This window comes from Shewanella sp. SM74, assembly GCF_025653725.1.
GTDB lineage: Bacteria > Pseudomonadota > Gammaproteobacteria > Enterobacterales > Shewanellaceae > Shewanella > Shewanella oncorhynchi.
Genome location: NZ_JAKKRZ010000018.1, coordinates 1 through 57,671 on the forward strand (window position 1 = coordinate 1; position 57,671 = coordinate 57,671).

General features: G+C 41.9%; 49 protein-coding genes and 1 pseudogene (1 of these 50 running past the window's edge). 24 read left to right on the forward strand and 26 right to left on the reverse strand.

The window, feature by feature from the left end; genetic code table 11:
* The 7 genes from L5M49_RS17105 to L5M49_RS17135 all read right to left on the reverse strand — a co-directional run.
* Positions 1-186: transposase family protein (locus L5M49_RS17105; RefSeq protein WP_411569112.1), on the reverse strand; the 186-nt coding region annotated here is incomplete at its 3' end.
* Positions 187-201: 15 nt separating this feature from the next.
* Entirely contained in the window at positions 202-1,722 is a 1,521-nt protein-coding gene (locus tag L5M49_RS17110) for a hypothetical protein (RefSeq protein ID WP_263266516.1), read from the reverse strand.
* Between the two features lie 6 nt (positions 1,723-1,728).
* The gene (locus L5M49_RS17115) at positions 1,729-2,760 is read right to left on the reverse strand and encodes a TraU family protein (RefSeq protein ID WP_263266517.1); all 1,032 of its coding nucleotides are present in this window, start codon (positions 2,758-2,760) and stop codon (positions 1,729-1,731) included.
* Entirely contained in the window at positions 2,757-2,909 is a 153-nt protein-coding gene (locus L5M49_RS17120) for a hypothetical protein (protein WP_263202727.1), read from the reverse strand. Before L5M49_RS17120 ends, L5M49_RS17115 begins: the two co-directional genes overlap by 4 nt.
* Positions 2,906-4,072 (reverse strand): TrbC family F-type conjugative pilus assembly protein, encoded by a 1,167-nt coding sequence (locus L5M49_RS17125; RefSeq protein ID WP_263266518.1) that lies wholly within the window; start codon positions 4,070-4,072, stop codon positions 2,906-2,908. Before L5M49_RS17125 ends, L5M49_RS17120 begins: the two co-directional genes overlap by 4 nt.
* On the reverse strand, positions 4,059-4,532 hold the full coding sequence (lepB, locus tag L5M49_RS17130) for a signal peptidase I (RefSeq protein WP_263266519.1): 474 nt from the start codon (positions 4,530-4,532) through the stop codon (positions 4,059-4,061). The genes L5M49_RS17125 and lepB overlap by 14 nt, the downstream gene beginning before the upstream one ends.
* A 147-nt stretch (positions 4,533-4,679) precedes the next feature.
* Positions 4,680-12,302: an Ig-like domain-containing protein gene (locus L5M49_RS17135; RefSeq protein ID WP_263266520.1), complete on the reverse strand. Its 7,623-nt coding sequence runs from the start codon at positions 12,300-12,302 to the stop codon at positions 4,680-4,682.
* A gap of 192 nt (positions 12,303-12,494) precedes the next feature.
* Between L5M49_RS17135 and L5M49_RS17140 the strand changes: the two genes are divergently transcribed.
* Positions 12,495-13,064 (forward strand): hypothetical protein, encoded by a 570-nt coding sequence (locus L5M49_RS17140; protein WP_263185279.1) that lies wholly within the window; start codon positions 12,495-12,497, stop codon positions 13,062-13,064.
* A gap of 429 nt (positions 13,065-13,493) precedes the next feature.
* Here the strand turns inward: L5M49_RS17140 and L5M49_RS17145 are convergent, their stop codons facing one another.
* From L5M49_RS17145 to L5M49_RS17170, 6 genes are all read right to left on the reverse strand, one after another.
* A complete protein-coding gene (locus L5M49_RS17145; protein ID WP_263185280.1) occupies positions 13,494-13,961 on the reverse strand; it encodes a hypothetical protein in 468 nt (155 codons plus the stop codon).
* 72 nt (positions 13,962-14,033) lie between these two features.
* Positions 14,034-14,486, reverse strand: coding sequence for a hypothetical protein (locus tag L5M49_RS17150; RefSeq protein WP_263185281.1), 453 nt, complete (start codon positions 14,484-14,486; stop codon positions 14,034-14,036).
* A complete protein-coding gene (locus tag L5M49_RS17155) occupies positions 14,476-14,997 on the reverse strand; it encodes a hypothetical protein (protein WP_263185282.1) in 522 nt (173 codons plus the stop codon). The genes L5M49_RS17150 and L5M49_RS17155 overlap by 11 nt, the downstream gene beginning before the upstream one ends.
* An 11-nt stretch (positions 14,998-15,008) precedes the next feature.
* On the reverse strand, positions 15,009-15,461 hold the full coding sequence (locus tag L5M49_RS17160) for a metal-dependent hydrolase (RefSeq protein WP_263185283.1): 453 nt from the start codon (positions 15,459-15,461) through the stop codon (positions 15,009-15,011).
* 4 nt (positions 15,462-15,465) lie between these two features.
* Complete coding sequence (locus tag L5M49_RS17165; RefSeq protein ID WP_263185284.1) at positions 15,466-16,221, reverse strand: hypothetical protein; 756 nt, start codon at positions 16,219-16,221, stop codon at positions 15,466-15,468.
* An 11-nt stretch (positions 16,222-16,232) separates the two neighbouring features.
* Positions 16,233-17,579 carry a hypothetical protein gene (locus L5M49_RS17170; RefSeq protein WP_263185285.1) on the reverse strand — a complete coding sequence of 449 codons (1,347 nt, stop codon included), beginning with the start codon at positions 17,577-17,579 and terminating at the stop codon, positions 16,233-16,235.
* A gap of 224 nt (positions 17,580-17,803) precedes the next feature.
* On the opposite strand from L5M49_RS17170, the gene L5M49_RS17175 reads away from it, so the two are divergent.
* From L5M49_RS17175 to L5M49_RS17200, 6 genes are all read left to right on the forward strand, one after another.
* Complete coding sequence (locus L5M49_RS17175) at positions 17,804-18,982, forward strand: PD-(D/E)XK nuclease-like domain-containing protein (RefSeq protein ID WP_263185286.1); 1,179 nt, start codon at positions 17,804-17,806, stop codon at positions 18,980-18,982.
* Positions 18,983-19,042: 60 nt separating this feature from the next.
* Positions 19,043-19,759 (forward strand): recombinase RecT, encoded by a 717-nt coding sequence (locus L5M49_RS17180; RefSeq protein WP_263185287.1) that lies wholly within the window; start codon positions 19,043-19,045, stop codon positions 19,757-19,759.
* Positions 19,760-19,768: 9 nt separating this feature from the next.
* Entirely contained in the window at positions 19,769-20,683 is a 915-nt protein-coding gene (locus L5M49_RS17185) for a recombinase RecT (protein ID WP_263185288.1), read from the forward strand.
* A 2-nt stretch (positions 20,684-20,685) separates the two neighbouring features.
* Positions 20,686-21,615: a hypothetical protein gene (locus L5M49_RS17190; RefSeq protein WP_263266521.1), complete on the forward strand. Its 930-nt coding sequence runs from the start codon at positions 20,686-20,688 to the stop codon at positions 21,613-21,615.
* 71 nt (positions 21,616-21,686) lie between these two features.
* On the forward strand, positions 21,687-22,781 hold the full coding sequence (gene dnaN, locus L5M49_RS17195; protein WP_263185290.1) for a DNA polymerase III subunit beta: 1,095 nt from the start codon (positions 21,687-21,689) through the stop codon (positions 22,779-22,781).
* Positions 22,782-22,955: 174 nt separating this feature from the next.
* Positions 22,956-23,486: a hypothetical protein gene (locus L5M49_RS17200; RefSeq protein ID WP_263185291.1), complete on the forward strand. Its 531-nt coding sequence runs from the start codon at positions 22,956-22,958 to the stop codon at positions 23,484-23,486.
* A gap of 300 nt (positions 23,487-23,786) precedes the next feature.
* Here L5M49_RS17200 and L5M49_RS17205 read toward each other — a convergent pair whose 3' ends face one another.
* Both L5M49_RS17205 and L5M49_RS17210 read right to left on the reverse strand, forming a co-directional pair.
* A complete protein-coding gene (locus L5M49_RS17205) occupies positions 23,787-24,719 on the reverse strand; it encodes a ParB N-terminal domain-containing protein (protein ID WP_263202720.1) in 933 nt (310 codons plus the stop codon).
* Positions 24,716-25,915, reverse strand: coding sequence for a ParA family protein (locus L5M49_RS17210; RefSeq protein ID WP_263185293.1), 1,200 nt, complete (start codon positions 25,913-25,915; stop codon positions 24,716-24,718). Before L5M49_RS17210 ends, L5M49_RS17205 begins: the two co-directional genes overlap by 4 nt.
* Before the next feature lie 652 nt (positions 25,916-26,567).
* On the opposite strand from L5M49_RS17210, the gene L5M49_RS17215 reads away from it, so the two are divergent.
* The 8 genes from L5M49_RS17215 (at position 26,568) to L5M49_RS17250 (ending at position 32,389) form a co-directional block, all read left to right on the forward strand.
* Entirely contained in the window at positions 26,568-26,975 is a 408-nt protein-coding gene (locus L5M49_RS17215; protein ID WP_263202718.1) for a hypothetical protein, read from the forward strand.
* Positions 26,976-27,056: 81 nt separating this feature from the next.
* Positions 27,057-28,769, forward strand: coding sequence for a PRTRC system ParB family protein (locus L5M49_RS17220; RefSeq protein ID WP_263202716.1), 1,713 nt, complete (start codon positions 27,057-27,059; stop codon positions 28,767-28,769).
* A gap of 93 nt (positions 28,770-28,862) precedes the next feature.
* On the forward strand, positions 28,863-29,213 hold the full coding sequence (locus L5M49_RS17225; RefSeq protein WP_263266522.1) for a hypothetical protein: 351 nt from the start codon (positions 28,863-28,865) through the stop codon (positions 29,211-29,213).
* 11 nt (positions 29,214-29,224) lie between these two features.
* Positions 29,225-29,446, forward strand: a complete 222-nt coding sequence (locus L5M49_RS17230) for a hypothetical protein (RefSeq protein ID WP_263266523.1) — start codon at positions 29,225-29,227, stop codon at positions 29,444-29,446.
* 254 nt (positions 29,447-29,700) lie between these two features.
* Positions 29,701-30,927 carry a hypothetical protein gene (locus L5M49_RS17235; RefSeq protein WP_263202713.1) on the forward strand — a complete coding sequence of 409 codons (1,227 nt, stop codon included), beginning with the start codon at positions 29,701-29,703 and terminating at the stop codon, positions 30,925-30,927.
* Positions 30,928-30,978: 51 nt separating this feature from the next.
* Positions 30,979-31,725, forward strand: a complete 747-nt coding sequence (locus L5M49_RS17240) for a PRTRC system protein B (RefSeq protein ID WP_263185299.1) — start codon at positions 30,979-30,981, stop codon at positions 31,723-31,725.
* A 2-nt stretch (positions 31,726-31,727) separates the two neighbouring features.
* Entirely contained in the window at positions 31,728-32,036 is a 309-nt protein-coding gene (locus L5M49_RS17245; protein ID WP_263185300.1) for a hypothetical protein, read from the forward strand.
* Entirely contained in the window at positions 32,033-32,389 is a 357-nt protein-coding gene (locus L5M49_RS17250; protein WP_263185301.1) for a hypothetical protein, read from the forward strand. The genes L5M49_RS17245 and L5M49_RS17250 overlap by 4 nt, the downstream gene beginning before the upstream one ends.
* Before the next feature lie 16 nt (positions 32,390-32,405).
* Here the strand turns inward: L5M49_RS17250 and L5M49_RS17255 are convergent, their stop codons facing one another.
* On the reverse strand, positions 32,406-32,729 hold the full coding sequence (locus L5M49_RS17255; RefSeq protein WP_263202711.1) for a hypothetical protein: 324 nt from the start codon (positions 32,727-32,729) through the stop codon (positions 32,406-32,408).
* Between the two features lie 147 nt (positions 32,730-32,876).
* On the opposite strand from L5M49_RS17255, the gene L5M49_RS17260 reads away from it, so the two are divergent.
* From L5M49_RS17260 to L5M49_RS17280, 5 genes are all read left to right on the forward strand, one after another.
* Positions 32,877-33,317 (forward strand): hypothetical protein, encoded by a 441-nt coding sequence (locus tag L5M49_RS17260; protein ID WP_263266524.1) that lies wholly within the window; start codon positions 32,877-32,879, stop codon positions 33,315-33,317.
* 20 nt (positions 33,318-33,337) lie between these two features.
* Positions 33,338-34,756, forward strand: a complete 1,419-nt coding sequence (locus L5M49_RS17265; protein WP_263266525.1) for a BRCT domain-containing protein — start codon at positions 33,338-33,340, stop codon at positions 34,754-34,756.
* A gap of 393 nt (positions 34,757-35,149) precedes the next feature.
* Positions 35,150-35,590 carry a hypothetical protein gene (locus L5M49_RS17270; protein WP_263185304.1) on the forward strand — a complete coding sequence of 147 codons (441 nt, stop codon included), beginning with the start codon at positions 35,150-35,152 and terminating at the stop codon, positions 35,588-35,590.
* Between the two features lie 47 nt (positions 35,591-35,637).
* The gene (locus L5M49_RS17275) at positions 35,638-36,423 is read left to right on the forward strand and encodes a PRTRC system ThiF family protein (protein ID WP_263185305.1); all 786 of its coding nucleotides are present in this window, start codon (positions 35,638-35,640) and stop codon (positions 36,421-36,423) included.
* A gap of 427 nt (positions 36,424-36,850) precedes the next feature.
* Positions 36,851-38,584, forward strand: coding sequence for a phosphoadenosine phosphosulfate reductase family protein (locus L5M49_RS17280; RefSeq protein ID WP_263185306.1), 1,734 nt, complete (start codon positions 36,851-36,853; stop codon positions 38,582-38,584).
* A 30-nt stretch (positions 38,585-38,614) separates the two neighbouring features.
* Here L5M49_RS17280 and L5M49_RS17285 read toward each other — a convergent pair.
* A pseudogene (locus L5M49_RS17285) lies at positions 38,615-38,883 on the reverse strand (transposase); the annotation flags it as partial.
* 208 nt (positions 38,884-39,091) lie between these two features.
* Positions 39,092-40,186 carry a DNA-binding protein gene (locus L5M49_RS17290; protein WP_263266526.1) on the reverse strand — a complete coding sequence of 365 codons (1,095 nt, stop codon included), beginning with the start codon at positions 40,184-40,186 and terminating at the stop codon, positions 39,092-39,094.
* A gap of 262 nt (positions 40,187-40,448) precedes the next feature.
* On the opposite strand from L5M49_RS17290, the gene L5M49_RS17295 reads away from it, so the two are divergent.
* Positions 40,449-45,452, forward strand: coding sequence for a DEAD/DEAH box helicase family protein (locus tag L5M49_RS17295; RefSeq protein WP_263266527.1), 5,004 nt, complete (start codon positions 40,449-40,451; stop codon positions 45,450-45,452).
* A gap of 11 nt (positions 45,453-45,463) precedes the next feature.
* Positions 45,464-45,919 (forward strand): hypothetical protein, encoded by a 456-nt coding sequence (locus tag L5M49_RS17300; RefSeq protein ID WP_263185309.1) that lies wholly within the window; start codon positions 45,464-45,466, stop codon positions 45,917-45,919.
* 672 nt (positions 45,920-46,591) lie between these two features.
* Here L5M49_RS17300 and L5M49_RS17305 read toward each other — a convergent pair.
* The 8 genes from L5M49_RS17305 to L5M49_RS17340 all read right to left on the reverse strand — a co-directional run bounded on the left by L5M49_RS17305 (position 46,592) and on the right by L5M49_RS17340 (position 56,145).
* Positions 46,592-49,705 (reverse strand): HsdR family type I site-specific deoxyribonuclease, encoded by a 3,114-nt coding sequence (locus L5M49_RS17305; RefSeq protein WP_263266528.1) that lies wholly within the window; start codon positions 49,703-49,705, stop codon positions 46,592-46,594.
* A 63-nt stretch (positions 49,706-49,768) separates the two neighbouring features.
* Entirely contained in the window at positions 49,769-50,770 is a 1,002-nt protein-coding gene (locus L5M49_RS17310; RefSeq protein WP_263266529.1) for a Fic family protein, read from the reverse strand.
* Positions 50,771-50,858: 88 nt separating this feature from the next.
* Positions 50,859-52,151, reverse strand: a complete 1,293-nt coding sequence (locus L5M49_RS17315) for a restriction endonuclease subunit S (protein ID WP_263266530.1) — start codon at positions 52,149-52,151, stop codon at positions 50,859-50,861.
* Positions 52,148-53,731, reverse strand: coding sequence for a type I restriction-modification system subunit M (locus tag L5M49_RS17320; RefSeq protein ID WP_263266531.1), 1,584 nt, complete (start codon positions 53,729-53,731; stop codon positions 52,148-52,150). The genes L5M49_RS17315 and L5M49_RS17320 overlap by 4 nt, the downstream gene beginning before the upstream one ends.
* A gap of 55 nt (positions 53,732-53,786) precedes the next feature.
* Positions 53,787-53,984 carry a hypothetical protein gene (locus L5M49_RS17325; protein WP_227257087.1) on the reverse strand — a complete coding sequence of 66 codons (198 nt, stop codon included), beginning with the start codon at positions 53,982-53,984 and terminating at the stop codon, positions 53,787-53,789.
* Between the two features lies 1 nt (position 53,985).
* Positions 53,986-54,303, reverse strand: coding sequence for a PIN domain-containing protein (locus tag L5M49_RS17330; RefSeq protein ID WP_263266532.1), 318 nt, complete (start codon positions 54,301-54,303; stop codon positions 53,986-53,988).
* Positions 54,284-55,387, reverse strand: a complete 1,104-nt coding sequence (locus tag L5M49_RS17335) for a helix-turn-helix domain-containing protein (protein ID WP_263266533.1) — start codon at positions 55,385-55,387, stop codon at positions 54,284-54,286. The genes L5M49_RS17330 and L5M49_RS17335 overlap by 20 nt, the downstream gene beginning before the upstream one ends.
* A 164-nt stretch (positions 55,388-55,551) precedes the next feature.
* Positions 55,552-56,145 (reverse strand): tyrosine-type recombinase/integrase, encoded by a 594-nt coding sequence (locus L5M49_RS17340; protein WP_012588474.1) that lies wholly within the window; start codon positions 56,143-56,145, stop codon positions 55,552-55,554.
* 354 nt (positions 56,146-56,499) lie between these two features.
* On the opposite strand from L5M49_RS17340, the gene L5M49_RS17345 reads away from it, so the two are divergent.
* Both L5M49_RS17345 and L5M49_RS17350 read left to right on the forward strand, forming a co-directional pair.
* Positions 56,500-57,471, forward strand: coding sequence for a hypothetical protein (locus L5M49_RS17345; RefSeq protein ID WP_263266534.1), 972 nt, complete (start codon positions 56,500-56,502; stop codon positions 57,469-57,471).
* 71 nt (positions 57,472-57,542) lie between these two features.
* Positions 57,543-57,671, forward strand: partial view of a hypothetical protein gene (locus L5M49_RS17350; RefSeq protein WP_263185311.1) — the 5' portion only. The gene runs 117 nt beyond the window's last position; the window shows 129 of its 246 coding nt (coding positions 1-129); its start codon is at positions 57,543-57,545; its stop codon lies beyond the right edge, outside the window.

Consider the following 57,671-nt stretch of genomic DNA (forward strand, 5'->3'; position numbering starts at 1 on the left):
GAAATCTTCAATATCTTCCCAGCCCTGACAGCCAGCAATCACAGCGCATAGCGTGAGAAACAGCACATCAAACAGTGGGTAAGTGACTTTGGCGGACTGGCGAGTGTCTTCGATGCTGGAAAAGTGTTCAGAAAATACGTTCAGGTTCACGGAATTGCCCTTTTGCAAAAGGCAGTATCTGATCATAAGCTGGCGATTGGGTCAACTACTAGCTTGGTTTGGTTGAAAAATGTTCGTGATCTTGCCCTGATCCTTTATCACCACATAAGTTATTCCATACTGCCCAGCATAACGAATTGAATCAATGTTATCCTTAGGTGTAATGAAACCCGTATTATAAGTAAACTCAACTGCTTCTGAATCACACGGATTCGGTTCTAAGAGTTCGACTAGACACGTAGAATATTCATAGTGAGTTCGCTCGCAACTCAAAACTCTCCATTCCTGGTCACCAATGAGATGTAAGTACCCAACAACAGGTTTGAATCTCGGTACTCCTGTTGTATCCCCTCCCCAATGATCTATTCTTACAGTTGCTTGTATCTTGCTTGGGGGAGCTGACGTATTTTGGATAGGGCTATCAAGATAGCGAAGAGTATTTAATAAATCTGCCTTTAATCGATTACTTGACTGCGCTAATAACACAGTAGGTTCCATCTCTATTTTATTTGCAAACTGCTGACATTCCTCATCGGGACACAACGGTTTCCAGCCAATTTTTTCAGCACAGCCTTCTGGTATTTGAGTGTATTTTTCTACATATTGTGGAGTCTCATTCTCAATATAGTCAGGGTTCAACTCAAGCGTTCGGGTTACTTCGCAATAATCTAAATTCTGATGGTTAGGCTGAGCGCAAATCTTGGGTTCCCAAACTGGTAGATTTTTAATTTCTGTTTCAACAACCGTTTCATCAACACATGACTGTGACCAAATCCCCTTCCCTCGTTGAGCGTCATTTATGGCTTTGTTTGTGTTACCAAGAAAGTAAGCATTTGATTTTATTCTAGGCACAGGATTTACTTCTGCGCCCTTCATGATCGCTCGATATGCCTCCGAACTCATCGTTTTACCGTCTGAAGTTTTCCCATATTGAACTTTCAAATCGTCAATATAATCACTTTCGTTACCGTAATTTCCCGGTGCATTAAACTCTTCGTCAGGCCGATTTTGTTGATTGGTAAAAGCTTCGCTTGCTTTAATACTGGTTGTTTTTGCCCCTCGTTCACTAGCGGCAATAGTTTCCGTCACTAGCTGGCCATTTTCATCCCGATTAAACTTTACGCCAGCTTTTTCGTAATACTCTACGTCAATATCACCATTCGTCATCGAAGGTGCTTTGGGCGCCCCTTGTGGAATACCTTCTCCCATATAACGCTTAAACTCATCATGGAAATCTATGTCTTGATAACCTGAAAAATCTAAGGACGTTCCCGCACCGGCAGGGCGACTTAACACTTCACTCTCTACATTAACCGATGATGGACTCTCTTTATCTTTGTTAGTCATGATCTTGTTGAATAGGTTATTTCCATCAACATTTTGGGCGGTATTTAACTGATATTTCGAATCTAGTTCTTTTTTTAAATCATCAACTGCATACACATCAAATGCCGCCATTTGACCAACTAAAGTAAAAAAGAAGGCCCAATGCAAACCACTTCCGAGCATGCAAACCGAAGTGAAATAAACGCAGATAGTTTTGAATATGTGTTTTTCTATCATAGGATTCTAATCCCTCGAACCAAGGGTGAGGCAGCATTCTTTGAACTGCCACAGCATGTATACCGCATCTTCCATTCCCGGCCTCATTCGTCCACCAGCAGGTAAACACCATAAATTTGTAGACTGTCCCATAGGATGACAGCAGCTATCAATATTGGCACCTTCCTCAGCTTCGGCTCGTGGGTAAATCATGCTGAACTTATATTGAGAACGCGGTGTAAATGGCGCTATCTGCGCTTTGCACACGCTATTTTCCCCCATGGTTTTTTTTGCTAATCCTTTTCGATGGAGCGAACTGATCATACGTTGGGCAATCAAACTCGATTGAGCCACATTGTCTGTTTGGCCTTTAATATTGCCTGTAAACGGATAAAGATGACCATCACAACCTGCACAACCAAATGTCGATTCAGGCGCAGCATCGGCAGAAATTAACGCACAATCAGAAGCGCACCAAGGTTGTGCTAAGGGTGTCGCAAACAAAATAGCTTCAGGCGACAGCATTAGGGCCAATAAGTCATTGTTCCAAGTTGGGTCAACTTCCGAGAGGTACATCAAATCAAGATCGATATAACCATCTTGGTGGCAATCGATATATAAAATCTCCAACATTTCCATTAAAGGAAACGCAAAATAATGACTATGCCAAAACCCCTCCCCCTGAGACGCATTGACTTTACCCATTCCTGTATAGTCATCCTGAAGTGTTATCCCACCTAGCGATGGCGAGCACCAAGGTAACTTCACAGTCTCAATTAATCTAAGTGGCGCAAAATATGAAAGTTTTGTCCCTGCAAATGGAACGCCTAAGTTATCGTTACACGTACAGAACGGGTTGTTGCTCGTTGCACCGTCAGGCTTTTTCCCGATGCCCATGAGCGAAAAGCCTTCGGTAAAACAACTCCAGCAGATTTGATCAACGATTTTTGTCCAGATCTCTGCATCTTTGCAGATATTATCTGTAGGCGACGCGGCTTGAGTGGAAACTGTTGTCAGCAAAGCCAAAATTAGCATTGTCGATTTTAAAAATGCTTTCATCGCCCCCCTCCTATCATCGATGTAATAGCCGCGCCCATCCAGTTGGCAAACTCCAAAAATCCATAAAAAATCTGTTCAGCGAGATTGGGATATTCCCAACTGATATAGATGCCGGCCACTACGCCTAAGCTCAACAAGACAAGCTTCATAGTTTGTCCCTCACGTTGTACTCGCTAACTTTGATGAAATGATTTTCCATGCTCACAATCGAAGGCACTGCTTTTAAAGCAAACTTAGTGATCAACTCTTGTTCTAGTAAAAAAACATCTCGACCATAGCGACGCCTTAACTCCGCTAAACCATCCCAGCCTCGTTCAACATCTAATTGGTTGATAATAATCTGGTCACGGTAATCAAAACTTTCCATTTTCGTGTCTAACCATGCCAATTGCTTTGGATCGGTGGGGTCTAGAATATAGAGACGAAGGTACGCATTTGGCATCTCTGCTAATGGATTAAATTTGCTACCGGCTCTTGCAAGCACAACACCTGCTCTATTAATGACATCACGTTTGATAGTTACGGTAGGATCGATATAAAAAACATCATCTTTTGCTGCGAGCTCTAATGGGTATTTCGCTCTCTTTTTCCAATAATTTTGAGTAGCAGCTTGCTTCTTTTGCTCCCAATCAATCGTTTCCATTCGGCGCTTGATTTGCTCTATCAGCGACAACTCTTTAACGGGAAATGTTGCCCCATACGCCCCAAAATCAACACTTTGCTTAACTGTGGCGACCTTTTCATTGAAAAATGCCATTTGTGTCATGCCCGTCATCATGATTTGAGACTTGGCATCGTCATAGACTAAAGCGGGCACTCTCTGAATGTTGTACTTTTTAAACCATGTAGGACCAAATTTAACCGTCGGCTTAAAAAGCATATCTTTGGACATTGCATCTAAACGCGCCATCGTATCTAAAATGTTCTTATCACCTTCAAACATACCGTTGATATAAACTGTAACGTTGCTAGAGGCGGCATTTTTCAACGCATCGATCAATGAAGCGCGAGGCATAGATAAACTAACAAACATGAATGTCACAGAAGATGGACGAGTTACATTGGCATCCGTTGACAGCGCATCATCGGTTATCTCTTTTATCTGCTTTTGCGCGTTATTTAAAAACTCTTCAACATCTTTTGGTGTGGCAGCTTCTTCACCCGCCAAATTTAGCCCCTCCAACCACCCCTTCTCTTTGGCCATCTTGATAGCCTGCTCAGGCGTGATTTGCTTTATCACTAACGATCTTGCGTCAGTGAACGGCGCCAAAACTAAAAAAAGCGCAATAGCCCATTTCTTATAGCACTGCATAAGCATCTCCAATCATGTCTCGAGCATGAACTACGCCCCAAAAACGAGAGTCATAAGACAATGGTGTTTCACCGACCATAAAGTATTCATCCTCAGCTAAAACAAATTCTCTGGTAATTGCTGACTCAGCTAATTCAATCTTCATAAGCAACTGCCGCATATTGTTTTTATATGACTTACCATTGATAAGCACCTCATCGATTCTCACAATCACTCTGTCACCCGGTACTCCGACAAGTTTCTTTATCCAACGACTCCCCTTTTTGAAATAGGGCGTATCAACTGGCAGATTAAAAGCAACTAAGCGATCTCGTTTGATTGTGATATTGGTTTTATCAACAAGGAAATATCGCGCAAAAAGACATGAATATTCTTGAGACGGTACTGCAAGAGTAAATTTTGAAGCCAATAGCAATATGACAGCTGCTATTAACGAAAAACTTGCGATAACATTTTTCAACTTCGTTAGCCCACATTCTTGTCTTGTGGGTCAATTTTAAAGCCTGTTCTGAAGTGGAGGTTTTCATTCAGCGGCTATTTACGACGCCCAAATAAAAAAACCGTCATATTTTTCAAAATATGACGGTTTTTATTTAGTTATATGGGACTAAAAACTCACTCGACCCACACCAACACCACCTGCATCATCCTTCGCTTCAATCACAATGCTCGCTGAAGGGAAATCTTGCTGACTAAACCGCACTTGAGCCCCGTAAGGACTAAAGACTGTGCCGTTAACGACCCAACGATAGTAACTAATCGTTCCATCACTATCTTTACAGTTAGCATCGACAATATGAGTGCCGTATTGCTCGCGCACACTAGGCTCACATACTGGAGGTTTATTCTCCAGTACATCAAATGACGCAGTATATTTCCCTTTTTGGCCGAAGTTCGACGTTACATCCAACTCGACATCGTAATGACCAACAGGCAGCATTTCAAATACACCAACAGCTCTGCTTGATACTTCCCCTTTCGCCCCATTGATGGTCCAAACATATTCCTTTATGTAGTCATAAGGGTGGCTTAACTTCACACTGGGGTACAAAGATATCGTCAAAGGCGCTCTCATAAATTTATTAGAGTAAACATCATTCACGGTGAACTCTAACGGCGCTGGTTCAATAGCATCTGCAAAGCCATCGATATAAGCAAAGTTTCCTCGATTATCAGACAACGTAAGCGTGATCTTATGCACACCGGCTTTCATCACGGTAAAGTTCATTGACTTGCCTGTGGTACTGGTCTGTTTTATGGCGTCAGCTTCAAATGTCCACTGATAACTGAATACCACTCCTGGCGCGTTAATGTATGGCATATTTAACGTAGCGTAGCCCGTAGAGGGAACAAATTTAATGTTGTTACTCACGGTTAAACTTAAATCACTTTCAGAAGGAAATTCGTAATTGAAAGTATTTATAACGATGTTTGACTCTGTGAGCGTGACATCTTTATACCCGTCAAGCCATGCTTTTGCCTTAATCACAACCCGATTCGAAGCATCCAAATCAAGATCATTTACCATATATGTGAGACTGGCTTCGTCTGCTAATACTGTACCGTCTGGCAATAGCCACTCGGAATGAACACCTACCCCTGTAGCAACAAATGGATTAATGATCTGCATCTGTAGCTGGATTTCCTTACCAATCTCAGCAATGTTTGGCTTAGTCACGTTCACGGTTAACGGTTTAGGCTTGGTCACTGAAATATATTTAACCGCCTGACTCCATTGTCCAGCAGCCACATCAACTGAAGTATTAGCATATTTCATCCGAGCATTGATCTTCAACGCCGAATCACCCACAGCCAAATTGTATATTGCAGAACCCGGAGTCCACGTCACACCATTATCCACTGACCACTCGACAATCGCATCGGTTTGCGGTGTATCACTATTGTCTAAAGCTGTAAGTTCAATTTCTTGACCTGCAATGGCTTGGCTTGAACCAGCAATATTCAACAAAGGCACGTCGTAGCTAATCAACGTGATTTCATCTGAGTTTGTCAAAACGCCAGTCACTTTGTTAGCAACCACAGCACGTACAGTAATTGTTTCTGGAGTAACAGATTTAATAGAGACGTACTGACGATCATCAAAATCAGGATTCGCTACCCAATTGCCAGTGCTGTCTTTAAATTGCCAGCTTATATCCCCGAGTACCATAAAATCATTAAATGATGTGGTATCAAATCGAATATCAAAATTCGCGGGAATTCGTGACTGCACAACACGAGAAACAACCTTACCTTCAACCCCAGTACCTTTAACGACTGTAATGCTGCGAGGTGTCGAAATTCTCTCAATGTTGATTTCTGGATATGGAGAACGAGCTCGAGCTACTGCATATACGGCTTCGTTGCGAGTAAAGATGATATTTGCATCCAGCTCCACAATGCCTTTGCCATCTGAGCCAATTTGAGTGACGGCAGTGATTGGTTCATAGTTCTTGCCGTTTTTAAAAGCCACAAACACATCCCAACCTGTTCCCATTGACTTTTCATCATATTCAAACAAGCCTGTCATGTTATTGCGTAAACCCAATTTTATCGTTGCCTTAATTGAGTCAGTCGAGGCATAACGTGGACTATCCAAATCCATAATCACTTGCATATAAGGGTGTGGAGTCACAATCAAATCAAAGTCTTTCTCAACACTCAATTCTGGCGCCAAACGATAATTCGCTTTCAATGTGTACTTGGTTTTGTCCCACAACACTGAGTCGCCTAATCTTTCCGCGTATGCAGAAAACGTTTGAACCTCACCAAACGGCAATTGGTTATGTTGATAGCTTTTTTGATCTCCATTTTCATTGCTTAAACTGACGTCAATATTCGCGCGACTTGATTGGCCCTTGTATCGACCCAGTGACCGATCATTAATCGGTACACTATAAACACCTGCACTCAACATCTGCTTTTCGTCTAATTGAATATCTATCGGCAAAGGTGCAATGGCTTCAAATGTCACGCTTTCGCTGCCCACTTTACCAATGCTGCCTGACTTATTAACAATATAAGCATCATAAGCAAGGCTATTGGTGCCGAGTTTTGCTACGGCTCCAGTTAGTTTTGATTGAAACGTTGTTACTTGAGACGTTAAACCTTCAGGTAAATCTCGCCATTCTATGTAACAAGCGTAGTTATAGTCATTGGATGCCAGTGTTGCAGCTGCTTTGGTTCCATACAGATCGCAACGAATACCACGTGTACGATTCACTGTAATCGCTATATCTTCCACTTTTTGAATCACTGTGGTTGGTTTTCGGCTTAAACCAAACGTCATTTGTAAATAATTAAACGGCAAAGTCTTACTAACAACCCGGCCTTGCTTATCTTCTGCCGTGATTTCCATCATGTACGATGTATTAGCTTCTAAATTGAAACCTTCACTTGTCAATTTCTTGAAATAAGTTTCACTATTTGTCGTTAACGCCTCTTTACCATCAATTTTAATGCTCGTTATTTTAGATTCACCCACCAAGCCATTATGAACAGCTACAACGACATCATCTAACATATTGATTGTTTGTGAGCTGGTCAGTTTTTCAATAGAAGAACGCTTATGCAGCACTTTGATCTGCGGTAACGGTCTTACCACCTCAATGTTTTCATACATTACTGAACTTTCGTTGCTATAGGCGTCCTTTGCGCTCACCTGTACAGTGTACATTCCTGGGGTTAGCGTCTTCATTTCAAATGGAAACGCCTGTGAATTTTCTCCAGTTATCGCAGTTCGAGAGTTTATTGTCGTTACATTGGTTACGTTATTTGGCACATCAAATGTGAAATCGACGCCATCAATATTTAATGTGTTGGTACTCTGTGTACCATCCTTGGCCGTAAAAACAAGATCAACTCGTGACGGCTTCCACCAAACATCCGTACTGGCTAATTCACTGCGTAAATTGTTAATCCCTACAGCTCCCTCACCACCAGAGATAATCACTGGGAAGCCTAGATCTGTATTCACTAAAGGATTGCTTTCAAGCGTTGGATTAAACTTAGTAAACACAATGTTAGGACCACGGAAATCATGATGAATAACCCAATCTTTGGGGGTTAAATCTGATGTTAACCACCCGCCAATTTTACTGTTCGCTAAAATGCTATAGTTACTGTCCATCTGTAAACGATCTGGAGCTTTTGTAAAACTCACATTGCTGTATATGCTACATGAGTTTGTATTAACTTTTACATCACACGTACCCACGCCAGCAATCGAGATCGTCTGTTCATAAGTTCTAGGTTCAACCATCACGGTAGTGAAATTCAGCTTACTAGCTGCACTGTAGTTATACATTTCAAAACCTTTCACAACCTTGCTCATCAAGCTTGTAGTAACATCAAGCACAGTTGGTTTTGCTGGCTCAGTGACATTAACAGTTAAAGAACCTGTTCCAATATCCAGTTGAGTCAACTGCATCCCGTTATAACCAACAAGAGAGTAATCTAATGAATATTGCCCTGCCTTTTTGAATATGCCCGTTACTTTGTTGTTTGCTGCAGAAATCCCTTCAGGTAAGGATGTCCACTTCACGAAACAAGGTACGTCGCCTTTCTTTATGGCTCCTTTCGCTAGAGCCTCCGTTGCAACTAACCGGCAGCCACCTACTTCATCTACTACTAGCCCAACAACTTCACTGACAACCGCCTCAAAATCAGTCTTATCAAGTTTTACGGCTGATAGCTCAGTCTTAACGTCCCCTTCGTACAACTTTGCTTCTATGCCAGGTGCATATCCAACAGGCTTAGTGTCGGTATAACGACATTGATCGCCTTGCACTGAAAATGGAGAGTTACAAGATGGGTTAGAACCTATTGATTGAGTCAATACGCAGTTTCCACCGCTGACAGACATACCTGTAGGGCAAAAATCATAAACAACATCGACTGTTTTTGAATAGGTACATCCACCTGAATTTGATACATAGCCCACTGGACAGTTAGTTAAGACAGTTGTTTTATTAACGCCCTCACATTGCCAAGTAGTTTGATTTAATGACATGCCAACATCACAAGTACAAGATGAGTCAACAATTGTTGTCGGACACGTTGGGGCCTTAAACACATCTTTAACACATTCACCATTCGTTAATGTATATGAAGCTGGACAGCTCTGAATCAAAGATGTCGTATTGCTATAAGTACATGACTTACCATCAGCTGATTTCACAAATTTTACCGGACAAGTTCCCACAAGATCCGTATCTGTCAATTTTCGACATTGAGTTTCTGATATTTTGCTATATGAAGAATCACTACAAATCCAGTTTTCAGTTTCCGTTAACAACAACGAACAACTTGCACCAGAGAGCGTATACGTGGGGTTATTACATTTATAAATATGAGCACTTATTAATACTTTCTCGCATATTTCAGTGGTCGTATTGGGGGTGTAACTTGGATCGGTACATGACAACGAATACGCAACAGTTTGATACCAGCTACACGTACCATCGTTGTGATTTGCGTAATTGGCTGGACAACTCCATGTATTTGCTCCCGTTTGAAGCTGGCTACAAGACCCATTATTTAAATTAGTATATCCAGTAGGGCAACTATAAGCGTAAGAGATTTCATTTAGTAAACTACAAGTTGAGCCAGAGAGCGTTTGATCCACTGGACAACTCCATGTATTTGCAGCCGTTTGAAGCTGGCTACACATTGAACCTGATAGCGAATATCCCGCGGGACAGCTGTAACTAAACACGGCCGTTTGTAACAGACTACAGGTTGAGCCAGAGAGCGTTTGTCCCGCTGGACAACTCCATGTATTTGAAGCCGTTTGAAGCTGGCTACACGTTGAGCCTGATAACGAATATCCCACTGGACAGCTATAACTAAATGCGGACGTTTGTAACAGGCTACACGTTGAGCCTGAAAGCGTTTGTCCCGCCGGACAGCTCCATGTATTTGCAGCCGTTTGAAGCTGGCTACACGTTGAACCTGATAGCGAATATCCCGCGGGACAGTTGTAACTAAACGCGGCTGTTTGTAACAGGCTACAGGTAGAGCCAGAGAGCGTTTGCCCCGCTGAACAACTCCATGAATTTGCAGCCGTTTGAAGCTGGCTACACGTTGAACCTGATAGCGAATATCCCGCGGGACAGCTGTAACTAAATACCTGAGTTTGCAACAGTGAACACGTTGAACCATTAAGAGAATAACCAACAGGACAACTCCATGTATTCGCCTCCGTCTGTAACTGACTACACGTTGAACCACTCAATGTATATCCAGCTGGACAGGAAATTGATTGAGCTACCTCCGTTAAAGTTCGAATAAATCCGTCAGGAGAATATTCACTTATACTTTGACTTCCCATTATTTGTATTCTGCTATTTGTGTAGCACTGAGAAGTTGTTGGACCTGTTTGCTTACACCAGTTAGTGACTATCCCGCCAGAGCTGACAGTCATGGCTTTCATACAAGCACCCCACTTACCATCAAAATCCGGTAACGCTGAATTTTGGCACAACCAAACTGCCGTGGATTCATAACATTTACCATTTGTTTCAGATGAACCACTAGGACAGTTTGTTGTAGCAGTAATAGTTGAAACTTTCTCACACCGCGCATTAGCCGAAGAATAGGTGTACCCACTACTACACACCGGCGAGGCCGATGAGGTAGTGACCTTCTCGCAGCGATCATTGGTGGCTGAATAGCTGTACCCACTTGCACAAACCTTGTTCGCTGTTTCGGTCACCGTCTTCTCACAACGGCTGTTTGTGGCTGAATACGTGTACCCACTGCTACACACTGGCGAGGCCGATGAGGTAGTGACCTTCTCGCAGCGATCATTGGTGGCTGAATAGCTGTACCCACTCGCACAAACCTTGCTCGCTGTTTGAGTCACCGTCTTCTCACAACGGCCGTTTGTGGCTGAATACGTGTACCCACTGCTACACACTGGCGAGGCCGATGAGGTGGTGACCTTCTCGCAGCGATCATTGATGGCTGAATAGCTGTACCCACTCGCACAAATCTTGCTCGCTGTTTGAGTCACCGTCTTCTCACAACGGCCGTTTGTGGCTGAATACGTGTACCCACTGCTACACACTGGCGAGGCCGATGAGGTGGTGACCTTCTCGCAGCGATCATTGATAGCTGAATAGCTGTACCCACTCGCACAAACCTTGCTCGCCGTTTCGGTCACGGTCTTCTCACAACGGCTGTTTGTGGCTGAATACGAGTACCCACTGCTACACACTGGCGAGGCCGATGAAGTAGTGACCTTCTCGCAGCGATCATTGGTGGTTGAATAGCTGTACCCACTCGCACAAACTTTGCTCGCTGTTTGAGTCAGGGTTTTCTCACAACGCTTATTGGCCGTTGAATACGTGTACCCACTGCCACACACAGGCGAGGCCGTAGCTGTTAAAGTGCGTTCGCAGATCTTTAGTGTTGGGTTGAATGAATATCCTGCCTGACAATTAAAATTAACAGATTGATTGACTGTTTTTCTGCAATCATTGGTTGATGCTTGATAGCTATATGACGGGTCGCTACAAGTTTTATAAGCACTTTCTACTAATGTTTTTTCACAACGGTCGTTTGCCACTGAGTAAGCATAACCCGCAGGACAATCTGCTACTGTGTTTTGAAATTCAGTCTTAGTACAAGTTCCATCTCCGTTCGATTCAAATCCAATTGGGCAAGTTACTTTTGCAATTTGCGATTGTTGGCGGCAAGTGGATACATCACCTGTCATCGTCCATTCGCTATTAGGACACAAATACAACAAACTGGTTGTATTAACCTTTTGGCATGTATTAGATGCGGCATCATGTGCGTAAGAGTCTTCACAAATTTGAGCTGTCACTTTTGGAATGTCTAATGAGTAGTGACTAAGCCCTGCTAAACTGGATGTTGCAGGATATGCGGGAATTTTTATAACCCCACCTGTTGCTGAAAGATCCTGCACAACAGTCATCTTCGCGCCCGGCGCTAATGTTTTCCCAAGGATGATAAGACTCGTTGAAGAGCTGCTGTCTAATGAAATGGTAACTTCTGTCAATCCCTGGGCTATCTTCCCATAACTGTCTGTGATGATAGGTGTTTCTAAGACCGTTACAGGCTGTCCAGCACGATCTATTACCAATTTATCCAAAGCCAATGCTTTAATCTCTGGCAATAAAACACTGGTATTGCTTGACGCATAACTAAATGAGACAAATCCCATAATACCAATCAAAACTATGGTCTTGATTAAACCTTTCATGACAACAACTCCACATTAGACTATTCCATTGATAATTCTATTCCCGATATTTCATTGATTTTTTCAACTCAGAGTCAATTTTCGTTGTGCTAATTAATTTTTGGTTTTTTCAATTGGAAATAAGGTTTTAAGCCAGTTGCGGGATTGATCAACCGAGGGATAATTTATTTATTACTAACGAGAGGATTTTTTATGTATAGCGCAGTGCATCAACTCTACTCATCAACACCTGATTATGAGCCGTTTCCAGAGCCATTGGCTCCGGCTCCCCAAGGTTCAGAGCGATACAAGGGAGCATTTAGAGAGTTCACATCGCTAAAATGCCACGGAACTAAAGCCGCTATCGAATTAAAGCCCTCCATTTCTAGAAAAGGTTGGGAAACCGTTATGCTTGAAGGGGCGAGTGCTATTGGCCCTAAAACGTTTAACTGGGGCAATAAGACCTCGATTCAGATCACTAAGAACGAGTTACCGCATATAATTTCGACACTTTTGGGAATAAAACCACTTTTTGAGATGAAATCACACGGAGCAGAAAAGAACAAAGGGGCTACCCTAAAATGGCAAACACAGGGCACCGTGACAACATTGTTCGTCAACATCTATGAGGGAGGAAAACCTGCTATTGCAGTACCAATTGGGGGATTTGAAGCCATGATGTTGGGACACATGGCGCTAGCTCAATATCTACAGAATTTCCCCACGCTAACGGCCGATGCTTGCATTCGATCCTTAGAAATAATGGCTCGACATAACATTTGATACCACAAATTTGAGCCCCAAGTGAGGCTCTTTTGTATTTCGGCGTTGCTGATAATTTGGATTGATGGTTTTTTACAAATAAACCATCCTTAATCAAGAACTTGTTTATATTTATTTAGTGTTGGGAGGCTTGGGAGGCGTCGATTTTCAGCTTTAACAAAATCAGTTTTTTGTAGCTCTGGCTTTAATCATTCTAGTATCAACCAATTATTTTCTAGCTTACGAAAACGGTTATCATATCGAGCATCTGACTTCTGGATGTACTCTTCGACAGTCAGTAATTGCCCATCTGAGCATAACTCTTTTCTCAGTTTTTCAAGTTTTTCGACTTCATTTCTTAGTCTATTTACTTCTCGATACAAGATATGTGGCCGGACATAAATGTTCTAAAACACACCGGCCTTGTGGGAGAGTACCATTTAACTTTCCCTATTTAATTGTTGTCAACACTAGCGTATTTTCTACATAATCACTTTCTTTGAATGAAAATGTAATCCCCTCATGCTTTAGGCTAAACTCCCGTAAATTAAGAGAATTTTTATTTAACTTCAAGGCTTCTTTCACTAGGCGGTTACACCAACTACTTATTCCCTCCCTACCATCAAATTCTTGAATAAATTTGTGTAAATAAAGCGTACTGAGCCGATCGAGTGCGTGAAGGGTAATTTCGTATTTCCACCCCATCGACTGACTATCTACGTAGGACCGCCTTTCCAGTTCAGCAGTGGCTAATGTCTTTTGTACTTCAGTCGAGTTATCACCCGTACATATTCGTTGCAAATCTTGGCTTCTAATCCTTGTATATCTCTGATTTTGATGCTTTTTAAGTGTACATATTACATTGTGAGTTGAAATCCCATTTTCATTTGTTAGCTGGTTATCCAAAATAAAATTCATAACTTTTCCATTCGATAATTATTAGCGGTGTATCCTAATATCCCATGGTTTCACTATCGAGCCACCCTGTGCTCACCCTGAATTTCTACTATAATTATCATAGAGTTGCTTAAAATCCCGACTCATTTTGAAGTACATCACTCCAGTATCGCTAGATTTTAAAATGGATAACCCATTCACTTTCCCAAGTAGGTACTTTTCTTCATTAGGCATGATCGAAATTTCAAAATCGAACTTCAATGGCCCTAGTTCACACTCGCTTGAGAACGCCTTTTCGACTAAATTGATTTCAGCGATGTCATCACGTTTGCCTTCCCTGATTGTGTGATCAGAAAAAATATCAATACCCTGAATACCTTCTATGTCTTGATTACATATACCGCCAACTGCCACCCACTCCCCATAGACTTCATTGTGCAGTGTCGATTCAATCAAAGTCTTTCTGGCTTCTAGTTTCCACCAGCCTCCACCACCCACAACCAGCGATATCGCGATGAAGCTCACCAATGCTATTTTATTGTTCATACACACCTTCCTGAGCCAACAAACCTGCGTACAACTGCTTAAAACAATCAATGAACGTTTTGATCATGTAATAGATGTGTTGTTTGCTAACCCCACCCGTTAAATGGACGTCTACTCTATACACCGTTGCTTCGCTTTCTTTGTTAATTCGGTATAGCCGACCGATTTTTGTATTTTGATTAAATCTCGATATAAACTCACCCTCAAATCCAACAGGGAGCGTGACCATCACACCGAAAAAATCAACACCATTATGAGCAGACCAAGAGCCGTTGCTGAAAAATAGAAGTCTCGATGATTCAACGGTAATACTAAAAATAGAATCGCTATCATCAAGGTCAATTTTGGCGTTACAAAAGCTAAAATCATTAAGTAAATTGATGAGTTCCCTCGTCGTTATATTCTCAATGAGTTCTGATGACGCTCTCGCAGAGAAATTATCAGAGACATTCGGCTTCACTTTACATTCCAACACTTCCAATAAAAATTCGTCTATATTAGTTTTTTCCATAATATTTCCTTTTAAATAACGATAGCCGCAGCCAACAAGCTATAAGCCGTAATATGTTCTAAAATACCACCTGTCGTACACAGTGATATCCCAAATCGCATTGGAAATGGCCACAATAGCGGTACGCCACTATCTGACAACATATCCCCCAGTAAATGCGAGAAGTAACCAATTAGTAATGCCATAATCAGCCAGCTTTCAGGCATATCGAGATTAAACAGCCATAGCACACCAACAAAAGGCCAAATCGAGTGCGTTATTTGTCGATGTCCAAATAATCCCGACAACGGCAATGAAATAAACAACACTCGGCGCCCAATTGTAGAGCCTGGATGATCTAAATCCGGGAGTAATGAGCCAAAAAATACGCAACCAATGACAGCCCACACTGGCATAGCAAAATCAATATATTTCACCGCAGCGATAGCGACCGCGGTTGTAACAATCAGATGGTTGCGGAACATCACCTTAGTTCACCAAATCCATGGCAGCATCAAGCGGAGTTTTCTTGGACGGAACATCCATTGCTTGTGGTTCCTCCGCTGCAGGAGGAATGGCTCGACTGGTAGCCCCTGACAACACTTTATTTTGCTGATCCATTAACTCTAATTTCCGCGCATGATCACGTTCTTCATCTTGCGATTTTCGAGCACGCTTGGCCTCTAGACGACGCTCTAAATCGTTAAATGCTTCTAATTCTTTGGCATCTTGCGAATCAGCCTTAATGCTCTGCAGAACCTTATTAAACTCATCAAATGGCAGCTTTAATAACGTGAAAGCCTGAAATTTGCCGTCAGGCAACACCATCACTTTTTGGTCAACGAGGTCATATCCGACAATCGGCACTGAATCCACCAGCTTATCGATTAAGAACTGGCTAGCTTGCACTAAATTACCAGCCGCGTCTTCACGCTCATAAGAACGTTCTGAGCCAGAGAGCTCTTGTCGATAATTCTTGGCCAACTCAAACTCAGCCTGTAAACGCGCCTTTTTAACTGCAAGGTGCATGTCTTTAGATGATGCTGCTCCTACCCCTACCAAGCCATAACCATCATTTTTAGGCGGGGCTATATACCAATCTGGCGCACTATCAAGCTTTGCCTTAGCTTCTTCAACGGCAATGTCCTTTAATGCTTCTTGTTGTTTAGCGTATTTTTCCACTGGATCAGATGCACAACCCACCAACACAAAGGCAACGGCTAACGCGATAGATAATTTTTTCATTTTAATGTTCCTTAATAAAAACCGATTCTTCGGGTCTGATATCGCAAAAAGTTTCCTGCTGTATTCGTCCACTTGCTTGTATTTGTATCGTATTCTTCCTCCTGCACCCTGAAGCTAATTTTTATTCCATCCTCGGCGTCTTTCTCAGGCATGTAAGCCGACAATGTGATGTCATCCAACCAAATATTACTGATATTGACTTTAAACTTTTCCTTACCAATGTTGATTTGCAACCAGTAAGCCGTTCTCGACAACTCTCGAAACGCATTGTCAAAAGCTTCCGGTTGAAGCGGCATTTCAGGAGTTAGCAGGCTTTGCTTGTGCAATTGATAAAAACGCGAGTCTCCAAAAGCGAATCCTTTCGAAATTCCGCATCGAACCTGCTCTTCTTCGTCAATAAACGACCTTTCCCCCGGATATCGATAAGGCAGAAATTCATATAATGAGGGTCCACAATATTTGGGTACCAATAATTCTTTCACCTCAATTGATACATTGCTTTGATTAGGGTTGAGTAATGCGTCACATCCGAAAAAGAACTTTTTACAATTTTTAATAACATTTTCATTAGCCGCTATCGGATACCATGCGTCTTTAACGCCCCCCTTTCTTTCAATCGTAACCCTGACTTTAATTTCCGCAACTGAGTGCTCAAGTGGAATAATATCAATCACTTGGTAATTAATGACTGGATTCGCCATGAAAGGGAATACAAACTGCTTATACGCGGAAACTATCTCTGATTTTAATTTTTCGCTTGGGGTTTTCCCTTCTCGATGCGCTCGCAACTGTTCCTTAACCACATCGCCGTCGACCATCCCTAGCCTACTGTTCAATTTGGCGTAGTAGTTAGCGACGATCACAGAGTCAAGCGTGCTTAACGTGAGGTTCATCTTCATTTTGTCTAACACCGCCACCAGCTTTTGATAGTCGGCATTGAGGTCATCGATAGCTGACTCCATCAGTTTTTCGCGTTTTTCACTGTAAATCTTCAACTTCATCGCTGAAATATCAACTGTGACATCGGCAATCACATTCACTTGATCATGGTCCAACGCTTTCACGTACCGCGTATTGGTAACTGAGACATTAGCACCTTGGGCAATAACGCCTTTTTCTAACATCTCATCGGTCCGACTATCGTAACTTGTTGTGTGAGTGACAAATTTAGGTGTCATTGTCACAGCTTTTATCTGCAACAATGACTCAGCCCGATTAACAGCCTGCTGCACCGTTTCGCTATCACTCATTAGCACTGAGACTTCCATGTCCTTATATTCATAAATGTTCGGCTCTTCAGCGCAAACCTTGCTCGAACTTAGTAACAGTAGTGATAGCCCTAGTAACGTAAATTTCATCTGGCCCCCTCATTTTCAATTAATCCGTTATATCAAAGAAAATTGTTCATAAATCTCATTTCAGAAACAATTTAAGACGTGCTAATAAAAAATTTCTTCACCAACCATTATCCATCTATTTAAAAACGCGCAACTGCAATGTATCTATCTGATTTACAGTCAGTTGCCTGTTTTTAGGTTGATGAAATAATGATTACAAGAAGTGAACGAATGAGAGAATATTTATGGGCGCACCGTTAATACAAACAACATCGTTAGATTGGCAAGACATGATCCAACCAGCATATACCGCATCTGGCAAACCTAACTTTTTGGATGCTCAAGGTGAAATCGTTGAAGGGATTTACACTGACATGCCTAACGAGGTCTATCACGCCTTGGACGCCCATAGCTCTACAGGCATCAAGACATTCGCTAAAGGACGTCACTACTACTTTCGTCAGTATCTATCCGATGTGTGTCGTTTAAGAACCAAGCAACAAGAATACACATTCGACGCAGGTACGTTCGGACACATGCGAGTATTAGAGCCTGAGAATTTCCATGGAAACTTCATGCGTAATCCTGTGCCAGAAGATTTTCCCGATGTAGAGTTGATTGAATCCATTCCGCAACTAAAGGCTGCATTAGCTAAAAACAATTTACCTGTATCTGGTGCAAAAGCCGTACTGGTTGAACGTCTTTACGCATTTGACCCCACATTGCCATTGTTCGAAAAATTGCGTGAACAGTTAATTGTCAATTTTTTAGACCAGCGTTATGCCAAATATCTACGAACCGATGCTGAACTGGATGAAATGGCGTACTTCTATGGAATAGATACATCACAGACGCGTGAAAAGAAAATAGAAGAAATTCTTGCGATTAGCCCTTCTCAACCGATTTGGGAAAATTTAATCAACCATCACGTTATCGATCACATTGTATGGGACGATGCCATACGAGTAGAACGCAGCACTCGCGCCCACCCAAAAGCGGATTGGCTGCTCAGTGATGGTTACGCTGAATTATCGATTATCGCACGTTGCCCAACCACAGGCCTGTTACTCAAAGTCCGTTTTGATTGGCTACGCAATGATGCCATTGCTGTAGATTTAAAGACAACTCTTTCAACCAACCCGACCAAGTTTGGCTATCAAGTTAGAGATCTTCGATATGATCTTCAGCAGGTATTTTACTGCTACGTCGCGAACCTTGCAGGCATCCCAGTTAAGCACTTTTGCTTTATTGCAACGGAATATAAGGACGCTGACAACTGTGAAACATTTGAGCTGTCTAGCAAAAAAATCATTGAATCCACTGAAGAAATGTTCGATTTGCTAGATGAGTTTAAGGAAGCACTGACTAGCGGCAATTGGTACGGACATGATCGTAGTCGTTCGACTTGGGTTATAGAGGTTTAACTGTAGTTGCGGGATTAACAGCCCAGTTTAATCTGGCTATATCAGTTTAAGGAGTTCACCATGCAAACCGCACAAGTCAAATTGTCAGTACCGCACCAGCAGGTTTTCCAAGATAATTTTAATTACTTGTCTTCACAGATTGTTGGCCATCAAGTCGATCTCAATGAGGAAATCGGCTATCTCAACCAAATCGTGTTTAATTCGCTTGCGACCACCTCCCCTTTGGATGTCGCCGCATCATGGTCAGTGTATAGGCTATTACTCAACGTTTGCCGTTTAGGGCTCTCACTTGATCCAGAAAAAAAACTGGCTTATGTGATCCCATCGCTGACTGAAACTGGCGAGAAAATAATGAAACTGTATCCTGGCTATCGCGGAGAAATTGCCATCGCGTCCAACGCAAATGTACTCAAAAATGCTAATGCCGTTCTGGTTTATGAAAATGACCATTTTCGCATTCAAGCAGCCACCGGAGAAATTGAGCATTTTGTGACGTCGTTGTCGATAGATCCCCGCGTCCGTGGTGCATGTTCTGGAGGGTACTGCCGTAGTGTACTGATGGACGGCTCTGTGCTTATGTCCTATTTAAGCATCGAAGAAATGGATAGCATTGCACAACATCAAATCGAAGCGAACATGGGTAATACCCCTTGGAATAGTATTTGGAGAACAGAAATGAACCGGGTCGCTTTGTACCGCCGCGCAGCAAAGGATTGGCGTCAGCTAATCAAGGCTACCCCTGAAATGCAATCCTCGTTGTTAGATACTGAATTTTAGGAGTTCGCTATGGATATTATTCAAACCACCATTAATGACATTAGCAATATGTTTTCGCTTAACGATTCAGAAATGCAGTCTATCAACCAATTTTTATCGACGTCTTTGGATAGTCGGTTTCAATTTGGTCATGAGTTTTTCTTGCTAAAGGATGTGGTGCCTACCACGCTACTCGAAGCTGTTATCCCTTATGTTCATGCTGGCTTGCAAATTGATACCAACACGATGGAACTGCAAGCGCGTTATCACGAATCAAAATTCAGGTTTGAGTTTGAACTAGACTATTCTTTTGCTGGTTTAACCGCGTTATTACTAGAGCATTCAAGCATTGCAAAGATTGTAGTTAACCCTGTTTACGAGAATGATACGCTGCAAATCAATCACGCATCTCAAGAAGTGCATCACACTGTTGCCGTTGAACCCAGTGAGTTGCATGGACTGTATTGCATTATCGATTTAGACAATGGCCAATCGTTCTTTGCACAAATGTCAGCTGAAGAAGCATCGCAAGCCATGTACGCTAACATTCACGACCGACTCAATGGTGTGAACCCGTATATCACTAACACTAAAAAATTGATGTTCTACAAAGCCTCTTGCCTACGTCGTGGACTTAAAGCGATTTCAGCAATGCAGAACAACGGTGATCTCGACATTGTATCCACGTTGCTTAATTTGCATGACCGTCAATTCCATAAAGCCAAAGCATTGCGAAAAGTTATGCCTTTAAATCACTACAAGTTTCGCGGTTGCTCTAAACAACCTAGTACCATTGACCAGCTCTTTAAAAACAACCAAGGCAATGTGGTAATCCCGTTTGCCCCACTCGCTCAGAAGTCGGTAACAAAAAACGAACCACTGCCGCCAGCTAACAGCGAAGACTTCATTGCATGGGGATCTGACGTCATGGGCGTGGGGTTTTAATTATGCCTGATTACGATTTCATTGAAAAAATCACTGTGCTACAGCACTCGGAAACAAAGAACATTGTTCGATTGATGATCGAACACGATGGCAACCGCAACTATGGTTTGCAATGTTCTACCGTCACCAATGGCAAAACACGCCATTTTTATAACAACAAAATTTGGCATTCTGTGTATCAAATTAAAGATGAACTTGAATGCCGGGTATCTCAGTATGAAGAAAAGGGGTTCGACGTTGTAACTGAGATCTCTTTGGCCCCAAATAAAAATGCCGCAAAGCCAACCGCCTTCTGCTTTACTGACGAAGTTTCGATTGTAGTCAACAACAACGTTCTGCCTATTTCAGCTAAAGACATCCCTATAAAAATAGAATGTAGCTTTCATAAGTTAGATCTCATCGATTTGCGTTACAACACTCAGTTTTACGAACCTACAATAAAAAATTACTTTGAAAGCATAAGGGTAAATATCGACTTTTTGCCGTTTGATATGGTTGCTGTAGTGGATGGTAACCAGATCAAGGTATTATCTCTCGAGTTTAAGTCAAAACCTACACCTCTAAATGCATTCCACTATTTGCGCTCGTTGTCGAAGAATATCGCTACTTTCGACATGGTGGATGCAAATACCCTACTACTCGATGAAGTTGCAGGTATGAACTTTGCCTACTATGCTGATAACCAATTGATTTTCTGCATTACTCAATCCTGGGTGAATGCTAAGGTCTATATTGAAAAACCAACATACTCATCAACCTGCAAAGTATTCAGTGTCCGTGACGAACAATTTTGTCAAATTTATCAAGGTGAGATAGCTAACGTGACTCGCTCAGGAAATGCCGAAGTGAAATACTCTATTGTGGATGGGAAACCCTCGGAGTTTTTATTCCTCAAATTTCTTGGATTTGAAGAGGAAATCTCATCTATTTAACCGAGTAGCGCCTTTTAAAGGCTGTGTAAATATATAGAAATACAGCAATTAGTCATTTAAGAGGCGTTTCTATGTTTACTTTCCCTTTAGATCAAAAATCTCGTATTCAGTCAATTTGCAGCCATGCCACCAGCAAAATTAACCCTATCTTTGAGCAAGTGCTAATCGAGGCCGATGCCTGTGCCAATATGATTCGTTTTAGCGCCTCTAACGGCTCTCAATTTAATTCTTTTAAACTTGAAGCAATGGTAAGTGAATCTTGCTCATTCACCCTGTCTGCCAAAAGGTTGGCAACAGTGTTAAGTGCTCTCGCTGCTGATACTGCTAAATTCGAGGTAAAAGATGGTATGGCCATCATCAAAAGTGGTAAAAGCCGACTCAAATCTCCTGCAAGCCCTGCTAGTGATTACCCTGACGCGCCTACCGTGATTGAATCTCAGGCTTCAATTATTTGCAATATTTCAGAGTTATCAGCCCTATTTAATACTGCGGCTTACGCGGTCGCTAAAGGGGATGTTCGTACCTACTTGTGCCATGTTAATGTTTCAATAGAAGCCCAAACGGTAAAGGTTTGCGCGACTGATGGACACCGATTAAGTCAACTGACCCACGAGAATTTAACTTGTAGTGGCAATGGTAGCTATCTCGTTCCTACGTCCTTGATTTCCGCCGTGTTAGCGCAATCGCTGCCACCAGAAACACAAGTTGTCATTTCATTTGATGAACAACGCGCTTCGATTACAAGTAGTGATACGTCTGTCATATCAGTTTTAGGTGAAGGTCGTTACCCCGATGTAAATAGAGTAATTCCCAATAGAACTGGTGGGTTTGTTTCCTTCAATTTAGACGATCTAAAACAGACTATTAAACGCTTTCATGCTGTCGCCAGCCTTGAGAAAAATCCCATACTTCGCTTCGACATTGATAAAGAAGTTGTATTATCTGTTTCAAGTATTGATGAAGCCAATTCATTTGCAGAAACAATTGACCATGTTGAATTACACTGTCCTGCGATAACCATTGGAGTGAACCCTAGTTACCTTGCTGATGCCCTTGCAAAACAAGGGGGCGACAGAGTAACTTTTTACTTCAACCAATCAACAGCGATTTTGATCACTTGTGACATACATGAATTGATCACTCTAGTCATGCCCGTTCGTTGTTGATTTGAACTGATCAGAGCAATTGATATAGCCTATATAACATAGGCTTTATCACAACTTACAGGTCGTTGAAGCTCAATTTGAAAATCTGGATGCCGTAGCGCCTGCTACAGCTATATAATCAACGTGACCAGAGCATCAATAACTCAATCTAGTACATTTTATCTTAGGCTTACGATGATTAATTTCGAATATGAACTTTGGAAAACTGAGATCACAGACTATTGCAATGCTTTAGCAGAGTCATTTACCACCGAGCTATTGACCAACCATAGAGATGTTTCATTGGGATGGCTTGGAACAACGCTCATTGCACAATCGTTAAAAGTAAAACAGATCGTCCTTCGCGAAAGCAGTAATGAGATCAAACTACAGACCTATGGTTTTTTGGATGACTTGTCACGCAATGAATTACTGCCAACGGTCATTCGCCATTTAGCTCAATGTACCGAAGATGGCCGCCGCCACCAGCTTGCTGGTCAGGATTCCTGCGTTGAAATGAATAAAATTTCGGAGTTGGCTGTTGTTCTGGAAAAACGGCTACATCGAGGGGTTACGCTAAAAGAAATCGATATAGCTGTCGCTTGGCTCACCATTGGCGTTGCGGCATTACTTGTTCACTGGAACGAACCCATCGATACAGCAAATGCAGCTATTATGCAGTACATTGACCGCTTAGAACTGGATGATATTAACTGCAGTCATTGATAAGACAAAGCCTCTTTGAAAGAGGCTTTTTGTTATCAATCAACCAATTAAATCATTTTAGGATAGCCTGAAACTTGACTTAATTACTTATTTTTTGCCTCGACTCTTGAAGACATCGACAAAACAATGGCCAATCCGAAAATTTCATTGCCGGCATCTTAACTCGCTGCCCCTTTGCAATTTGATCTGCAACTGCTAACATCGCTTGTACTGACATTGTGAATACTCCCTTGTTGGTATGGCGACGAACATGAGCTACTTGGCGGTTGAGCATGTTCGTCGTTTTGTTTTATCACTGAGTTATGTTTTTGGTGCTAATACTTCAATAATATATTGCTCTATTTTGGCTAACTCTTCTTTAGTTGCTCTCGATATTTCAAAAACCTGCTTAACTCCACTGTTACGAGTTTTTACCCACTTATCCTTGCTAATATCGATAATTTTTCGCGGTTTTTCGTTGTTGGTTTTCTTGCTTAAACCTGCGGCCTCCACAATAAAGGCCATCGTCTCCTTGTAGGATGTCCCTGGCTGCATGTCTAACCCTTCAACAAAACTCTCTAGCTCTGATTGCGTGGCGTATTTTTTAGCAACCTTTTTTAATATCGTATAGCTGCCATCGCCCAACTCTTTTTTATCTTCAAATAGTGCTATCAAAAGACTTGGCACTGACCAAGCTTTCATACATCGGTCGAATTTACTTTTGCTTATTTCTTCTTCAAAAATAATTTCTTCTTCAGTCATGGGCGATGTTGGATGATTCAATAAAGACTCATAGTAAGCACCGTGATCGCGCAACGAATGTTCTTCCGCACTTTGCAATTCTTTAATTAACCCCTTAACTTCCTGATTCGTTAAGGTTTCTGTGCAGTACATTACCCGTAAAGGTCTATGGGCTTCGATTGCTGCGGCTCGTCTGCGTGAGCCATCGTAGAAGGAATATATGCCGTCAATTAGTATTGCAATACAACTCTGATACTGTTGACGCCTGATAGAGTTAACCAATGATTTACTCTTCAGCTCGTTTTGTACGCGCCGGTTATGCTCATTAACTTTCGTTAGACGTTCTACATCTTCGGCAGGAATAGTGATCTCTGTAAAGGTCACATTGCGGCCAGAGATTAATGTCCAAACCGTTGGCTGATTGGCTTTTTCAGCCTGTTTCTCAGCCATAAGTTTCGTCACCTCTTCGGTTATCGAGGCTCCACGTTTTTGCCTTAATAGTTTCGCATTCATTGCTGACGGCTCCTGATTAATTGTGTACGCGCAAAAAATGAACGGGCGAAAGTGTAAATGGCATCTTGAGAAGATTTAAGCGCACTTCGCCCTCCATCGTACATAGTCGGGTCGACTGAAATCACTGTGTCCAGTGTCACACCACAACGCTGAAAACCTGATAGTTCAGGAATGTGTGCGTCTAACATTTTCTCACCCAAACAGAGTGTTGCACCTGATAAAGACTCCTGATGCTGCATGATGTGAGAGCTAAATTTATTCATAAAACCCATCAATTCCTTGCCTGAGACATCAATCCCTTGCTTGCTCAGGTATTTCAATAACAGGGGTAGTTGCGATAGGTATTTTAATGACGAATGAAAATCAACAGGTGCAGGAGGAAGAGGTGTCACGAGCAGATCAGCCGCGACGATACCGTTTAATAAGGAAAAATCCAAATGTGGACCGCTATCGACAGCAAGGATATCGAAGTCTCCTAGCAGTTTTTCAATGACATTCTCTTTCAATAACGAATGTGGCTCTTGGTTATCAAGTTTTTCCTCACAGTGCTCCAGCCATGATGTCGTTAAAAACGCATCATCAATCGCAGCTGGCATGAGATACACGCCCGGCACGTCGGTTTCGAAGATGTAATCACGCAACAGGTCTTCTCGCGTTAGTTCTTTAGTAAACATCGCTTTGGCCGTTGTAAATGGTTGCCCACCGATAGCAAGGTTGCTTTTATAAAACATAGTGGCACTTGCTTGAGGGTCTAAATCAAATACGATCACCCGCAAATCATGATGAATTAATGTGGGTTCCGTCCTTAACGCATGGGCAGTATTTACACAGGCAGAAGTTTTACCAGAACCACCTTTTAAGTTGTTGAAATAAAGAACAAACCCTTTGCTATGAGTGTTGCGATATTTGGGTACTTTCCGTTGCTCATAAATCGCAATGACATCCTTCAGGCTAAATGAATCCAGATTGCCATTATCTTTACGTTTGAACTCGTAACCCTGAGCTTCCAGTTCAGTCATCGCCTTTTCAACTGCATTTCGAGATAGGTACGGGAAAGACTCGATGGTTTTTTTCGAATATCTCATGTGAAACTCAGGCTTGCTAAACTCTTTCTTAAAGTCCAACACCTGCTTATTCATAACTTCTAAATACGTATCTGCTTTACTCGATATAAAGTCGAAATCTTTAAGTTCCATACACACCCCTTATGCTAATGGCACGATACTAATACACATCAAACGAGCATTCAACACGAAAAACGAGTTTTCACACAAAAAGTGTGCATAAACCCGAAGCGCTTACAAAAATTAAATAGGCGAGCCATAAACACAGTTAGTAAAACTCTTGAATAAACACCTAAAAATGCAAAAAATTCGCAAAGCAAAATACAACCGTAAAACCATGTATTTTATAGCTTTATAGCGATACCACTCCAAAAGATTCGCCCCGATTTTCGCAAGGTTTTTACGTCACCGTCACAGATGGAATGCCACTTTGATGCAACCAAAACTGGTTGTTGAACTGCAACAATCGAAAAGGAGACGCCCTTCTCTCGCCTTGTTATTTGGTCGCGCAATTTTCAATGAGAGCAATAATACGCTGAACTTATTTACCAAAGAGCACCTTTTATGGATTACGACCACATCATATCAACCTTTAAATCGGTTATAGACATCGACAAAACCATTGAAACTTTCAACCGCAAAGCAAAATCTTTACGAAAAAAGGCAATTACTGCGCCTACACTAGCCGATAAACTGGCTATCAATAAAGAAATTAAAATAATTAATGAGATCGTGTTCAAGTTGAAATTTAACTATTTCCAACTTGAAGACAGAATAAACCGCCATGTATAGCCCCTATCGTGAACGCACTGTTAACTTAGGCGACTGTTATAAAGTTTACCGCAACTTAAATAATAAGATGTTCAGCTTAATTGCTGTCAATGGTGAGTTTAAGGGCAAAATTGTGGCACATGCTGAGTGTGTCACCTTGCATGATGTTCTGTTTGTCGTTTCCGAGGCATCAAGGATTCGTGCTTGTCGTGAAGGAAATCGCAATGTCCACGCATTTGCTATCGGGATATTGACATCGTTTAAGTGTCACAATGATTCTGCTCTAGGTAGGCTTTCAGCTATTACTTACAACCCATTTTTAAATTCAACCTTTGCATTCATAACCAATCAACAGCCCATTACCACTGCCACTGCCACCAAAGTTATTCTTCAACATGGAAAAGCCTATGCCACCCCATAGATGATAGGCAGTTGCTCGATTCTCACACCATGCGAATCTAATCACATTGAAACGACACAACTCAATTTAACAGGTGACTATATGAATGCAACAATCCAAAACACAGCAACACACAACACCATGCTGCCGATTAGCAGGATTGACGCCCTCCCCTTTGGTAATAGCAGACGCTCACGTAATGACAATAAATTCTCTGAGCTAAAGGAAAGCATTCGCATACGTGGCGTTATTCAGCCTGTGCTTGTTCGTCCAGCCGATGACCGCTTTGAACTTGTGGCGGGTGAAGGTCGCTTTATTGCCAGTAAAGAACTTGGATTAACAGAAATTCCAGTATTGGTTAAACTTCTTTCGGATGCAGAAGCCCTTGAACATCAAATTGAAGAAAATTTAAATCGTGAGGATTTGAATTTAGTTGACGAATGTAAGGCTGTTCAACAACTCAGCGCGTTTTATAACGGTGATCGTCAGGCCATAGCTGACCGTTTATCTTGGACAATGAGAAAAGTTAATGAACGGGTTGAAATATTAAAGTGTTGCGAAGAAGTGTTGGATGCTGTTTTAGATGGTTCTATCACTGTGGGACACGCACTGTTATTAGCCCCCTTCTCAACCAAGTTGCAGAAAGGCACGTTAATGAAAATCATTGATGAAAAATGGACGGTCACATATTTACGTGAACGCGCATCTAAGGGGCAGCAATATTTAAACCTAGCAAAATTTGACACAGCGGCTTGCAATACTTGCCCTCATAACAGTGCCGCACAATCAGGCTTGTTTGGTCTGGATGACCACAAAGCCGCATGTTCAAATATAAATTGCTTTAAAGAAAAAACAGCAGAATGGCTTGAAGTAAGAAAAGCGGAGCTAGCAGATCAATACGGTACAGTCCTGCTCGTCCAACAGATCAATGAGAATGACCGTAATACCGTTGATGCGATTACCGTTGGTGAAGAACAATTTACTACAGGATGCCAAGCCTGTGAGAAGCGTGTTGTTCTTGTAGATGACCGACTAGGCCGAGCGTTAGGGACAACCTATGAAAACCAGTGCATCGACAACCTGTGTTTTTCTAAATGTGTTAAAGCATTGACGCAACCTGTCGTGACCGAGAAAGAAGATGAATCATTGGTTGCTCCGCTTGAAAATGAGCAAGGTGATACCTCTGAATCTGTAGTGGTCGCACAAAATAAAGCGAAAATGCCAAAAGAAGCTAAAAAAGAAGTTAACTGTGTTGTTCCTAAGAAAGTAATTGAAACCAATAAAGCCATGCTGAGACAGACTTCTGTTGATTTACTAATGCCGCAAGAGTGCTTCCAGCTTGCTATGACCTATGCAGCCCTAAAGAGACTCTCCTCTAACTATAAAGCGATAAACAAAGAGCTATCTAACCCTTGCCGCTTCGAGGACACATTTAAAGCCGCTTTACGGTTGAATGTCTGCGACTTGAAATCTGAGATCCAAAACATCACGCTTCATTTGGCATCAAAGGAATCAGATCAAACAATCAATATGACTAACATGATGATTGATAACATCACCTTTGCTACAGACGCAAAAGCGGTAGCCGTAGCTAAGTGGATTCCAACGAAAGAGAACTTATCTGAATACACAATTGGCTCACTTTCAGCGTTATGTATCAAAGCTGGCGTTGATAAGGCAATGGATAGCAAAAAAGAGGGAAGCTTCACGACAGCTTCTAATGCAGGTAAAGCCAAATTTGTTGAGACAATTCTCGCAGCAGAATTTGATTGGTCTGGGTTTGCGCCTGATGAATATATTGCGTTGATCAAGTAAGTGCGGCCACAGGCAGACGGGCGGGTGAGTTGCCCGTTTGCCGACTTACGGCATGATTAATTTATCTAAACCAAATCCATTTTTGAGGTCACTATGCTTAACCAACTCAATCAATTAAAAACAATCGGTGGTGCTGAGCGCATCAACTTCTCAATCCAGTTTACGGCTGATAACAAAGCTAGAGTAATCCTAACTTCTCAGATTAATGCGGCTGCAACAGGCGACCTAGCCGACTTACTTCGCACTCCAATTGTAATGATGGGGAGTCTAGCCGACATTGACATGATGCTAACCAACGAGTTGTTTAACTTGGCAGAGAAAAGCAACAACATCAAATCTCAACCACAACGAGAAGCTACTGATGATGTGGCTACAAACGCGCAGCCTGACGATGACGGGAATTGGGTCGATTTAGAGTTTGAAGATGATAAAGAATCTCTATAAGGAGTAATAGCATGTTGAAGATGAACACGTTGCCAAGAACATTTAAAATCGGTGCTGCAACAATTACTGATCCAGCCCCTAACGCTGATTTAGAAGAAGTACAGCGGATATTAACTCAACAGTTCCCAATGATCCGCCACACCCGCCTCTATTTAGAGGACGGTCAGTTAAATGAAGCTGGAACAGAACTTTTTTACGAATTTCAACTTATCCCTGTCAAAACTAAAGGCTAGTGTTATGGATGAAAAATTAACTCAATGGGCAGCGGCAATAAGCAAAGAGGTTAAACAGTCGAAGCCTGTTCTACTCATACAAAGATTGAATAATATTCCTAGCTCTCCTCAACTGGTCGAATCCCGAGATATTCCCCCTCTTGGATAACCCCCAACACTTTTAGCGCCTTTCGAGGCGCTTTTTTTCAGTAGCGCGTTTTTGAGTCAGTTGTACTTTGTTCATATCAGCCGATTAAGCGTACAAGGTCAACACAATGAGTCTTAACCCGCCAACATTATCTAGCATGTCGAAGATTTGGTATTCTGCCATGAACGGGGCAACTGTACCCCCCCCCCCCCATGATGCACTCATTACCCTTAACCATCGCTATAGCGTATTTGACCGCAATATTAATAACATCGTCTCCATTCTTTCGCATGGTCTGAAAATGGGCTATCTGAGCCAAGAGCAAGTAATGCTTGCTGTGAATGAGCAAGATAACATTAAGCAAATTGAAGCAATCTCAAATTTGCTGGCCAAAGACTATTGGAGTAGTTTTACGACTCAAGTATCTGAAATAATCAATCTCCATAAAAACAACATACGCCTACTGGTCATCGACTCGCTTAAAGATAATCCAGATTTACAGCGAAATATGCTGGAGAGTTACGATGGTATACTTGGTTTCTATGAAAAAGTTATGGATTTATCGTTATCTTTAAGCGACCCCGAAGCTGTAGGGACACATTATCAATTCGATTTTGCGGTAAAAGTCACTTTCAGGGACGCAGTTAATAGTCAATTCGACGTTCAAAAGTATGCGTTTGATCCGCACTTAAAAAGTTGCCTAGTGGGACTTGTGGAAAAAATCATGCCTCACCAATTTGAATGTCCTACAGCCTACCTACACGAATCGGACAATAATTGGTTACTCGAAGAAATATGGGATGAATGCACGATTAAAAGCATTATGGACTATTTCAATGCTAAAGGTTTTAACAGCAGTGATGAAATAGACACAGAACAGATGTGTATAGATCTAAAAATAAATGACGGAGAAATGATCGACTATCTGAACGATTATGGCGTTGACTCCATTTTAGATTGTGAATATATGAACAGGTTTGTTGATGAAATCAATGAGCATTCAAAAGTCAAACTATCAACATTGCAGGAGCAAAGTAAATCATTGTCAAAGAAATATCCTGAATTGACACCATTAAACAATGTGTTTTCCTATTTTGAACAACATATCACGCCTACCATATACCCGTTTGAAGAAGCGTCTGACGTTGATACATCAAGTCAATTTTTCTATTCATACAACCATCCAGCAGAAATTTGGTCAATAGAAAACGCAATGGAACGCTTCTACGCAATGGGTGAACTGGCCGTATTAAACATGAACTTTGATCATGACATTATTCAATACTTTAATAACTACGCCATTACGACTTGCCTCAAGAGCTTAATCATGGCGGTCATTGAGTTGCGCGATTAGGTGCTTGCTTTAACCTAGTTCTATCTCTTTAGTTACATTAGGTATGGCGCTATGAATATTGAAATGACTTCACCAACTTCTCTTGTAGAGCAATTCATACAAGCAAACCTCGGTGATGAAAAAGAAATCCGCAGTCAGTTGGCAATTGTGATCCACGGAAATAATACGGGCTCACGAACCTGTATTACTCGCCACAAAATCAATGACGGCAAACTGTTGTTGGGGGATGTGATTTCAATTGATGACTTAGCAGAAGCGGTAACGGATATGCAAAGTCGCAATGAATCGAATAACCTGAATGCTTTTGCCGACTTCATTGAGCCACACATTATTGCTCAAAACTCAAAAATACTAGCTTGGTATACACCAAGAAAAGAGCAGACCCTCTTTTTAACAAAGTCGAGTGTTCTAGTGACACTTCCACCTTTGCTGTACGTTTACAAACCCGCTATTGGCAATGGTATCGCTTCTTTATCAGTTTTTGCACTTGCTTCTAATAAACGACCTAATACCAACACAAAACTCTACCACGCGCCATTGATGAACATTTATCAGAATGGAAGCGTGTGTCTTGGAACGATGAAAATTCCTCAACAAATGTCAGGCAATATTATTGAAGTGGTGGAGAAAGAATTTTTTGGTTCTAAATTTACCCACCCTAACCACAATCAATTAACGCGCAAGCCCGTCAACATTGAAGTATTCTATCGTCAAAAAGAAAAGTCTGGTCAACGAATACTTACTTCTGAACTTATGCCAATCAAGTCCACGGTCGGGCAAATCTTGAGAGGATGTTAATCATGTGCTCACAAGAAGTTGTTGATACTGCCCAAAACCTTTCGCAACTCACAGTCGCTAACCTTGCATTTAAATATGTATTACTTGAGAAAGAATACATGACTATTGCAGACAAATGGCTTGAGGGTTCACCCGACTATCTTTTGATCGAAGCACTATTCCATCTGGCATTACTGGCAAGGCGTGAGCGTGTGCATCCTCTATATGCCAACATGCTCATCTTTGATTGGGTTAAAGCTCCTTCACACACACAAACACTATGCTGGTTTAATCAATTGCGAAATGCCCTAAACAATAAGAGGCCATTATGAATAACTTAGTGTCATTTTTAATGAGAAACCCGAAAGCATTTGAAGCATTTAAACTCGGTAAGACGCCACCTTACAAGCCCACCATTGCAACACCATTGCGGGATTTAATCGAAACAATTCCACCAGCGTTACGCTATGAGTTTAAAGGGATTCGATTACACCCAGAATTGGGGTTTAATAGCTCGGCTAGATTCAATAATGTTCAGCAACTTTATACTTGGCTTGGGGGAGGTGTTAATACGTTCTTCCCAAATACACTACCTTACGTTCACTGGCGAAAAGCGCACTTCAATAAGAAATTAACAATCGATGACCTAATGCGGTTCAGTGAAAGCTATCCAATTGTTAAGTAGTGACATCGATTATGAATTATCTTTCTTGTATCCAAGTTAAAAAACTTAATGCGGCTGTGTGTTCCCATCCAGGCACAAAATTTATCAATTGAAAGTCAGGGATGTACGATAAGTGGGTGCAGCTGCATTTAGTGAGCATTTCGCCAAATTCTGTGCTGTGATAGCCAATATCACTATCCTCTAGGCTAATTATGCTGTACTCGCGTAGATCAATGTTGATTAAAAGCCGTATAAATTTATGCTCACAGCCGGTTCGTTGATATTTTAAATGCGCCTGCGTATCCGCAATGTCATCTACATTAGCTAAAACGTATTGTTTCACCTCGTCCAGTCTATCCATTTCCAACCTGCTTGCTCATTCGTAAAATTCTATATCTATCATATTAAAAACAGAATTTATACTAATGTATCCTCAGTCCACTGTGGTGGCGCGTTATTGAGAAGGTGCGAATATTTGGGTGTCTCTGAAAAACAAAGGTATCTCAATATGAAAAATCTAATTTCAACTCCAACAACATTACTCTCTAACGATCAGCTTTCTCAATTGATGTTCTATTTTAATGACCAATATAGAGCAGGTACGCCTGTGATCTCCGATGCGGCATTTGATTTCATCTATATGCCAGCCTTAAAAGCTCGTTTGCCTGAACATCCATTGATCACCAAAGTGCAACCTGAAGCATTCAATGCAGTTAGTAGCAATGGCCGCTACAAACATACCAAACCAATGCTTTCGACTCAAAAAGCCTATGAACAACATGATATCCAGTCTTTCGTCGAACGCTGCAAGAACGCGGCTGATGCACTTGGGATCACTGATGAACTTCTCTATCGAGTCAGCCCTAAGCTAGACGGTCTAGCGGCATCTTATATTAGCGCCGATGAAGAAATTTATTCGCGGGGGACGGGTTCGAAGGTAACAGCATAACTCACTTGTATCGAAACGGTTTGAAGTTAGTCGGTGATAGCAATAAAAACAACATCGGTGAGGTGGTTGTGATGCAAGACTATTTTGAAAAGGTACTCAAAGCTAAGGGGTTTGCTCACCCACGTAACTTTGTCGCAGGACTCGCTAACAGTAACACTTTAAGCGATATTGGTTTAAATGCGTTAAAAGACGGGGCGATACATTTAGCGTTCTTTGACTCCATCGACTGCCCATCTGTAACCGGCAGCGAACTTATTAATAATTTAGACTCATATTGTGACCAAGCGCGAAATGGCTCACCTTATTTAACCGATGGCACCGTTATCGAAGTTACAAACGAAGCCGTTAAGCAAAAATTAGGTCACAACAATCATCATCATTTGTGGCAAATCGCTCGAAAGTCAGTTGGTGAAACCGCAGAAGTAGAGGTAATTGGTATCGAATGGCAGGTTGGGCGAAACAAAATCACCCCTGTTATCCAGATTGTACCAACTTGGATCAGTGGAGCGACAATCAGCAAGCTCTCTGGCCATCACGCAGGATATGTTCAAGCTAACGGAATAGGGAAGGGGGCTTTGCTAGAGGTGGTAAGATCTGGTGAAATCATCCCATCTGCCAAATCTGTGATCTCAAATGTTGTAGCTGAGATACCAACAGAATGCCCTTGCTGCAAAACACATGTGGTATGGAAAAATGACTTCATAGTATGCACGAATGATAACTGCACTGAGCGCCAAGTCAGCTCGATTGAATATCACTTTCAGTTAGTGCAAGCAGATCTATTCGGTCGACAATCAGTACGTAAAATTGTAGAAGGAGGTTTTAACACGATTGTTTCCGTTTACTCAATGACCGAGCAATGCCTATTAACTTGTGGCTTTGGGGCAGGGCAAGCGGCTAACCTGATCGCAGAGATTAATCGCATTAAAGCAACGCCTGTCCCCGATTATCTTGTACTTGCATCAATTGGTATTCACGCCTGCGGTAGAGGCTCCAGCAAGCGTATTTTAAAGCATGTGCGCTTGGCCGATATCCGTGAACTAAGCAGCCAGCAATTAAAAGCCATAGAGGGCTTTGGTGACGCCACATCGGTATCCATCTGCAACGGAATACAGCAAAATGCCAGTCAGTTAGCATTCATAACAAACGTGCTTAACGTGACTGATTCCATTATTCCTTCTACCGCTGAAGCCTCGAAAAATGGAGCTTTGCCTCTAATTGGCTTGAATCTTGTATTCACAGGCAAAATGGAAAGCAACCGGGATGATATGAGCGCGAATGCAGAAAAACTCGGGGCGAACGTGCAATCCAGCGTTGGTAAAAACACAAATTATCTGGTTATCGGGCAAAATGTAGGTCAAACAAAACTGAAAGCCGCAACGGATAAAGGCGTTAAAATAATTACTGAATCTGAATATCGGAACATGATAGCTGCATAATTGTATATTATTAATGAAGCTCCCTACAAAGCTGTTTGTGGGGCACTTATTTTGAGGTAAATCATGCCGTTCAATCTTAAAAATGCGTCTATCACATTGACCATCTGCTGTATTGCTTCGTTGATTTTTGACGTAGACGCCAAGTTAAGCCTATTCCCAGTTATTATATTGATTTATTTATTTAATCTTTACATTTCAAGTAAATATCTGCTTAGGGTGGATCGTATGCCCAACATTATTGACCGCATCAAATTAGTGTCATTCTCTTTGAGCCTACTGTCGTTATTGATCACGCTAGTTTTTGTTAATGCGGAGGTCTTCATTTACCCAAACGTATTGCTTACTATATCCATGGTTATGTTTTTAATTTCCTATTTATGGGGCTTATACACGATGAATAAGCAACTTTGGCAATTAAAGAGTTTTTCGGATAATTCCAAGCTCACTTTCGGAATTCACGACTCAACAATCACCCCTCATTTTAGTGGTTCTTCTAAAAACCTTATAAGTGCAATTCGGGCATTCGGAGAATTGCTTAAGACCTGTAAAAAAAATGATAATGACTACGTAATAAAGCTCAAATCCCCTCTACTCAATAATGCCAAATTCAAGAAATTACTCTTTGCGTTGGTCTTGAAAAACAACGCTAATTTCGTGGAGACGGAAATCAAGATCATTTCCGAAAAAAATGTGTCAATTAATATCATTTTTCAAATTGCATATTGGCTTACCTTTATAGGCAGGGTTCAACTAACCCCTTCAGAATTATGGAAAACTGCATCATCCAACTGGACTGAAATTGAGTTATCCATATCACCAGTTGCCGATTATTAGACTTGGCATATTGTGAACTTATCTACACAAGAAAAAGGCACAAACCAATGGACTTCTTTATTCCTCAAAACATGCTCAATCGACCAATCAATATCTTGTTAATTGGGGCAGGGGGGTCTGGTTCTCAAATTGCTACTGAGTTATTTCAGATGGATGCGCTATTTCGGCAGGTATCAAATCAAGAAATCTACATTAACTTAACGCTTGTGGATGGGGATGATGTGTCCATCTTTAATGTGGGGCGTCAGTGCTTCTATCTTGGTGATGTGGGTTTCAACAAAGCTGATGTGCTTATTAATCGCTTTAACAATTTTGGAGGTACAAACTGGAAGTCTATTCCCCAATATTTAGATCCCAAACTTAAAGACTTCGTTAATACGGATATAGTGATTACCGCAGTAGATAGAGCTAAATTTAGAGTCGAACTAGGTAACATATTCAACAAGTCTAATGCTAAATCTGACTTGTTGTGGCTAGACGTAGGAAACGGAAAAAACGATGGACAAATCATTCTTGGTCACGCTTATAAAATGATTAACAGCAACGGTATCAGACTTCCGAATGTTTACGATCTTTATTCATCAGCCTTAGAACAGGTCGATGACACAAGCGAAGATACCCCTTCATGCTCAACCGAAATGGCATTACAAAAGCAGGACTTTGGTGTAAACCGAGCCGTTTCAGCACAAGCAACACAATTAATTTGGCAATTAGTGCGATACGCCAAGGTGTCACATCATGGCGCATTCGTTGATGTAGCTTCCGCGACTGTGCAACCAATGAAGATTGATCCACAACTTTGGGCTGTTTACGGTTATGTGGTTGAACAATGAACACAAACCTTCAAATAGAAATGGCTCACAAGGCCGCAGAATGAGGCGCTATAGACTTTGGCTACTCTGACTTTGCATAGTAATAAAAGTGGTAATGAACCCGCTAAACAAGCGGTGGGAGCTGCCTTAGACAAAGCCCTAGTAGATTATCTACCAAATGAGCCTGTTTTTTTGCTTTGTATCTAAAAATTACATATTTTCCTTTCTTTGTTCAGGGTACGTGTGGCATTTGCGGAGTAATGTCCACATATCCTGAACATCCTTGTGGTTATGTGTGTCACTGCGAAGCAATGTCCTGAAATTGATATTCTTACTTGTGCTATTCCTTTCATTTATAAATTTTATACGGCTTAACATTTTCGGCTGGTTGCGCCTTGATAGAAGAGTGCAATGATTAATTCGTCAATCAGTTACCGCATCGAGATTTATGAACACCGCCATCGAATATCAATATCTATCCAGCCATGATCATGGCAAATACGAGACAACCGTTGCTCGCGTCCAAAAGCTATTCCTCGATGGTTGGCGTGTAGTGTTAGGACTTTCAGGCAAAGACAGCATTGCGACCTCAGTATGTGTAATTGAGGGGCTTAAACGCGCTCGGGCGATGAATGCCGATGTTGGCCCGCTTTATGTTGTTACTACTGATACGACTATTGAAAATGTAGTGCTTCATGACTACATGCTTACGTTGCATGAAGATATATATGCGTATGCCATCGAAAATGACCTTCCCATCGAATGCCGGGTACTCAAACCTGCTCTTAGCTCTCAACCACTCGTTGAGTACATTGGCCGAGGAAAACTACTGAGAACCCCAGAAACGTCCTCAAAGTCGCGAGATTGCGCATACTCATGGAAAATTATGCCCCTCAAAACATTTCTAACCGATTTAGTAAAAAAACATCAAACTGAAAAAATATGCTCAGTATCGGGTTCGCGTGATGATGAAAGTTTAAAGAGGGCTGCGAGCCTAGCAAAACGGCATGAAACTGAGTTCGCACCCGTAATGAGTGAACTTGGCTGGACTATGGCACCAATAAAAAATTGGACTCTCAACGATGTGTGGCAGTTGTTCTCTAATATCGATGATGGTGATATAGAAAGTTACTCTGACCATTTCGACCAGTTGAAAAAACACTATTCTGCCGGAAACGGCGGAGTGTGTGATTTATTTGCAGGCAAGTCGATCAACGCTGCTGCTAAAAAATGCGGGGCGAGACATGGCTGCTTTCTGTGCTGCCAAACAAAACGAGATACTTCACTTGAAAATCAGATAAGTATTGATCCAAAGACATACGGATTTATGAAGCCTCTCAACGAACTCCGTACATATATGCTTAACACTCTATTTGATTATAACCATCGAAGCACCCTTGGCCGTAAGCTGACAAATGAGGGTTATATAAAAGTAGGGCTGAATCAATACAACCTCACGTATCGCATGAATCTCCTGCGATACGTGCTTTCGATTCAAGCTGACGCATACGAACTTAATGGTAATCATATTATTGATTTGATTGATTATCGTGAACTATTAGCCATTCAATATCACTGGAGTAGAGAAGGGGGAGAGCCAGAACCCGGCATGGCCCTGAAAATCTGGCATGAAGTAGTAAATGAAGGTGTACGGCATTTCATCCCCGAAACAACTTACACTGGGCAAACACCTACCCCAGAGTACCGCTATTTTCCGTTAATAAAATTCGTAGAAAGTAATCAGCCAGTGGGATTGGACGACGATGGGCTTGATGGTAAATTCAAATCCCTTACCAGAATGTTTAAAAAAAACGGCGAGTCACATAGAGTTATTCGCTATACCGAGTCACCATCATTCGATGTCGTGACCGCCGATGCAAAAGCGATGGTATTTGTCGAAGATTTCTATATAGAACTTGTGGAAGATGGCCACTTAACAGCGAAATGCCCCACGGTTATGCTAAAACATTTGCTTGAATCCGGCGTTGTAACTGTCGCTAAAGGCACTATTGGGCGTGTTCACGATGATGCGCGAAGAGCTCAAGCCTTAAATAGCTTACGAGCAACGTTGGATGTATCAATACCTGACGCAATCATGTTGCTGTCAGTATCAGAGCGCCAAATGCATTTAGAGATTGCCTCTCGAGTTGCTGAAGATAACCCTCAACAGACCTTGTTTTGAGGCTGTTCATAATTCTGTGTCAGTTTAATTTCACAGACCAATATGGTTTTCTAAACGCCCCTCAAAATGGATTGAGAGCTGTGATAGCGTCAAACTCCAGTTTTGAATGGGGTTGGTCCTGCACTCAGAGGTCTTCAATATAATCGCGTAAAGCAGCTTGAATAAACTGTTCTCGTTAGCAAAACCACCTTTGGTTTAGTTAACCTTCTGAATTGCCTATGTACCGCTTCAATCGCATTAGTTGTGTAAATGGTGCTGCAAACATAGTCGATGTATTTGAAATACATCGATATCAGCGCCTACTTGGAGGCCATTAAATCTTCTGTTTAAGCTGTATTTAGCTTATTGGCAATTAATCTGAGTCGGCGGATCTGCTTATTGCCAATTAATGTGAGCCCAGTTTGACGGATGTAATCGCGCCGAAGGGATTATGTGTGCAATCCGCTACAGATAGCCACCCAAATCTATTTGCTTCCTCTTAATTGCGCTTATAGGACATTAAAATTGCTAATCTTGAGGTTTTTGCCGCGTTTTTTCTAACTTATCTATCATTATATCTTTATTTTTTATAATATTTTTCATTTCTCCCAATGTTTCGCTTAATCTTCTGACTTCATTTTGAGCAATTTGTTCGTCTGTTTCGCTGCGCTCCAGCTGTATTAAGAGATCTTTATTTGTTTTATTTGCCTCAACAAGCATGGCTCTCATATTTTCTTCATTTTTACTCAACGCTTCATATTGTCTTACTGTGACAGCAAACATTTCTTCTTTGGCAGCAATTTTTTCATTGGCCACAGCTAAGTTCTGTGCTTCTTTCTGGAAATCCCTGCTTAACGCGACAAGTTCATTTTCCAGCTTCGTTATCCTTTCCTTGCCCTGTCCCTCAATTTCCTTGATTCTTGCTTTTACATCACTGACCAATTCACCATTACTTTCAATTTTCAATTGCGCCTTAGCCAGTTCGGTACGCTGAGTTTCGCACACATCCCGTAGTTCTTTATTGTTACTAGTCAACGTTGATATTTGTTGTTGTAGTTGCTCAACCACCAACACCTTTTCATTGATCAACCTGTACTCTTGTTCTTGGAGCTGGTGCTGTAGCTTCTCGATAGCAGACAGCTTACTATTTTCCTGCTGTTCTAACTGATTTTTAAACTCTCTAGTCAGATTATGGATTTCAGCTTGTAACTCCTTAATTTCCGATTCACCTTTATCAGCGCGTGTTTTCTGCACGTTTCTTTCACGCTCAATGGCTTCTAAGTTACCTATTGCGGCGTCTCTATCTTCCGTCAGTTCACTAATTTTCTCTGCATACTCATTTTTGGCCTCCGAATGGAAGCGGTTAATTTCTGTCAAAAAAGCATCTTGAAATTGAGTACTAAAACCAAATGACTCAAATAGCTTGTCCTTGCTGGCCCTTAGCTCTTCTTGCCACTCTTTATGATATTTGTGAATTGTCGACGTGCTGCTAACACTTGGAAGCAGATCAAGAACAGTGCGGATTTTGGGTTTAATACTTTGAGAATGAAGCTGATAGCAAATTTTGAAGACTTGTTCACGGATAGATTGTGATTGTTCGTCTGTTGATATCTGTTGGTTCATGGCACTTATCCGCACTAATTCTGAATGTGTTCTGATTATAAGATAACCATCCCTAACTCTCAACGAACATTGTTCGACAAAAATCGAACATATATATAGCCATTGATATTTATCTAATCAACTGAAAAATATAATTATATTTTTTAATGCTGTCGAACATATTTAAGTTTTGTTCGCTAATACATGCTTAAACCTCTCAGTTGCGGCTTTCTATTGCCATGTTTTCATAGGAACTAGAAGCGATAACGAAAGGGTCAGATTGATGGAAGCGGTTAGCACAATTGAGTATGTTGGCGGGCAAACAGGGTTCTTCTTCGGGGACGAGGAGGCATTACACAGCTTTATTAAGCAAACACAACAGAACAAAAAGTTATCTTTGCGAGTTCAGGTCCAAGCCAATGATTTTTTTCATCACTTCCAAGTCTCAAAAATTGGTGAGGTCACACGCTATAACTTAAACGTTGCAGCCATTAAGACCCTCAAGGCATTAAATGAGGTTAACGCCGAGGCTACCCATGCAGAACAACTCTCCATGGCAAAATATGTGGGGTGGGGTGGTTGCGCTAAAGTTTTCGATCTTAATGATGCTAAATGGACTAAGCGCCACCAGCAGTTAAAAGGCTTACTATCCGCGAAAGAATGGACCGCAGCCCAAGCTTCAACACTTTCATCTTTTTACACGCCAGACTTTCTCTCTCATGCTATTTATAAGGGTTTACAAACTGCAGGACTACAAACAGGGACTTTTTTAGATACCTCAGCAGGGGTAGGCGGTTTAATCCGCACTATGCCGGAATCCCTTTACCGTTCAATGGATGTAAATCTAGTTGAACAAGACGAGATATCGGCCAACATCTTGGAAAAACTTTATCCAACGGCACGAATTCAAAATACTGGGTTTGAGAATGCTAACTTCAATAAGCCTATGTCGCTTATTTTTCATAACCCGCCCTTTGGACAAGCGCCAATATTCGACCGTAACAACAAAGACTTTAGCGGCTTGTCACTACATAACTATTTTCTCACTAAATCAGTTTCTTTACTCGCTAAAAAAGGTTGGATGGTCGCTATCGTTTCTCGCGCTTTCATGGATGCCAAGCAATCTAAAAGCCGTGAGTTGGTCGGAAAATATGCTTCCCTGAAAGCCGCTGTCCGTCTTCCAAAACAGGTGTTTGAAGTCGCGACTGGGGCTAACGCTACCGTTGACATATTGATTTTTGAACAAGGGGCCGAGTCAACAAACGCAGCGTGGTTAAATGCTGTGAACGTGCAAGATGCCAACGGTAAATATTATCAAATCAATCAATATTTCATAGAAAACCCTGAGAAAATCAAAGGTGAAATGCAGGTACTTAATGATTTTCAAGGTAATAACGTGCATTGCATCGGTGATAGCGATTTTGAAACTGTAACCATTCAAGCTATAGCTGACCTATTTAGCAATCTAACCTTTAACGGTCAAACCCTCTTTACAACCCAAGAAGCGGTTAAGTCGGTTACGGCATCAATGAATGAAACTCACGGAGCAAGAGAGGGCTCTTTTGCGATTGGCTCAGACAATGAGATCTACAAACTTACTAATGAAACTTGGCAGATAACCGATTTCACAGGTACAGCAAAGGCACGTTTAACGGCTCTTTGCGGCATTAGACACACACTAATGAGCCTGCTTGATGCAGAACAAGCAGATCACCATCAGAGCGAACTAGATAGCCTAAGAAGCGAAATGAATCAGCGTTACGATGCATTTGTAAAAACCTTTGGATTTATTCACGATGCTGTTAATCAACGAGTCGCAAAGCTCGACCCGACTAACTATAACCTCTTATCTCTAGAAGTTAGCTATAACGCTGGCTTGACCAAATCAGCCGCTAAAAAGCTAGGTGTGAGCGCTATTAGTCCATCCGCCAAAAAGGCCGAGATTTTTACCCAGCGAGTGCTTACACCTTGGATTAAGCCTACTCATGCAGACTCAGTTGAAGATGCGTTGATCGCATCGACGAACGTATTTGGTAAACTCGATATTCAGTATTGTGCCGATCTGCTTGGTATTACCCCAAACGAGTTTATTAATCGTGCTAACGGCGAGCTAATATTTTTGGATGCTCAAGTGTGGGTGACTAAAAATGTGTACTTATCCGGTGATGTAAAAACCAAGTTAAGCCAAATTCCATTGTTACCTTATGACGCGGATACTAAAGCCCGTTATGAGTCAGCCTTAGATGCAGTTATTCCGCTTGATGTGCCTTTTGAAAATATCAAAGTCAATCTTGGCGCTAATTGGGTTCCAGCGATTGTCTATCAAGAATTCGTAATGCTTCTATGTGATGGAAAAGATCATAGCCACACCAAAATAGCCATGGCCTATGCCGCTAGTTCATGGAATGTAGAGTTATTGGGAATACCGTATCAACTGGAAACCCGCTTAGGCTCGAATTCTGCATATCGCTTTAGTCGTTTGCTGCCTTGCCTCATGAACGGCAAGCCTACTCAGGTTACGTTTAAAGATGAAAATGGCCGTCGAGTTGTCGATAAACAAGCCTCGCTTGAAAATGAGATTAATGGCGAAAAAATTATAGGGGAGTGGGATAGCTTCTTACTCTCTCGACTAGATATTCAAGAAAAACTATCAACTATTTACAACGAGAAATTTAACCGTTACGCGCCTTTATCGGCGGCGGGTAACACCATTACTCTGCCCGATTCAAATAGGGCTATCACATTACGCCAGCACCAATTAAATGCCGTTTATCGTGCTATCACCGAAGGACGTTTATTGATCGCGCACGAAGTTGGGGCTGGCAAAACCTTTACAATTAGCGCTATCGTTCACGAATGCCTTAGATTAGGACTTAAACAACGCGCTATTTTAGTTGTGCCAAACCACTTAACGAGTCAGTTTGCAGCAGGTTACTTACAACTTTACCCACAAGACCAAATCACGGTTTTAAACCCTGACGACCTTAGCCCGTCTTGTCGTAATGCAACATTGTTACGCTTAAAAACCGGAAGTCAGATCATCATCTGCCCCGAGAGCTCTTTTGCTGCTATCCCTGTCGATGAAGACATAGAACAAATGGTAATAGAATCTGAAATCAGCAAGCTAGAAGAAGCACTATTTTCACTAACCAAAGAGAACGGCGCTCGATTTACCGTTAAAAACATTGAGAATAAAAAGGCTAAATTAAAAGCGCGACTAGAAGAACTCGCCAATGATAACCGCAAGAAAGGCTTGTCAATAAGTGATCTAGGTGTAGACCTGCTTATTTTGGATGAAGCGCATTACATCAAAAATCTAGCGTATGAATCCAGCAGATTAACGAATGTAAGGGGCTGCGGTAATCCTGTGGGTTCGAAAAGGGCGTTCGACTGGTTTTTGAAAATACAATCGTTGAAACGTGACAATGAAAATGGTCTTGGCGTTATCTTTTCTACGGGGACGCCGATCTCTAATACGCTACTAGAGGCTTACACGTTTTTACGTTATCTCAACGAGGAAGGGCTTGCAGAACAAGGTATAGAATCAATTGATGATTTTGTCTCTATTTATGCCACTGTCAGTAGTGATTTCGAAGTATCGCCAAGCGGTGATTTCAAGTCTGTCACCCGCTTGCGCAAATTCAACAACATACCTCAATTGAAATCCCTGTGGTCTACTATCGCTGATTCTGTTAATGAAAGAGAATTAGCGCAATTCTTGCCTAAACTGTCCTTTAAAGGTCAGGTTTATAGCTCAATTCCACCATTAACAGGAGGGAAAGCGCGTCAGATCATCGTTGATGCTACACAGGCACAAGAAAATTTTTCAAAATCATTGGTTAAACGGGCCAAATGTTTTGCCTCTAGTCCTATTGATAATGACAACATGCTTTTAGTCATGTCTGATGCCAAGAAAAGCTCAATCGATATGCGCTTGCTAGATAAATCAGTCTCCACAAGCGAAAGTGGTCACAAAATCAAAACCGCTATTGCTATTACTGCGGAAAAATATCATGCAACAACTGATGTTAGCGGTACCCAAATCTTGTTCCTCGATATCGGTGTTCCAAATAACGATGGTCGTCATTGCGTGTATGATGATATTCGTAATGGTCTAATTAGTGCTGGCGTGAAGGGCAACGAGATCGCCTACGCCCAATCCTACAAAACCCCGCTACAAAAAGCAGAACTGTACGCAAAATTAAACGCTGGGATCATTCGCGTTATTATTGCGTCAACGAATACGCTAGGATGCGGCGCAAATGTTAACCAACGCTTAGTTGGTATAACGATTCTCGATGCCCCATATCGCCCCGCTGACCTCACTCAGCGTTTGGGCCGCGGAATTCGCCAAGGAAACAAGCTTTACCTTGCAAATCTCGATACCTTTACACTGGATGTAACCTACATAGCGACCAGAAATAGTCTTGACTGCTTTCTTTTTCAAACGCTTGAAAACAAGCAAAAATTCATATCTGACTTTAATTCATCATCAACTATCGTTAGTAATGAATCCGTTGATCTATCATCTGCCGAGTTAACGTTTGCAGAGCTAAAGGCAGAGACTAGCGGATCACCGCTTGTTCTTGAAATGGTCACTCTCACAAAGACCATTCAACGCTTAGAAGCGCAAAGACACGCCTTTATCCGTAACCAGCGAGACGCAACATTAAACATTGAACGCATTCAATCAAACCTTGCTCGTAACCAAGAATTAGTAACCGCCTTGCTGCTCGATAAAAACAGCGGATGTCATGTGGCCCAAACACCCGAATCATTTATCTATCGTAATGCTCATGATGTTTGCTTGTACACGTTCAAAGAGGCTACGATAGAAATTAACACAATGATTAGACCACTTGCAGATTCGATTAATAATGGTTTTTATCGTGACTCTAAAGTGAATTTAGGCGAGTTCGCAGGGTTCAAGGTTGCAGTTACAACCGTTGGCCGCACTATGACACTTTCTGTCACTGGATCTGCTACCTATCGTTTTAATCTTGACGTAAGCAAACCTTCATCACTTGGTAAGCAAGTATTGGTGACTATCAATAGTTTCATAACCCAAGTTGACCGCCATATTGAACGTTTTGCTGCGAATGTCACTAACAACCAAGCATCACTAGAAGTAGCCGAAAGTGCGATTAACGCTACTTTTGAAGAACTAGATCAACTGATCGAGTGCAAACAACGCATGATTGAATTGAAATCATTGATAAGCAATTTAGAAAACGAGCCAGAAACCATTGAAAATAAAGATGAAATCATTATTGATGTGGCCGCATAAGGTAGGTAAAGATGAAATTCACACAACATTTTAGCGCCAAAATCAAAGACTACCTTAATACTTGGTCGTTGGATTTACTAAACTGTAATGGTCAGTTTTATGTTTGCCAACATACAGCGGGTAAAGCAAATAAAATGCTGCTCAACGGGAGCAAATCACTTTCTACCGCATTATCTATGATCAAAACGGTCACATCCGAGCCTTTCGTTTCTGTTGTCGTAGAAAAACAATTGGATTTACCTTTGCCTGCAAGAGCTCGCGTATCGTTCGTTCGGCCAGAGCTGACCCAATGCGTGATAGTCGGTATTCAAAAAGACGGCTACACACTGGCTGTTATCCGTGAAGATCTTAGTTTGTCTAATGCTAATGTCATTGATGGATTATTTACATCAACATTGGCTGATTTACGCTTATTCGATGTTGTTCAGGCTAGTATATGCAAGAAAACTATTCAATTTAACGAGTAACCGAGATAGAACTAATGACAACGGTTTTCCCGCCGAGCATTTCCAATGTTTTTCTATAACAATAAATATCTACCCGTTCATCAATAATATTCTGTGACAATCTACTTACTCAGTGATCCTCAATCGGCAGGAGGAGTGCCGGGCAAGAGAGCATTACTCGGTAGCCCGTTTTGAGGATGCGCTTAATCTAAAAGTCCAAGTAATCAATTGTGACGAGCCCATGCAATACCCTTTATTTGACACTACGCCCCAAATTCGAGCGCCTCTGCAAATACCAGCAGGTGATGATTGGCAAGGGCAGTTGCAGAACATCGAAACAAATAGGAAACAAATAACGCTTATCAACGATGATTGTACGACCATAATAAAGTTTGATAAAAATTATGGGTGTCATGAACGGTAATACCGCTATTGTTTGATAATTTATCTGAGGACGAATTTCAGTTTCTCATAATTAAGTTTGATCATTTTCAAACTCACTTTTGGACAGAAATCATTTAGTAGCTTTACTTATTAGCTCCATTTGTGGGCCAATGACCTATCCAGAAAATGCATAATAATTAAACTAATTTGAATATTCATATCTGCTATCTCGAAAAAAACAGCACTAATTTAAAAATATCGAGCTCTTTTCATCAAGCATTAACTACGTGAAAAGAGCTCTTCATATCACTACAACTGCCCACCCACACCTTTGAATTTTTCAACAAAAGCGGCAATTTTCTGAAAAACCGTTTGCTTCTGGGTTCGGTACTGTGGGTTCAATGGGCTAAGTTTGGGCAGTGCCTCATTAAGTGCTGTGCCATTTTCAGAGGCGTACTCACGTTTGAGTGATGACGCAATATAGCGTTTGGCAGCATCGATATTGAGCTTTTCAGAGGCAATAATGGCATCGGCTTCGCGCTTCTGCTCCGCCTGGGCGAATTTGAAGAAAGCGTCGATAATGCTGGCTTTGTCATTGATCTCATCTAGGTTTGTCTGGTTAATAAAATCAACCACCAAGCTCTCTTTCGCTCTATTGCCAAGGCTACCGCGGATCATACGACGAACTTCTTCAATCAAGCCTTCTTTGCTCTTGTTCTTCTTATTGTGATCAAAAATCAGTTCAAGAATGTAATCGAGGTTGATTTCTTGCGATTTAAGCAAATCAATTTCAAAGACCACATCGTCCCAGTCTACCGTTGACTTATCTTTATCCTGACCTTCTTTATCGCGTCGCAACCAGTCGCGGGTATCGTTGTAGGTAGAGCGATAATCTTGGATAGCACGTTCGCTCGGCATATCGATGGTTTGCATTGCCTCGATGTCAGCATCGTCCAGATAGTACTTTGACTTAAACTCTTCAACAGCTTGTTCATCACTGGTATCTAAGCTTTGCAGTGCTTTTAATCCAGCAAACTCATCGTAGTTTTGTAGAATATTTTCTGCTTTTAGGTATTCACCAAACAGCTTGGCAAACTCTTTTTTATCTTGTTCTTTTTCAATATTTTCTGGGTTTGGAAAGCGTTCTTGCAGCTCTTTGACGATATCAACAAAACCTCGACGCGCTTGGCCAGTAGCAATATCGTTAAAGCCTTCCATGTATTCTTTGTAGCTCTTCTCCAACACCACGTTTTTGGTGTTTTTGTCACCAAACAAGGTGATTGCATCAATGGTTGCCTGTTCCAAGTCCCGGAAGGTAACAATATTGCCAAAGGTCTTCGTCGCATCATAAATGCGGTTAGTGCGAGAAAATGCCTGCATCAAGCCGTGATAGCGCAAATTCTTATCAACAAACAGGGTGTTAAGCGTAGGCGCATCAAAGCCCGTTAAAAACATCCCCACCACTATGAGCAGATCTATTTCTTGATTCTTCACGCGCTGAGCAAGGTCACGGTAGTAGTTCTGAAAGCCATTACTGTCCACGCCATAGTTAGATTTAAACATGGCGTTGTAATCTTTAATCGCGGCGCTCAAAAACTCTTTTGCGCTGCTGTTCATGGCACTGACTTCAAAACTCTCATCTAAAATATCACCAATGGCGTCCTGCTCTTCATTGGCAGCAAATGAGAAGATAGTTGCAATGCGCAGAGGTTTACTTGTAGGTCCATTCTCAGCCTCGGCCTGCAATGTTTTGAAGGTTTCATAGTAGGCTTTCGCCGCATCAACACTACTGACCGCAAACATGGCGTTAAACCCTTTGGCACCAGAATAGGCTCGATGCGTTTTCTGGTTAAAATGGCTCAGAATATACTGCGAGATTTCACGAATGCGCATTGGATGCAAGAACGCTTTCTTATTCTCCGCGGCACTAAGCTTCTTTTCATCCTGCTCAGTCTCAATGCTCTTAAATTGCGGACGAACATCGTTATAGTCCACTTTGAACTTGAGTACTTTTTCATCACGAATGGCATCGGTGATCACATACGTGTGCAACTGCTGGCCAAACACGCTGCCCGTGGTTTCAGCACCCAAGGCGTTTTCAGGGAAAATTGGCGTACCGGTAAAGCCAAACTGGTAGTACTTTTTGAATTTCTTCTTCAGGTTTTTCTGCGCTTCACCGAACTGGCTTCGATGACACTCATCAAAAATAAAGACAACCTGCTTGTTGTATATAGCTAAATCGCTTTCGCTTTTGATTAAGTTGTTGAGCTTTTGGATTGTGGTGACGACAATCTTGTTATCGTCTTTATCTAGGTTACTCTTAAGCCCTGCGGTACTGTCTGAACCGTTCACACTATCAGGCGAGAACCGCTGATACTCTTTCATCGTCTGATAGTCGAGGTCTTTTCGGTCCACCACAAAGAAGACTTTATCGATACAGTCTAAATCGGTGGCCAAACGTGCCGCTTTAAAGCTGGTGAGTGTTTTGCCTGAACCCGTTGTGTGCCAAATGTACCCACCGCTCTCGGTGCTGCTCCAGTTCTTAGCGTTAAACGCGCTCTTTATCTTCCATAAAATGCGCTCAGTAGCCGCAATTTGGTAAGGGCGCATTACAAGTAAGGTATTGCTGACGTCAAACACCGAGTAACGCAAGATCACTTCAAGCAAGGTCTCTTTCTGGAAAAAAGTGGCGGTAAAATCTTTTAAATCCTTGATCAGCGTATTGTCTGACTTCGCCCAGTTCATCGTAAAATCGAAGCTGTTTTTGTCGCGCTTGGTGGTATTGGCAAAATAGCGCGTGTCGGTGCCATTAGAGATCACAAAAAGCTGCAAGAACTTGTACAAGGAGTGATCGCTATTAAAGCTTTCTTTGCTGTAGCGATGTATTTGATTAAACGCCTCACGGATCGCCACACCACGCTTTTTCAGTTCGATTTGCACCAAAGGCAAACCATTGATCAAAATCGTCACATCGTAACGGTTGGCATGGCTTCCCGTTTGCTCAAACTGCTTAATGACCTGCACTTTGTTACGAGCAATGGTCTTCTTATCAAACAGGTAGATGTTTTCTATATGGCCATCATCAAAGACAAAATCGAAAATATAGTCACTGTGCACTTTGCGAGTTTTATCAAGAATATTGTCGCTTGGTGTGTTCAGGTATTGCTCGCAAAAGCGAGTCCACTCGGCATCGGTAAATTCGACCTTATTAAGGGCTTGTAGCTGCTTGCGCACATTCGCCAGCATGGCATCGGGCGTGGTTAGTGCCGATAAATACTCATAGCCCTGGTTGCTTAGGTCCTGAATCAGCTCACGTTCTAAATCACCTTCGCTTTGAAAGCTTTTGTTAACCTGCCACTCTTTAGTGTATTTATCTAACACAATAAAGTTATTGGATTCTGCCACCGCTTTATAAGTCGTCATTCGTTTACATCCTTTTTTGTTAGCCGTGGTGTTTTCCAAAATGGAACCAGCCACTGCATCGCATTATTCAGTGACTTGCCAATGGCCGGTTTTATCTGAACCTACCCGAGTTAACCTGCCTTCTTTTTGTAGTTTGCTAATGGCGCGACCAATGGTTCTAACGTCTTTATTCAAGGTATCGGCGAGTTGTTGTCGGGTTAGCTCGGGCGTGTTACTGAGCAATGCTAAAATAGCCTCAGGCGTTTTAAGGCCCGTTACATTGATAAGGGTATTTACAGGGGCGTTTTTACCTTCTCTTAGAGGGGCACTTACAGAGGCGTTTTGCGCGAGTGTTTGCTGAATAACCGACAACATAAAATGAATAAACGGCGTACTGTCTGCTTGGTTATCGGCCTGCTCAAGGGCGTGATAATAGGCTTGCTGATGGTCTTTAATCACACTTTCTAGTGGCAAAGATAAAAACAACGGATGCCACTTGGACAAAATCAGTGTTTGCCATAACCGCCCCATTCGGCCGTTACCATCGGCAAAGGGGTGAATAAACTCAAATTCGTAATGAAACACACAACTGGCGATCAATGGATGATCTTTTGTTTGCTTGAGCCATTGGAGTAAATCTGCCATTAAACCGGATACCTGATGCGCAGGCGGCGCAACATGGTGCACCACACCACCTTTATGGATACCCACGCCTTTACTGCGAAACTCACCGGCATTTACAAGAACATCTGACAGCATTAAACCGTGAGCCGTGAGTAAATCGGAAATCTCGCTGGGTGTGAATGCAGGCAGTGCATCATAAGCGGCAATCGCGCCTTTTACCTCGGCCAGCTCACGCACGCTGCCGAGCACGGGCTTACCCTCAACAATGGCGGTAATTTGTTCTTCAGTTAAGCTATTGCCTTCAATCGCCAGCGTGCCGGTGATGGTTTTTATGCGGTTTTGCTTGCGCAATTGCGGCGAGGCATTGAGCTGGCTGGCATTTAACTCGCCGACCTGCTGGCTGATTTGTGCCACCAAGTTCAAAATATCGCTGGTGATGGTAAAAGGTGGTTGATAGGCCATTAAGCAGCCTCCTTATACTTACCTTCGTTGACAGTTATCCGGAATTTCCGGATAACTGACTCTGCTATTTCCGTTAGCGTTTTACTCATTAAGCTGCCTCATCTGAATGAGATTTCGGCCCGCCTGCCGGACTGGCAGGGAAGCTCAACAACAGGTCACGATAATACTCGTATTGCTTTTGGCGTAACTCGATTTCGCGGGGGAGGCCTTCGGTAATGGAGCTCGTTAGAGTGTCAAATTTGTCGAGAATAGTAACGATGCGTTCTTGTTCCGAAAGAGATTTCTCTCTATTGCTAGCAAATGGAATAGGAACCAAATACTCCATGATTTTTGGCTTATTTCCGCGTGGCATTTTTGCGCCTTTTGCATGTTGCATGTTGTATTCAAAAAACTTGTCATCAGCTAAAACTTGATACAAATATCGTGGATTTATAGCTGTATCAGTAGGGTGAACCACAAGAACATCACCATTCGTGCCGCCAACTCGATCTGCATGCCATATCTTCTTCAAATAGGGACGTATATTCCCTATTAAGATATCATCAGGATTGTATTGTGTAAGATTTCCACTATCTGGGGTTCGAGTGGAGTCTATTTTACCAGCTCGATTCTGAAGTAAGCTTTCAACACCAACGTAATTGCTGTCATCTAGTTCTGTGTAACTAATACGAGCCTTTGAATACTCGGCCACTTCACCCAACGTCTTCCACTCAACTTCACCTTCTTCAAAACTTAACAACTGGTCGCGGTAGTAGTTGTATTGTTTTTTCCGCATGTTAAGCTCGGCGGTCAGCTCGGCGGTCAGCTCGGCGGTCATGGCAGTAAATGCGTCCAGAACACGCACTATTTCAGCTTGTATTGCCAGCGATTTTTCTGGGTAATCTGGGCATGGGATGGGGATTTGAATCTTTGCCATATCGGTCGCAGAAACATCAATAACTTTAGTTCCTTTTGCAAGTTTTCTCTTCGCGGAAAAAAAAGTAGATGTTTGCGTGAAATACGCAAAGTATTTGCCGATTATAAGTTTATTGGGTTTAAAGATGGTTGCGTGTCCACCTGTAACCGCTTCTGAGTTACCCAGATAAACTAAAGCCTTTCCCACGTCCTCAAGGTTTTCGCTTGTATTTGTGATAACAACATCACCTGTGTTTACCTTTTTTAGTTTTCTGGCTGTTTCAGGCGAAACGTAAGATATCGTTGTTTCGGTAGAAAGCCCGTAATGAGTGTAAATCTGTCCGTAATGAATAGCAGGCACACCCGAAGTCGTAAAATCGGCTTTTGGTAAGCCATTTCCACGAACTAACTCGCCTAGCTCAGCCAGCGCTTTCCACTCCACCTCTACACCATCCAACAGCTTTTCCATAAAGCTAATATTGCTCATACCTCAAGCTCCTCACCTTCAATTTCCGCCACGATGACATCAATATCACTGCGAAGCTTATCGATTTTTGCAACAGTGGTTTTTAGATCTCGATTGAGTTCAGTAATATTTGTGACTACGCGATTATCTTTCGCTTCTACATAACTGCTCACCGAAAGGTTGTAGCTGTTGCCTGCGATAACATCCAAATCAACGGATTTGGCAAAGTGATCCACGTCCTCTTTGCTGGCAAACACCTTCATGATGTTTTCGATGTGTTCGTTGGTGAGGGTGTTGTTGTTGGTTTCTTTTTTAAACAAACCGCTGGCATCGATAAACTGGGTGGTGGTGTCGGTTTTGTGTTTAGACAGCACTAAAATATTTACCGCAATGGTGGTGCCGAAGAATAGATTAGGTGCCAGTGAAATCACAGTTTCAACATAGTTGTTATCAACCAAGTACTGGCGAATTTTTTGCTCAGCACCACCACGGTAAAAAATACCGGGGAAGCAGACAATGGCTGCGCGGCCTTTGCTTGATAGGTAACTGAGCGCATGTAATACAAAAGCAAAGTCGGCTTTTGATTTAGGCGCAAGTACGCCAGCGGGCGCAAAGCGGTCGTCGTTGATTAGGGTTGGATCGTCGCTACCAATCCATTTCACCGAATAAGGCGGGTTTGAGACAATGGCATCAAAGGGTTTGTCATCTAAAAAGTGCGGTTCGGTTAAGGTATCACCCAACTGAATATTAAACTTGTCGTAGTTAATGTTGTGCAAAAACATATTCATACGCGCCAAGTTATAGGTGGTGTGGTTGAGCTCTTGACCAAAAAAACCATCCTCAATGATATGCGCATCAAAGTGCTTTTTAGCTTGTAAGAGCAACGAGCCCGAACCCGCCGCAGGGTCATAGATTTTATTCACACTGGTTTGGCCGTGCATGGCGAGCTGCGCGATGAGTTTTGAAACATGCTGAGGCGTGAAAAATTCACCACCGGATTTACCCGCATTGGCGGCATAGTTTGAAATCAGGAACTCGTAAGCATCACCGAATAAGTCAATTTGGTTGTCTTCAAAGCGGCCTTCAAAACCGCCTTCAAAATTACCGAAGGTTAAACCTGCCACGCCTTTTAACACAGCGGCTAGGCGCTTGTTTTTTGCCTCTACTGTATTACCCAGACGATTACTGGTGGTATCAAAATCCGCAAACAAGCCTTTGATGTCTTTTTCTGAATCATAGCCATTGGCTGAGTTTTCAATGGCAGCAAAAATAGTAGCTAAATCGGTATTTAAGTTTTCGTTTTTGTGTGCATTAGCCGCCACATTGCTGAACAGCTGGCTAGGAAGAATAAAATAGCCTTTTGTACGAATAGCATCATCTTTTGCCGCTATGATATTTTCATCGCTGTCGTCCATTGCTGTATAGTTAACGCTTTCGTCACCACCAGTAATGTAGACTTCAAAGTTCTCACTGATAAAGCGGTAGAACAGCGTACCCAATACATACTGCTTAAAATCCCAGCCATCCACTGAGCCTCGCACATCGTTGGCAATCGCCCATATTTGGCGTTGAAGTTCGGCACGTTGTTGTAAACTTGTCATTATTAGAATTCCTGATCGTTCTAAATTGCACTTTATGAGGGCAACCTATTAATTATTAATTTACTTGCTCTAGTTCTACTAAAGCTTGTTCTGCGATATGCCAAGGTAGACGCCTGCCATTGGCTTGCATCTGCTTATAGGCTGCTCGCGCTTGTTCGGTATTGATTTGCTGATGAACCACCAGTTGGCTTACTAGCCAAACTGTGCCTTTAACAATGGCAGCTTCTTTTTCTGCTGCTTTTCTCAGTGCCATATCACCAGTCAGTAAGTGCCATATCACCAGTCAGTAAAGGACACTGTTCTTGCTTTGCTAAAGCAAGGGCAAAACAATCGTTTCGGCTCGCTTGGGTATAGGTCCCCGTTAGCTGCATGGCATACATCATTGATTCTGCAGAAACCTCTTTTAGCGCTAACCCTAAATCCAGAAGGTGGGGATGATCTTCTTCAAGTTCTTCAACAAAAAGAATATCTGGCGTTGCAAAGTCATAGGGCAACTGAAACATTGCTTCCAGTAAACCACCTTCTTTCATGTCAATGAGGATATTGGCATCACTAATTAGCAGCTGCTGCACGGCTAGCCTCCTGAGCTAACTGTGCTTGAGTCGGCACCTCCAACTTTCGTTCTTTACGAAAGCTAGAAACCGACATTCCCAGTAACTCTGCGGCTTTTGATTCCCCAATATACTCCTCACCTAGCGCACGATAAACGAGTTGCTTGTGTAGATAAGTCGACTCATGCGGGTAAGCTTTTCCTGGCTCCTCCGTTCGCCAGCCATTTTTGCTAAACAGCATAAACAGATTTTTCTGAGTCGCAGGCGTAATTATTCCACATTGGCCAGCTCGAAACAGTGCCGCTAGCATGCTAATACCGTATTCGTGCTTTAGCATCAGTAATTCACGCGGTTCAATATGACGGCGCTTTTCACCCAAGTGTTCAATAAGTGATTGGGTAGGTAAAAGAAATGCACCAGCAAAGGCATTACAAGCCTTCTCCTCATCAATCCCTTCAGCTAAACGACCATGCACGACTAAGTGCCCAAGTTCATGGGCCAAGGTGAAGCGCTGACGGTCACCACTTTGGGCGGTAGAGATCACCACTACAGGAGTGCTACCAATCTTGCCCGCTAAACAGTCAAACTTCTTACCTGTTTCCACATCCGTGGTAATAATCATCACGCCCTTAGCTTCGAGGGTATCGATCATATCGTGAATAGGGTTTAGCCCTAGCTCCCAAGCATGGCGCATTTGAATAGCTAAGTCTTCAACTTGTTCTATGCTAGTAATTTGTTCAGGAAGCTCATTTGGTAAAGTAAACTCAGGGATAGGCTTCACTGAGTCGGGATACAACTCTAAAAGCTCTTGCCAACGTTCAGCTTGTTCTAAAACATCGCCATTAATTCGGTCTAAAACTTTCTTTGGTGTACTAGCACGCTTGCGGTACTCTACGCCCTCTAGTTTCACCTTCGTTGGACGAAAGAAGTACTCAGTGCGCACATCGAGCGCTTTCGCGAGTTTTAGTAGGTTTGAAGAAGAAGGCATAGCCGTGCCATGTTCATACTTTTTAATGGCGTTAGCGGACAGTCCTACCTCGTTGGCTAATGCATTCATGGATAGCCCGGCAGCCTTACGGGCTCGTTCTAAGCGTTCTGCAAACATGGAATCCTCTCAAGCAATAGCTCGGTTTATAAAGTCATTAAAATTACGTTTAATATAAACCTTATAAATAAGATTTTCTATCTATTTTGCAGCGCAGGGTTCTCCATTTTGCTCATGCCTAACCTTACAACCTACCGATGTATCTAGACTTATTACGGGTAACGTCAAAACTCTATATCTTCAGATATATTTAATGCATCTTCCATTTCTACCCCTAGATAGCGAATGGTACTATCCAACTTGACATGGCCTAGTAGTAGCTGCACGGCTCGTATGTTCTTTGTTCGAGCATAGATCAACGTTGCTTTTGTTCTTCGCATAGAGTGAGTTCCATACAGGTGAGAGTCATAGCCAAGTTGTGATGCCCAACGACGAATGATTGTTGAATAACAGCTATAACTCATTGGTCTGCCCGACTTTCGAGGACTTGGGAAAAGATAGTCTGAAATGGCTAATTGGCTGTGTATAAACCACTGGGTTAAAGATTGTGCCGTGCGTGACGTGATTTCAAATTGTACCTCTCTACCCGTTTTACTTTGGCTATAAAGGACACGATTTTGGATAATACCACCTGACGAAATATCCCTTACTTTCATCCTGAGTAAATCACACGAGCGTAACTTGCAATCAATAGCGAGATTAAGTAACGCTAGCTCCATGATATTACCTTCGATTTCGAGTCTAGTGCGGATACGCCAGATATCCTCGAGCTTAAAGGGCTTTTTCTGCCCAGTTCGATGGCCTTTTTTCGTCCACATAACTGACCCCTAAATGACTTTAGAAATGTCCTTATTTATTTTAGCTTGAGATTGAGGTCAATGAGTTGAATAGATATGCTATTTAGGAAGTTGTGACAGATTTGAAACTAAAAATATGTAGTGTATTTGGTCTAACTGATAATGGGGCAAAAATGTGCTAACTCTTAATCCGCACATTCACCAAAAGAGCCAAAAAATATCAAACTATTATATAAATGATCAAACATTATTAAGAATTATCAAACTATTATATAAACGCACAATGATAACCTTTCAAATCTGTATCGATCGGGTGCATCTTCAAAATCAGATCTGATCGGCCTTATCAATGCCAATGTGCCTATATGCGTCAATATGCTCGATACTTCTGCATTGGGGCGAGAATTGTTGATTAAGTACGCTAATCGCAACGGGCAACTGCTACTTGATTCTGGGGCATTCAGGGTTTTTAAATATAATCTAAAGCATGAGCTAAGTAACACATTGGATTTTCAGCGAGTATTTGAGCGTTACGCAGAAATAATAAATGGCTGTTTTTATGCTGGTACAGTTATCTTTGTGGCTCCTGATGTTGTGGGCGAACAAGCTCATTCATTGTCATTATTGCTGAAATACATTGAGCAGATTAAGCAGCTGTTAGCTGAGGGCGCATCGATTATGATACCTCTTCAAAATGGCCCTAAAACGCTAACAGAGTGCTATGACTTCGCTCTATCGGTCATTCCAGTTCAATACCATCATCAAATAGTGATTGGTTTGCCATCGAACGCTGAAGCGCTTTCAGCTAGCAAGATCATTTCCTTTTTGAAACTCACACAGCCAATTCGCGTACATTTTCTTGGTTCGTCAGAATCTCAGCTTGTACACCATGCAAAATATGTAAGCCCTGGCACTGAGTTATCATGTGACTCGACTCGGCTACGAAAACTGGTAGGGGAGGGTAAAATATTGACCACCATGCAAAGATCCATCGTGGACACGGCTATCGAATCTGTGTGGTCAGGGGCTAATGTTCCTTATCTTGAAGAGTCTGGTATTGGGTATGATTTCACCGAGTTTTTAGGCAACTTAGATGACTTCGTTTCCCATTGTTCTAACAACGAGCTAAAACGATTAGCGGTAACCTTTGGTTGTTCTACGACCGATTTAAAAATCGCTTGTGACAACGATGATTTACATGAATACCTCGATAGCCTTAATTTCGGCTACGCGGATTTAAGCTATCATCTGCTATATCAGTTTCACGAAGCAGAGTGCCGCCGCCTTTTAAGCCCCAAGATTCGCCAATATTCTGTAACAACACTCGCAAAATTGGGTGTAATTTGACGGGATAGTTGTGCGATTCATTGACTATGAGATACTGTAATTGTTCTCAGGTAAATCAACAGGTGTCTATAATGAAAGGTTTTTTATTATTTATTGGGTGTATCGTTATTGGCTTCATGACATCATCAGTGAAATTTGCGTTATTATTAATCGTTATTTTGATAATTATGTCTATCGTCAAAGCGTGTAAATCTGATAAA

Bases quoted from the DNA above. Each gene is read 5' to 3' on its own strand.
- L5M49_RS17300 (WP_263185309.1), top strand. From the start codon at position 45,464: ATGAAATTCACACAACATTTTAGCGCCAAAATCAAAGACTACCTTAAT.
- L5M49_RS17280 (WP_263185306.1), top strand. From the start codon at position 36,851: ATGAACACCGCCATCGAATATCAATATCTATCCAGCCATGATCATGGC.
- L5M49_RS17180 (WP_263185287.1), top strand. From the start codon at position 19,043: ATGCAAACCGCACAAGTCAAATTGTCAGTACCGCACCAGCAGGTTTTC.
- L5M49_RS17125 (WP_263266518.1), bottom strand. From the start codon at position 4,072: ATGCAGTGCTATAAGAAATGGGCTATTGCGCTTTTTTTAGTTTTGGCG.
- L5M49_RS17220 (WP_263202716.1), top strand. From the start codon at position 27,057: ATGAATGCAACAATCCAAAACACAGCAACACACAACACCATGCTGCCG.
- L5M49_RS17135 (WP_263266520.1), bottom strand. From the start codon at position 12,302: ATGAAAGGTTTAATCAAGACCATAGTTTTGATTGGTATTATGGGATTT.
- L5M49_RS17275 (WP_263185305.1), top strand. From the start codon at position 35,638: ATGGACTTCTTTATTCCTCAAAACATGCTCAATCGACCAATCAATATC.
- L5M49_RS17140 (WP_263185279.1), top strand. From the start codon at position 12,495: ATGTATAGCGCAGTGCATCAACTCTACTCATCAACACCTGATTATGAG.
- L5M49_RS17325 (WP_227257087.1), bottom strand. From the start codon at position 53,984: ATGGCACTGAGAAAAGCAGCAGAAAAAGAAGCTGCCATTGTTAAAGGC.
- L5M49_RS17115 (WP_263266517.1), bottom strand. From the start codon at position 2,760: ATGAAAGCATTTTTAAAATCGACAATGCTAATTTTGGCTTTGCTGACA.
- L5M49_RS17185 (WP_263185288.1), top strand. From the start codon at position 19,769: ATGGATATTATTCAAACCACCATTAATGACATTAGCAATATGTTTTCG.
- L5M49_RS17335 (WP_263266533.1), bottom strand. From the start codon at position 55,387: ATGTTTGCAGAACGCTTAGAACGAGCCCGTAAGGCTGCCGGGCTATCC.
- L5M49_RS17315 (WP_263266530.1), bottom strand. From the start codon at position 52,151: ATGAGCAATATTAGCTTTATGGAAAAGCTGTTGGATGGTGTAGAGGTG.
- L5M49_RS17190 (WP_263266521.1), top strand. From the start codon at position 20,686: ATGCCTGATTACGATTTCATTGAAAAAATCACTGTGCTACAGCACTCG.
- L5M49_RS17340 (WP_012588474.1), bottom strand. From the start codon at position 56,145: ATGTGGACGAAAAAAGGCCATCGAACTGGGCAGAAAAAGCCCTTTAAG.
- L5M49_RS17215 (WP_263202718.1), top strand. From the start codon at position 26,568: ATGTATAGCCCCTATCGTGAACGCACTGTTAACTTAGGCGACTGTTAT.
- L5M49_RS17230 (WP_263266523.1), top strand. From the start codon at position 29,225: ATGTTGAAGATGAACACGTTGCCAAGAACATTTAAAATCGGTGCTGCA.
- L5M49_RS17235 (WP_263202713.1), top strand. From the start codon at position 29,701: ATGAGTCTTAACCCGCCAACATTATCTAGCATGTCGAAGATTTGGTAT.
- L5M49_RS17305 (WP_263266528.1), bottom strand. From the start codon at position 49,705: ATGACGACTTATAAAGCGGTGGCAGAATCCAATAACTTTATTGTGTTA.
- L5M49_RS17120 (WP_263202727.1), bottom strand. From the start codon at position 2,909: ATGAAGCTTGTCTTGTTGAGCTTAGGCGTAGTGGCCGGCATCTATATC.
- L5M49_RS17295 (WP_263266527.1), top strand. From the start codon at position 40,449: ATGGAAGCGGTTAGCACAATTGAGTATGTTGGCGGGCAAACAGGGTTC.
- L5M49_RS17255 (WP_263202711.1), bottom strand. From the start codon at position 32,729: ATGGATAGACTGGACGAGGTGAAACAATACGTTTTAGCTAATGTAGAT.
- L5M49_RS17225 (WP_263266522.1), top strand. From the start codon at position 28,863: ATGCTTAACCAACTCAATCAATTAAAAACAATCGGTGGTGCTGAGCGC.
- L5M49_RS17200 (WP_263185291.1), top strand. From the start codon at position 22,956: ATGATTAATTTCGAATATGAACTTTGGAAAACTGAGATCACAGACTAT.
- L5M49_RS17260 (WP_263266524.1), top strand. From the start codon at position 32,877: ATGAAAAATCTAATTTCAACTCCAACAACATTACTCTCTAACGATCAG.
- L5M49_RS17170 (WP_263185285.1), bottom strand. From the start codon at position 17,579: ATGAAATTTACGTTACTAGGGCTATCACTACTGTTACTAAGTTCGAGC.
- L5M49_RS17245 (WP_263185300.1), top strand. From the start codon at position 31,728: ATGTGCTCACAAGAAGTTGTTGATACTGCCCAAAACCTTTCGCAACTC.
- dnaN (WP_263185290.1), top strand. From the start codon at position 21,687: ATGTTTACTTTCCCTTTAGATCAAAAATCTCGTATTCAGTCAATTTGC.
- L5M49_RS17310 (WP_263266529.1), bottom strand. From the start codon at position 50,770: ATGGCCTATCAACCACCTTTTACCATCACCAGCGATATTTTGAACTTG.
- L5M49_RS17290 (WP_263266526.1), bottom strand. From the start codon at position 40,186: ATGAACCAACAGATATCAACAGACGAACAATCACAATCTATCCGTGAA.
- L5M49_RS17240 (WP_263185299.1), top strand. From the start codon at position 30,979: ATGAATATTGAAATGACTTCACCAACTTCTCTTGTAGAGCAATTCATA.
- L5M49_RS17110 (WP_263266516.1), bottom strand. From the start codon at position 1,722: ATGATAGAAAAACACATATTCAAAACTATCTGCGTTTATTTCACTTCG.
- L5M49_RS17155 (WP_263185282.1), bottom strand. From the start codon at position 14,997: ATGGAAAAAACTAATATAGACGAATTTTTATTGGAAGTGTTGGAATGT.
- L5M49_RS17150 (WP_263185281.1), bottom strand. From the start codon at position 14,486: ATGAACAATAAAATAGCATTGGTGAGCTTCATCGCGATATCGCTGGTT.
- L5M49_RS17250 (WP_263185301.1), top strand. From the start codon at position 32,033: ATGAATAACTTAGTGTCATTTTTAATGAGAAACCCGAAAGCATTTGAA.
- L5M49_RS17345 (WP_263266534.1), top strand. From the start codon at position 56,500: ATGCTCGATACTTCTGCATTGGGGCGAGAATTGTTGATTAAGTACGCT.
- L5M49_RS17145 (WP_263185280.1), bottom strand. From the start codon at position 13,961: ATGAATTTTATTTTGGATAACCAGCTAACAAATGAAAATGGGATTTCA.
- L5M49_RS17205 (WP_263202720.1), bottom strand. From the start codon at position 24,719: ATGAATGCGAAACTATTAAGGCAAAAACGTGGAGCCTCGATAACCGAA.
- L5M49_RS17270 (WP_263185304.1), top strand. From the start codon at position 35,150: ATGAATAAGCAACTTTGGCAATTAAAGAGTTTTTCGGATAATTCCAAG.
- L5M49_RS17175 (WP_263185286.1), top strand. From the start codon at position 17,804: ATGGGCGCACCGTTAATACAAACAACATCGTTAGATTGGCAAGACATG.
- L5M49_RS17160 (WP_263185283.1), bottom strand. From the start codon at position 15,461: ATGTTCCGCAACCATCTGATTGTTACAACCGCGGTCGCTATCGCTGCG.
- L5M49_RS17210 (WP_263185293.1), bottom strand. From the start codon at position 25,915: ATGGAACTTAAAGATTTCGACTTTATATCGAGTAAAGCAGATACGTAT.
- L5M49_RS17320 (WP_263266531.1), bottom strand. From the start codon at position 53,731: ATGACAAGTTTACAACAACGTGCCGAACTTCAACGCCAAATATGGGCG.
- L5M49_RS17165 (WP_263185284.1), bottom strand. From the start codon at position 16,221: ATGAAAAAATTATCTATCGCGTTAGCCGTTGCCTTTGTGTTGGTGGGT.